Source organism: Luteibacter sp. (assembly GCF_036500425.1).
GTDB lineage: Bacteria > Pseudomonadota > Gammaproteobacteria > Xanthomonadales > Rhodanobacteraceae > Luteibacter.
Genome location: NZ_DASYCB010000054.1, coordinates 1 through 57671 on the forward strand (window position 1 = coordinate 1; position 57671 = coordinate 57671).

38 protein-coding genes (1 of these 38 running past the window's edge) are annotated in these 57671 nt (G+C 64.8%); 22 read left to right on the top strand and 16 right to left on the bottom strand.

Features of this window, described 5'->3' with window-relative positions; translation table 11 throughout:
• The first annotated feature begins 145 nt into the window (after positions 1-145).
• Entirely contained in the window at positions 146-787 is a 642-nt protein-coding gene (locus VGN46_RS13390) for an HD domain-containing protein (RefSeq protein WP_331644210.1), read from the top strand.
• A gap of 249 nt (positions 788-1036) precedes the next feature.
• Here VGN46_RS13390 and VGN46_RS13395 read toward each other — a convergent pair whose 3' ends face one another.
• Together VGN46_RS13395 and VGN46_RS13400 are read right to left on the bottom strand one after the other, a co-directional pair.
• On the bottom strand, positions 1037-1273 hold the full coding sequence (locus tag VGN46_RS13395) for a 4-oxalocrotonate tautomerase family protein (RefSeq protein ID WP_331644211.1): 237 nt from the start codon (positions 1271-1273) through the stop codon (positions 1037-1039).
• A gap of 24 nt (positions 1274-1297) precedes the next feature.
• A complete protein-coding gene (locus tag VGN46_RS13400) occupies positions 1298-2008 on the bottom strand; it encodes an SDR family oxidoreductase (RefSeq protein ID WP_331644212.1) in 711 nt (236 codons plus the stop codon).
• Positions 2009-2255: 247 nt separating this feature from the next.
• Between VGN46_RS13400 and VGN46_RS13405 the strand changes: the two genes are divergently transcribed.
• On the top strand, positions 2256-3302 hold the full coding sequence (locus VGN46_RS13405) for an alpha/beta hydrolase (protein WP_331644213.1): 1047 nt from the start codon (positions 2256-2258) through the stop codon (positions 3300-3302).
• Between the two features lie 30 nt (positions 3303-3332).
• Here the strand turns inward: VGN46_RS13405 and VGN46_RS13410 are convergent, their stop codons facing one another.
• Positions 3333-3773, bottom strand: coding sequence for a nuclear transport factor 2 family protein (locus VGN46_RS13410; protein ID WP_331644214.1), 441 nt, complete (start codon positions 3771-3773; stop codon positions 3333-3335).
• A gap of 240 nt (positions 3774-4013) precedes the next feature.
• Here VGN46_RS13410 and VGN46_RS13415 point away from each other — a divergent pair, with 240 nt between their 5' ends.
• Positions 4014-6941, top strand: a complete 2928-nt coding sequence (locus tag VGN46_RS13415) for a TonB-dependent receptor (protein ID WP_331644215.1) — start codon at positions 4014-4016, stop codon at positions 6939-6941.
• Positions 6942-7159: 218 nt separating this feature from the next.
• Here VGN46_RS13415 and VGN46_RS13420 read toward each other — a convergent pair whose 3' ends face one another.
• The 4 genes from VGN46_RS13420 to VGN46_RS13435 form a co-directional block, all read right to left on the bottom strand.
• Positions 7160-7627, bottom strand: a complete 468-nt coding sequence (locus VGN46_RS13420) for a DUF1203 domain-containing protein (protein ID WP_331644216.1) — start codon at positions 7625-7627, stop codon at positions 7160-7162.
• A gap of 149 nt (positions 7628-7776) precedes the next feature.
• On the bottom strand, positions 7777-8685 hold the full coding sequence (locus VGN46_RS13425) for an AraC family transcriptional regulator (protein ID WP_331644217.1): 909 nt from the start codon (positions 8683-8685) through the stop codon (positions 7777-7779).
• Between the two features lie 67 nt (positions 8686-8752).
• Entirely contained in the window at positions 8753-9358 is a 606-nt protein-coding gene (locus VGN46_RS13430) for an OmpW/AlkL family protein (RefSeq protein WP_331644218.1), read from the bottom strand.
• A gap of 89 nt (positions 9359-9447) precedes the next feature.
• Positions 9448-10191: a cyclic nucleotide-binding domain-containing protein gene (locus VGN46_RS13435; RefSeq protein ID WP_331644219.1), complete on the bottom strand. Its 744-nt coding sequence runs from the start codon at positions 10189-10191 to the stop codon at positions 9448-9450.
• Between the two features lie 231 nt (positions 10192-10422).
• Between VGN46_RS13435 and VGN46_RS13440 the strand changes: the two genes are divergently transcribed.
• Positions 10423-10764 (top strand): carboxymuconolactone decarboxylase family protein, encoded by a 342-nt coding sequence (locus VGN46_RS13440; RefSeq protein WP_331644220.1) that lies wholly within the window; start codon positions 10423-10425, stop codon positions 10762-10764.
• A 106-nt stretch (positions 10765-10870) separates the two neighbouring features.
• On the opposite strand, the gene argS is transcribed toward VGN46_RS13440, so the two are convergent.
• Positions 10871-12616, bottom strand: a complete 1746-nt coding sequence (gene argS, locus VGN46_RS13445) for an arginine--tRNA ligase (RefSeq protein ID WP_331644221.1) — start codon at positions 12614-12616, stop codon at positions 10871-10873.
• Positions 12617-12796: 180 nt separating this feature from the next.
• Between argS and VGN46_RS13450 the strand changes: the two genes are divergently transcribed.
• A complete protein-coding gene (locus VGN46_RS13450; RefSeq protein WP_331644222.1) occupies positions 12797-14089 on the top strand; it encodes an NAD(P)/FAD-dependent oxidoreductase in 1293 nt (430 codons plus the stop codon).
• Positions 14090-14167: 78 nt separating this feature from the next.
• Here VGN46_RS13450 and VGN46_RS13455 read toward each other — a convergent pair whose 3' ends face one another.
• The 4 genes from VGN46_RS13455 to VGN46_RS13470 form a co-directional block, all read right to left on the bottom strand.
• Positions 14168-15028 carry an aldo/keto reductase gene (locus VGN46_RS13455; RefSeq protein ID WP_331644223.1) on the bottom strand — a complete coding sequence of 287 codons (861 nt, stop codon included), beginning with the start codon at positions 15026-15028 and terminating at the stop codon, positions 14168-14170.
• Positions 15029-15202: 174 nt separating this feature from the next.
• On the bottom strand, positions 15203-17695 hold the full coding sequence (locus VGN46_RS13460) for an autotransporter outer membrane beta-barrel domain-containing protein (RefSeq protein WP_331644224.1): 2493 nt from the start codon (positions 17693-17695) through the stop codon (positions 15203-15205).
• Positions 17696-17927: 232 nt separating this feature from the next.
• Complete coding sequence (locus tag VGN46_RS13465) at positions 17928-20222, bottom strand: ATP-binding protein (RefSeq protein ID WP_331644225.1); 2295 nt, start codon at positions 20220-20222, stop codon at positions 17928-17930.
• A complete protein-coding gene (locus VGN46_RS13470; RefSeq protein WP_331644226.1) occupies positions 20219-20869 on the bottom strand; it encodes a response regulator transcription factor in 651 nt (216 codons plus the stop codon). The genes VGN46_RS13465 and VGN46_RS13470 overlap by 4 nt, the downstream gene beginning before the upstream one ends.
• A gap of 347 nt (positions 20870-21216) precedes the next feature.
• Here VGN46_RS13470 and tviB point away from each other — a divergent pair, with 347 nt between their 5' ends.
• From tviB to VGN46_RS13485, 3 genes are all read left to right on the top strand, one after another.
• Positions 21217-22497, top strand: a complete 1281-nt coding sequence (gene tviB / locus VGN46_RS13475; protein WP_331644306.1) for a Vi polysaccharide biosynthesis UDP-N-acetylglucosamine C-6 dehydrogenase TviB — start codon at positions 21217-21219, stop codon at positions 22495-22497.
• A gap of 43 nt (positions 22498-22540) precedes the next feature.
• The gene (locus VGN46_RS13480) at positions 22541-24214 is read left to right on the top strand and encodes a GMC family oxidoreductase (RefSeq protein ID WP_331644227.1); all 1674 of its coding nucleotides are present in this window, start codon (positions 22541-22543) and stop codon (positions 24212-24214) included.
• 154 nt (positions 24215-24368) lie between these two features.
• Positions 24369-25769 (top strand): TIGR03013 family XrtA/PEP-CTERM system glycosyltransferase, encoded by a 1401-nt coding sequence (locus VGN46_RS13485; RefSeq protein WP_331644228.1) that lies wholly within the window; start codon positions 24369-24371, stop codon positions 25767-25769.
• Here the strand turns inward: VGN46_RS13485 and VGN46_RS13490 are convergent, their stop codons facing one another.
• Positions 25770-26474 (bottom strand): J domain-containing protein, encoded by a 705-nt coding sequence (locus VGN46_RS13490; RefSeq protein ID WP_331644229.1) that lies wholly within the window; start codon positions 26472-26474, stop codon positions 25770-25772.
• Positions 26475-26582: 108 nt separating this feature from the next.
• On the opposite strand from VGN46_RS13490, the gene VGN46_RS13495 reads away from it, so the two are divergent.
• Together VGN46_RS13495 and VGN46_RS13500 are read left to right on the top strand one after the other, a co-directional pair.
• Positions 26583-27302, top strand: a complete 720-nt coding sequence (locus VGN46_RS13495) for a hypothetical protein (protein WP_331644230.1) — start codon at positions 26583-26585, stop codon at positions 27300-27302.
• Between the two features lie 342 nt (positions 27303-27644).
• Positions 27645-29723, top strand: a complete 2079-nt coding sequence (locus VGN46_RS13500; protein WP_331644231.1) for a hypothetical protein — start codon at positions 27645-27647, stop codon at positions 29721-29723.
• 18 nt (positions 29724-29741) lie between these two features.
• On the opposite strand, the gene VGN46_RS13505 is transcribed toward VGN46_RS13500, so the two are convergent.
• Positions 29742-29891 (bottom strand): hypothetical protein, encoded by a 150-nt coding sequence (locus VGN46_RS13505; protein ID WP_331644232.1) that lies wholly within the window; start codon positions 29889-29891, stop codon positions 29742-29744.
• A 158-nt stretch (positions 29892-30049) separates the two neighbouring features.
• Between VGN46_RS13505 and VGN46_RS13510 the strand changes: the two genes are divergently transcribed.
• From VGN46_RS13510 to VGN46_RS13565, 12 genes are all read left to right on the top strand, one after another.
• Entirely contained in the window at positions 30050-32878 is a 2829-nt protein-coding gene (locus VGN46_RS13510; protein ID WP_331644233.1) for a hypothetical protein, read from the top strand.
• 317 nt (positions 32879-33195) lie between these two features.
• Complete coding sequence (locus VGN46_RS13515; RefSeq protein ID WP_331644234.1) at positions 33196-39909, top strand: amino acid adenylation domain-containing protein; 6714 nt, start codon at positions 33196-33198, stop codon at positions 39907-39909.
• A complete protein-coding gene (locus tag VGN46_RS13520; RefSeq protein WP_331644235.1) occupies positions 39906-46292 on the top strand; it encodes an amino acid adenylation domain-containing protein in 6387 nt (2128 codons plus the stop codon). Before VGN46_RS13515 ends, VGN46_RS13520 begins: the two co-directional genes overlap by 4 nt.
• Before the next feature lie 30 nt (positions 46293-46322).
• Complete coding sequence (locus VGN46_RS13525; RefSeq protein WP_331644236.1) at positions 46323-47453, top strand: glycosyltransferase family 2 protein; 1131 nt, start codon at positions 46323-46325, stop codon at positions 47451-47453.
• Positions 47454-47458: 5 nt separating this feature from the next.
• On the top strand, positions 47459-48556 hold the full coding sequence (locus VGN46_RS13530) for a polysaccharide deacetylase family protein (protein ID WP_331644237.1): 1098 nt from the start codon (positions 47459-47461) through the stop codon (positions 48554-48556).
• Entirely contained in the window at positions 48544-49803 is a 1260-nt protein-coding gene (locus VGN46_RS13535) for an O-antigen ligase family protein (protein WP_331644238.1), read from the top strand. The genes VGN46_RS13530 and VGN46_RS13535 overlap by 13 nt, the downstream gene beginning before the upstream one ends.
• A complete protein-coding gene (locus VGN46_RS13540; RefSeq protein ID WP_331644239.1) occupies positions 49800-51155 on the top strand; it encodes a phenylacetate--CoA ligase family protein in 1356 nt (451 codons plus the stop codon). The genes VGN46_RS13535 and VGN46_RS13540 overlap by 4 nt, the downstream gene beginning before the upstream one ends.
• Positions 51152-52270, top strand: a complete 1119-nt coding sequence (locus VGN46_RS13545; RefSeq protein WP_331644240.1) for a glycosyltransferase — start codon at positions 51152-51154, stop codon at positions 52268-52270. Before VGN46_RS13540 ends, VGN46_RS13545 begins: the two co-directional genes overlap by 4 nt.
• A complete protein-coding gene (locus tag VGN46_RS13550) occupies positions 52267-53439 on the top strand; it encodes a glycosyltransferase family 4 protein (protein WP_331644241.1) in 1173 nt (390 codons plus the stop codon). The genes VGN46_RS13545 and VGN46_RS13550 overlap by 4 nt, the downstream gene beginning before the upstream one ends.
• Positions 53436-54074, top strand: coding sequence for a polysaccharide deacetylase family protein (locus VGN46_RS13555; RefSeq protein ID WP_331644242.1), 639 nt, complete (start codon positions 53436-53438; stop codon positions 54072-54074). The genes VGN46_RS13550 and VGN46_RS13555 overlap by 4 nt, the downstream gene beginning before the upstream one ends.
• Positions 54071-55264 (top strand): glycosyltransferase family 4 protein, encoded by a 1194-nt coding sequence (locus VGN46_RS13560; RefSeq protein WP_331644243.1) that lies wholly within the window; start codon positions 54071-54073, stop codon positions 55262-55264. The genes VGN46_RS13555 and VGN46_RS13560 overlap by 4 nt, the downstream gene beginning before the upstream one ends.
• Positions 55261-56451 (top strand): hypothetical protein, encoded by a 1191-nt coding sequence (locus VGN46_RS13565; protein ID WP_331644244.1) that lies wholly within the window; start codon positions 55261-55263, stop codon positions 56449-56451. Before VGN46_RS13560 ends, VGN46_RS13565 begins: the two co-directional genes overlap by 4 nt.
• On the opposite strand, the gene VGN46_RS13570 is transcribed toward VGN46_RS13565, so the two are convergent.
• The gene (locus VGN46_RS13570) at positions 56448-57311 is read right to left on the bottom strand and encodes a hypothetical protein (RefSeq protein ID WP_331644245.1); all 864 of its coding nucleotides are present in this window, start codon (positions 57309-57311) and stop codon (positions 56448-56450) included. The genes VGN46_RS13565 and VGN46_RS13570 overlap by 4 nt on opposite strands.
• Positions 57312-57525: 214 nt before the next feature.
• Positions 57526-57671, bottom strand: partial view of an autotransporter outer membrane beta-barrel domain-containing protein gene (locus VGN46_RS13575; RefSeq protein ID WP_331644246.1) — the end only. Its footprint extends 1519 nt past the window's final position; 146 of the gene's 1665 nt are visible here — the last part of the coding sequence; the start codon falls outside the window, past its right edge; it ends in the stop codon at positions 57526-57528.

The following is a 57671-nucleotide window of genomic DNA, read 5'->3' on the forward strand; positions in this document are numbered from 1 at the left end:
CGCAAGCCCCATCGCGCGCAAGCGCGCTCCTACCGGGGTGGCCGCATCGGCGGTGTTTTGGCTGGATTGGATGCCTCGCATCTGATCCAGCCACGCCCTGCCGGCAGTGAAATGGTGCCCACCAACCCACCCAGAGGGCACCACCATGACCAGCACCATCGCAGGCATCGTCGTTCCGGATAGCGCGCTTGCGCGTGAGATTACCCAGCTCGTCCGCGATACCGAAAGCGACCTGCTCTATCACCACTCCCGCCGCGTGTTCTTCTTCGGCGCACTCACCGGCAAGGCGAAGGGTCTCGCCTTCGACCCTGAGCTGCTCTATGCCGGCGCCATGTTCCACGACATGGGTCTGGTGCCGGCGCATTCGAGCAAGACCGAGCGCTTCGAGGTCGATGGCGCGAATGTCGCGCGTGACTTCCTGCTCGCCCGCGGCATCAGCCCAGCACAGGTCGACACGGTGTGGGCGTCGATCGCACTGCACACCACCCCCGGTATCCCGCAGCACATGAAGCCTGAGATCGCCCTGCTCACGGCCGGCGTCGAGATGGACGTGCTTGGCCTCGGCTTCGAGACCGTGCACTCGCATGACCGCGAGTTGGTCGCAGATGCCCATCCGCGCGGCCCATCGTTCAAGACAGGGATCATCGATGCGTTTTACAACGGCATCCGCAACAAGCCGGAGACGACCTTCGGCAACGTCAAGGCCGATGTCATGGCGCACAAGGAGCCGCACTTCCACCGCACCGACTTCGTCCAGTGCATCCTGGGCAACGGCTGGCCGACCTGAGCGATCGCGAGGACGAAAGTGCAGCCCATAGATACAAGCTATCGGATCGAAAAGAACTTTGAATTTCACATCCCGCTGCGCGCTGGAACCACACGGCGTGCCATGCGGAGTATGGCGCGGGGGTGGCTGAGGCTATCAAGCGTCTTGGCTAGCACCTATCGCGCGCAAGCGCGCTCCTACACCCGACCTGCGCAGGTCGGGTGTAGGAGCGTGCTTGCACGCGACCCAAGCAGTCCCCGGTCAGTGCAACTATTTCAGGCCGTCTGGGTGCTGCGCACGGAACTCCAGGGCGGGTAAGCCACCCCAACCCCAGTTCTCCAGCGGCACTTCCTGGATCACGACAAAGGTCGACACGAGCGGCTTGTTCAGGACGCGAAGCAAGAGATCACTCGCGCCCTTGATCAGCTCGGCCTTCTCTTCATCGGTCACGTGTTTGCGACCCGGGCCTGAGCCCTCGCGGGTAATCTGGATAGTGACGACTGGCATGGCGTTCTCGTTCCTTGGGGTGGGTCAGTGCCCGGCGCTCTGTCCGCCGTCGACATGGAGGATGTCGCCGGTGACGAAATGCGCCGCGTCGAGATACATCACCGCGTCGACGATGTCCTTGATCTCGCCCATGCGGTGCATGGGGTGCAGGCCACCCAGCACATCCCACTCACTACGCGCATGCATGGGCGTCCGGATCACGCCGGGTGATACCGCGTTGGCACGGATACCCCGCGTGGCGTATTCGATGGCCAGCGACTTCGTGGCAGCGGTCACGCCGCCCTTGGTGATGGAGGTCAGCACGGAAGGGATCCCATCGACCGCATGCTCCACGAGCGTCGTGGTGATGCTCACGATGTGCCCACTGCCTTGTGTGAGCATCTGCCGTACGGCGGCCTGGGTGACATAGAAGAAACCGTGCAGGTTGACCGAAAGCACATTGGCATAGTCTTCGTCGGTGTAGTCGACGAAGGGCTTGGGAATGAACACGCCCGCGTTATTCACCAGCGTATCCACCCGGCCGAAACGCGCCACGCCCTCGCTGATCACCCGCTCCGCCACGCCACGGTCGCCGATGTCGCCGGGAACCACGTGGATATCCGGGTGATCCGAAGGTGGCATCGCTCGCGAGTTGGCGACGATTCGAAAGCCTCGTTCGAGGAAGGCGGAAACCAACCCGGCGCCGATGCCCTGCGAGGCACCAGTGACCACGGCAACCCTGGTGGCTGCACTCATATAACGGCCTCCGCTATCGAAGAAAAAGGCGCGCGCTCACCCGCCGCTCGCCGCTGATTGGTGAGCATGCGCAAACTGTGTTCGTCGGGACCCGACGATTTCGCGCCGGAATCCGTGAGCGTTGGGTTAATCCCGCGCTAAAGATTCGATACGCAACGAACGCCACGACAGGCCAGTCCAAGCCACGGCGGTCCGGGGGTGGCTACGCTTTTGTCTTGGCAGCTTCGCACTTGCACAGGACCGCTTCATGCCTTTTAACACCGACACCCAGCGCCGCCGTTTCCTCGCCATGGCCGGCACCTCGATCGCAGCGGCGGCGTTCGGTCAACAAGCGGTGGCGGCATCGTCATCCGTTCTGGCCGCGACCGGTGCCGCGACCGCCGCCGCGCCGCGGAAAACTTTCGGTCCCGTGAAGCAGATCCATGCCGGCGTGCTGGACGTCGGCTATGTCGACATGGGCAAGCGGAGCCACCCTGTCGTGCTGTTGTTGCATGGCTGGCCGTACGACATCCAGGCCTTCGCCGAAGTCGCCCCGGCGCTGGTGGCGAAGGGCTACCGCGTGATCGTGCCGTTCCTCCGTGGCTATGGCAGCACGCGCTTCCTCGAAGAGAGCACGATGCGCAACGGCCAGCCCTCGGCGATCGCCGCCGATGCGATCGCCCTGCTCGATGCCTTGAAGATCAAGCAGGCCACGGTCGCCGGTTTCGACTGGGGCGCGCGCACGGCCGACATCATGGCGGTGTTGTGGCCCGAGCGCTGCAAAGCCCTGGTATCGGTCAGCGGCTACCTGATTGGCAGCCAGGAAGCCGGCAAGAAGCCACTACCGCCGAAGGCCGAACTGCAGTGGTGGTACCAGTTCTACTTTGCGACGGAGCGCGGCAAGCTCGGTTACGAGCAAAACCGCCACGACTTCAACAAGCTGATCTGGCAGCTCGCCTCGCCGCAATGGCACTTCGACGATGCCACCTTCGATCGCACGGCGCCTGCGTTCGATAATCCGGACCACGTCGCCATCACGATCCACAATTACCGCTGGCGGATGGGCCTGGCCGAAGGTGAAGCGAAGTACGACGAGTACGAGGCGACGCTCGCTACCGGCCCCACCATCGGTATCCCGACCATCACCATGGAAGGCGACGCGAACGGCGCGCCGCATCCGGACCCGTCGGCCTACAAGGCGAAGTTCACCGGCAAGTACGAGCACCGGAACATCGATGGCGGCGTCGGCCACAACCTGCCGCAGGAAGCCCCCGAAGCGTTCGCCAAGGCGATCGTTGACGTCGATCGCCTGTGAGCGGGCACGCCATCGCAGTGATCGGATAACTTATTTTGCCGGGCAATCGTCCCGGCTGTTATCCGCGATGCCGGCGATTAGCCATTTGCCATCCTCACGGACCAGGTGGACGAGGTCGGTGCCACAATGCACGACCTTGCCGTTGACGCGGAAGTCGTAGCGGGCCCAGATGATCGCGAGGTTGTCGTCAACGCGAACCAGCGGGTCGTAGATCCGCTCTTCGATGCTGTCCTTGCCCGGCTTGATGTGGTCGATGAAGCCGGCCAGCGTGTTGCGGATCATCTTGTCCTTGCGCAACAGCGCGACGCTGCCTTCGGGCTGGACCGTGGCGCGCATCGCCGCCTGATCGTACTTCGCCATGCCATCGAGGAAGGCCTGGAACGGTGCGAGCACCGCTTTGTCCGACTCAGCGGCGATAGCGGGTGCGATGGCGAACAAACAGGCGACGGCAGCAAGCGTGCGGATAAACATTCGGTTCCCCTCCCGGTGGATGTCGTGGTGATGCTAGCCCCACGCCAACACGTTCCGCCTGTGTCTTTTGGGATGCCTATCGCAAGTTCTTGCGTGAATGCCAGGATGAAAACTGAACGTTTCGTACGAATCTGTTGCGTTGCCAGATGACAGTCGTGTGGCGGTCGCCCATCCTCGCGCCGCGAGCGCTGAGGGGCGTTCGACATAGCAAAAATAACGTCACACGACGCGGGGAACTCAATGAATTATCGTTCGATGCCGGGCCGGGCAGCGCCCGCTATCCGCACGCGCCCACTGGCCGCCGCTTGCGCCATGGCGTTCCTGCTGGCCTCCAGCGCCGCCTGGGCGCAGGAGCAAAGCCAGCCAAACCCGCCGCCTCCCACCGACGCCAATGCAAAATCGGCAAAGGATCAAAAGGCGCAGGATCAGAGCACCAAGAAGACGCCCAGGCCCACCAACAGCGATGGCGTGAGCAACCTCGATGCCGTGATCGTCACCGGTATCCAGGCATCGATCCAGAATTCGCTGAAGGCCAAGCAGCAGTCGAACAACATCATCGAGGCGATCTCGGCGGAAGACATTGGCAAGCTGCCCGATAGCAGCATCGCGGAAAGCCTGGCCCGCGTGCCCGGGCTCGCCACCCAGCGCGTGGATGGCCGCGCCAACCAGATCTCGATCCGCGGCCTGGACCCGGGCTTTGTCGGCACCACACTGAATGGCCGCGAGCAGGCCACGATCGGCGAAAACCGCGGCGTGGATTTCGATCAATACCCGTCCGAGCTGATCAGCGGCGTGGCCGTCTACAAGACCCCGGATGCCGGCCTGATCGGCCAGGGCCTCTCCGGCACGGTGGACCTGCACACGATCCGTCCGCTCGACCTGCCCAAGCGCACCATGGCGGTGAACCTCCGCGGCGAAACCACGGATAACGGCAACCTCAACCACGGCAGTGGCGTGGGCGATACCGGCCACCGTGCCAGCTTCTCGTACATCGACCAATTCTTCGACCACACCCTGGGCCTGGCCGTAGGCCTCGCCCAGCTCGATTCGCCCATCCAGGAGAAGCAATACCAGGCCTGGTGGTGGAGCCTGAATAACGGCTCGCAGGGAGCGGACCAGAACTGGGGCGCGCCGCACACGCCGGGCATGCCAGATAACGTGTTGTCACAGGAAGGCGCCCAGCTGCGCGCCAAATCCGAGAACCAGCTGCGCAACGGCATCATGACCGTGCTCGAGTGGGCGCCGGACGACCACTACCACTCCACGTTGGACCTCTATTACTCCACGTTCGACCAGAAGACTTACCTCAACGGCATGCAGTGGTCGAGCAGCCCGTACGACAACGTCTCGTATTCCAACGTGGGCACGGTGCCCACGCTGCCGTACCCGCTGGTCACTACCGGCCACATCGATGGCCTGCATACGGTGCTGCAGAACGAACAGACCAAGGAGAAGGACAACCTGTTCTCCGCGGGCTGGAATAACCAGTACGACTTTGGCAACGGCTGGATGATCAACGCCGATGCGTCGTACTCGATGGCCAAGCGCCGCCTGCACGATGCCTATCTGTTCGCGGGCCTGCCTGGCCAGGCGACGAGCTCCACGGATTTCGCCACGCCCGTGCATGAGCACTTCCCGGATTTCACCCCCGGGACGAACTTCGCCGATCCGTCGCTTGTTCAGTTCACCGACCCGAACAACTACGGTTACGACGGCCGCGCTGAGTACGACAAGCAGAAGGACACGATCCGCGCCTTTCGCCTGGAAGTGACTCACCCTGTGGGGTGGATCTTCAGTGACGTCACGCTCGGCGCGAACTATTCGGATCGTCGCAAGACCAAGTCCGCCGATGTGTTCTTCGCCTGGCTTAACGGCAATGGTTCCACCGATGGCACGTATCTGCCCGGCTACGGCTTGCCGGTCGATCCGTCGTTCCTGAGTGGCGTCACCGACCTCAGCTATGGCGGTGTTCCCGCCATCCTGAATTACGATGTGATGGATGCGCTGGGCAGCCAGTATTACCTCACCCAGCGTAATGGGCAGAGCGACTGGAGCCGCAACTACACCGTGCGCGAGAAGGTGCCGGTGGCCTACCTGAAGTTCAATATCGACACCAACGCTGGCGGCATCCCCATCGGCGGCAACATGGGTGTGCAGGTGGTGCGCACCGACCAGTCGTCCACGGCATTGCAGACGAACGGCGATACGCTCGTTGGTCGCATCTCCGATGGCACGAAGTACACCAAGGTACTGCCCAGCCTGAACGTGTGGGCCGAGATTTCCGACAAGCAGTACCTGCGCTTTGGCATGGCCAAGAGCATGGCGCGTGGCCGTATCGATGATGAAAAGGTCGCAACCTCGGCCAGCGTCGGGCAGATCACCGATGGCCCGGCCGCCGGGCAGAACCTGTGGTCCGGTAGTGGCGGCAACCCGAAGCTGAAGCCGTATGTCGCCGTAGGCGTGGACCTGAGCTGGGAAAAGTACTTCGGCAAGTCGAGCTACGTGGCAGCCGCGGTGTTCGGCAAGAACCTGCTGAACTACATCTACAACGAGACGGTGCTGGATTACGACTTCTCGAAGTACGTGAATGACAACCCCACGCTCACGCCGTCCAGCAACTTCGGCTCGTTCACCACCCCGCAGAACGGCTCGGGTGGCCGGATCAAGGGCCTCGAGTTGCAGGGTGGTCTCGAAGGCGGCCTGGTCGCTCCGTGGCTGGAAGGCTTTGGCGTGCAGGGCAACTTCTCGCTGACCAATAGCACCTTGCCGGTGAGCGCGGTGTCGACCATTCCCGGTAGCCCGAGCACCCTGCCCGGCCTGTCGCGCAAGGTCGCCAACCTGGCGTTCTATTACGAAAACCACGGCTGGTCGTTCCGCATCGCCGAGCGCTACCGCTCGTCGTACACCGGCGAGGCCGTCGCGTTGTTCGATCAGTTGGGTTACCAGACCGTGCTGGCCGACAAGCAGACGGATATGCAGGTGGGTTACGAATTCCAGGAAGGCACGTACAGCGGCCTGAGCGTGCTGTTTCAGGTGAACAACCTTACCGATTCCCCGATGAAGACCCAGCAGACCTCGGCGCTGCCAAACAACGTCAAGATCCAGCGGCCGCTGGAGTTCGACACCTACGGCCGCACCATCATGTTCGGCATCAACTACAAAATGTAACCGCTGTTGCAGGAGCGCGCTTGCGCGCGATGGGTGCTTGCCGCGACCTTGAATCGCGCGCAAGCGCGCTCCTACAAGGGGTTCGGTTGGCAGTTCCAACAGGGAACGGTGACGCGGCAGCCGACTTCTTCGTCGATGTACGTCAGCTCGCCAGTCCCCTGGCAGATCGGGCAAACGGGGGTGTCGGGGGTCTCCATGCCCCCGTTATACGCCGTGCGTCAGGTGCGGTCGATCTGCGCAGCGAAACAGCCGTAAGCGGCGTAGTGAGCCTGGATGTAGGCGACGTTGGCGACGCGGAGCATGCGCCGGATCGCTTCATCGAGCTGGCGGCCATCGGTCAGGGTGGCGTGGTCGATCAGGTGCTCACCATCGAAGGCACGCAACGAAATCATCCGTTGGGCCATGACCTCGGGCACCTCGTCGATGAGTTCGGCCGCGGCCATCGCGCCTTCACGAACAAACACCGCGTGGCTCGCGTGATAGGGGCCCGGTGCCGGTTGGTGGGTGAAGTTCAGCAGTAACAGCGATTCGCCGCGCCGGGCGTTACGCAGCTCGATACGCTCAGGATAGCCCGTGTCATCGCCGGCGATGACACGCCGGATACCGCGCTGTTTGAGTTCAGCGTCCGGAAGACCATAGAGCGGGAAGAACGGCGAGGGATCGATGCCGCGGATACGATAAGCCATGGTGTTCGCCTCCTGAAAGATGGCGCCATGTTGCACCCAAGGAAACACCCCGCCCATCCGACCCTTGCGATCACCCTGTAGGAGCGCGCTTGCGCGCGATGGATCTTGCGTAACCCCATCGCGCGCAAGCGCGCTCCTACAGGGGCTTTTCAGCCTCGGCGGAAGCGGGCGGGGGTGGTGCCCATCACGCGGAGGAAGGTCTTGCCGAAGGCGGATTCGGAGCGGTAACCGACACGCTCGGAGACGGCGGCCGCGGTGAGGTCGCCGCGGCGTAGCAACTCCGCGGCGAGATGCATGCGCAGCAAGGTCAGGACCTCATGCGGGCTTTGCTTGCCCCTGGCTTCAAAATGCCGGGCGAAGGTGGCGCGTGACATAGCGGCCTGGGCGGCGAGTGATTCCACCGTCCAGTCGTGGGCGGGGTCGCGCAACATCGCGAGCATGGCACGGCCCAGGCGCGGCTCGGCCAGCAAGGTCAGCAACGAGGGCGGCATCAGGCCGCCGCCGAGGTGCGCGCGCAACGCAAACACCAGCAGCGCCTGGCTCAGCGCCGTGACCACGGCGAGCGCGCCGGGCGCAAGCTCGCCCACTTCGATCCGAAAGACATCCACAATCGCTTCCAGCGTCGCCATACCCTGCGCATCCGCCAGCGATACGTGCAGCGCTTCAGGCAGGCTGGCGAACAGGAGCTGGCCTGCTTCCGGCGCATGGATGAAACGCCCGCAAAGAACGTCAAGCGGTGGCCCTTCGCCAGCGGTTTGCTTGATCGTCAACGGCCCGGACGTATCCAGGGTGACCGGCGCGTCCTGCAGCACGCCGCGGCTATCGCGGATGCGGTGGCTGGTGCCGTGCGGCAGGACCACCAGATCGCCTGCGGCCAGCGGCAAGCTGCGCCTGCCCGGCAGCTCCATGACCCCCTCACCGGCGAGTACCAGGTGGAACGGCGCCTCGCCCGGGCCGGCGTCCTCGTGGTCGAGGCTGAAGCCGCCCGCAAGCTGGCAACGCACGTCCAGCGCGCCGCGCACGCGGGCGAGTTCCATGATCCGGGTCAGTGCGTCCATGGTTCGATCTGGCGCCAGGGGTGACGCGAGTATCGGCATGAACGCGGGCGCGGACAAGCCACCCGGACTACAGGCGGTAGCCGAAGCTCAGTCCGTAGACCCAGGGGTCGACATGCGCGGTGCCGACCCGCGCGCCATTCACCTTCACCTTCGTGTCGATGTCCATGTAGCGGGCATCCACGGTGAAGGTCCAGCGATCGTCGAGGCGGATATCCACGCCCGCATGGCCGGCCGCCCCCCAACTGTTCTCCATCTGGACGTGCGCACCATCCAGCGCGTTGCGTCCCTTCTTGTCGAAGAACCAGGTGTAGTTCACGCCGGCGCCGACGAATGGCGACACCTTGCCGCCTTCCATGAAGTGGTAAAGCACGCCGAACGTCGGCGGCAGCTGCTTCACGCTGACCGCGCGCGTACCGTCCAGGCGCACCTCATGCTGGAACGGCAACGCGGCCAGCAGCTCAGCCGACCAGCCGGGTGCGAAACGGTATTCCACGCTGAAGGTGGGTCGGGTGCTCTTGCTGACGCTCGAAGGCAGGCCGGCGAGCTGGCCGGTGTCTGACTTCGGATCGACGACATGCGCACCGAAATGCAGCGTCCAGGGTGACTCCGCAGCCTGGACCGCGATCGGCGCGGCGAGCAGGACAGCGAAAGCGAGGGTCTTGGGCTGGAACACGGGGAAACTCCTTGTGGGCTGGGATGCCGACCATCGGGGCCGGCACCGCAGAGGTTAGAAACCCCCTGCCCGCGCGTTCCTGATCCTGCTCAGTTCTTCCTGCGTTCGCTCGTGGCGTCCGCGACGCACAACGCATCGAGCAGATCGCGGCGGTGGATGCGCAGGTGGCGGCCACTCGCCGACAGCACACCGTGCTCCTCCATGCGCCCCAACGCCCGGCTCACGGTCTCGACGGCCAGGCCGAGATAGCACGCGATATCGCTGCGGCCCATCGGCAGGCGAACGGTGTCGGTAGGGCGCGACAACCTGTCGTAGCGTTCAAGCAAGCCGCGAAGGAACAACGCGACGCGTTCGAGCGCCTGCGGCCGGCCCATCGCGAGTACATGCTGCTGCGTACTCGCGACCTCGCGGCCCAGCTCACGCATGATCTTCCGCTGCAGGGCAGGCAGCAGATGGAACAGATCCTCGAGGCGAGCGAACGGCACCTCGCAGATCGTCGTGCGTTCGAGGGCGGTGGCGTCGGTGCGGTGCGTGTCATCGAGCATGCCATCCACGCCGAGGATTTCACCCGGCAAGCGGAAGCCCAGCACCTGCTGGCCGCCATCGGCGTCACCCAGCGCAACGCGTACGGCGCCGGAGCGCACGACGTACAGCGCATCGAACGGCTGGCCTTGGCGGAACACGGTATCGCCCCGCTGGTAGGTGCTGCGCTGGCGCGTGAGGCGGTCGAGACGGGCGAGGCCGCCCTCATCGATACCTTCCGGCAAACAAACGGCGTGCAGGCCGCAATCGGCACAGCCCAGACGTGCCTCGATGGAAGTCCGCTGCGGCATGAGAGTCCTTCGCTGAATCCATAACGAGGCGACCCTACCAGCCATGCCGTCCCCGGCCTGCCGATGTCAGCGGGGTGCGACGACCTGTCCTGTTTTTTGCCGAAAACCCTGCGAGTGAGACGATCTAGCCAAAACGCGCGCCATTTGAGCATTCAGCGGCGCAGCGCCTGGTGCCAAACTGACTCTATCGGGTGGCGCATCCCGCGCCGCGCGCTCAATGGAGTTACGAACATGCTTGATTGGGTTGCTTATAAGAAAGAGCTCATGGGCCGTATCGGCGAGATCGGCAAGCTGAGTCCGGATACGCTCAAGGGCTACCAGACCCTGTCGGCCGCGAACGCGAAGGAAGGCAAGCTCGGCGCGAAGACCCGCGAGCTCATCTCGCTCGCCGTCGCCGTGACGACGCGTTGCGATGGCTGTATCACGGTGCATACCGACGCGGCGCTGAAAGCGGGTGCGACGAAGGAAGAGATTACCGAGGCGCTCGGCGTGGCTGTCGCGATGAATGCCGGTTCGGCGATGGTTTATTCCGCACGTGTGATGGATGCCGTCGCGGCATACAGCAACGCCTAAACCTCCAACGTGTAGGAGCGCGCTTGCGCGCGATGAGCCTTGCCGCAAGCACCCATCGCGCGCAAGCGCGCTCCTACAGGGGGTGGGTCTTGTCGCGAGTGCGTTCTTACATGCGTTGGGGGATGGCGATGCCTAGCAGGTGTAGGGCGCGTTCCAGTACGGCCAGCGTCAGTTGGCAGATGCCCAGCCGGTGCGAGCGGAGCGTGTCGTCTGGCTCGCGCAGGATCGGACAGCGGTCGTAGAACTTGCTGAAGCGCTGGGCGATGTCGTAGGCCCATTGGGCAAGCACACCGGGCTGGAGCAGGTGGGCCGCTTCACTCACCTTGGCGCCGAAGGCCAGGCAAGCCAGCACGAGTTCCCGTTCCACGGGTTGCGTCGCGTAGGGCGTGCCGGCGGGCGTGGCCCCTGCCTTCTCCAACACGGAGCGCATCCGCACGACCGCATATTGCAGGTACGGACCCGTCCTGCCTTCAAACGCCACCAGCCGCTCCGCATCAAAAACATAACCTGATACGCGATCACCAGCGAGATCCGCGAATTTCACCGCGGCGATACCGATCATGCGTGCCAGTGCATCGCGTTCGTCCGCGGCGACACGTTCTGATGCATCGACGCGCTCACGGGCGCGCTCGGTCGCCTCTTCCAGCAGATCGCGCAGCCGTGCGACGCCGCCCTGCCGGGTCTTGAACGGTTTGCCATCCTTGCCGTTCACCGTGCCAAAGCCAGCGTGTACCAGATCCACCCCCTCGGCGATGCCCGCGCGTCGGGCGGCACGAAACACCTGCTGGAAATGTAGCGCCTGGCGCTGGTCCACCACATAGATGATCTTGGCCAGGCCCGGCATGGCGGCGCGCGCCTGCAGCGTGGCCAGGTCGGTGGTGGCATATAAGGCGGCGCCGTCGCTCTTCGCGAGCAACAGCGGCGGCACCTCGTTGGTATCGCCAGGCAACGCCACATCCACCACCAGGGCGCCATCGCTATCGCGAGCGATACCGCGGGCACGCAGATCATCCACGAGCGGTGCGATCGCATCGCGGACGTCGCTTTCGCCATCCAGCGCATCGAAGTGGACATCGAGCAAGGCGAAGTCCTTCACCTGCGCATCGATGCTCAGCTGGCGCAGGTTGTGCCACAACGCGAGCAGACCTGGATCGCCCGCCTGCAGCGCCGCCGTGTCCGCACGTGCTTCCGCCATGCGCGCGGGATCGTCCCGGCTTGCGGCCGCGGCCTCGGGGTACAGGCGCTCCAGTTCATCCAGCGTCACCGGTGGCTCACCCGGGTAAGGACCGGCGCCGTTGAAATAGGCCAGGCCGGGCGCTTGCCGACGAATGGCCGCACTGAGCATGCCCATCTGCAGGCCCCAGTCGCCAAGGTGGGCATCACCATGCGGCCGCCAGCCGAGAGCCATATGAATGCGGCGCAGGCTTTCACCGAGGACGAGCGAACGCAGGTGGCCCACGTGCAGCGGCTTGGCGACATTCGGGCCACCGTAGTCGATCACGACGAGGCTGCCGTGCCCTTCATCAGGCAAGCCCAGCGCAGGATCGGCCAGCGCGGCCGTGGCCGTCTGGGCGAGGAAGGCATCGGCAAGACGCAGGTTGACGAAACCCGGCCCGGCCACTTCCACGGCGGCGAAGCGCGCGTCCTCTCGCAGCGCCGCGGCGATATCGTCCGCGATGGCGCGCGGCGCGCGGCGTACCACCCGCGCGGCGGCCAGGGCGCCATGGCATTGGAAATCACCGAATTCGGGCCGCGACGAGGGTTCGGCGTGCGCGAGTTCAAGTGGCAGGGAAAGGCTAAGGAAGGCCGAGGCAAGCGCCTCGTCCACCTGTGCGATCAAGGACAGGGACATGCAATCTCCAGGGATGACGACGAACGACGGCGCAGCCGCGCCGCGGCGTGGGGCTCAGGTTCGTCGTCGGAGCAGGCGTAACGGCATGACACGGATGTACAGGAAAGGTGGAGGCTTCGCAAGCAAACAACACCTTTCCTTTTATGCTCGTGATCAATGATTTCGAACAGGAAGGCTTCCATGACTGAACGCAGGCATCGGGTGGTGATCGTGGGTGGTGGTGCCGCCGGGGTTGAACTGGCGACGCGGCTGGGCCGGCGGGATCAGTGCGAGGTGGCACTGGTCGATCGCGACCCCAGCCACTTCTGGAAGCCGCGGCTGCACGAGCTTGCCGCCGGGCTGCTCGGCGATGGCGAGGAAGCGGTTCCGTTCCTGGCGCATGGCACCGTGCACGGTTACCGCTACGAACCCGGCGCCATTCGCCATGTGGATGCGCAGGCCAAACAGATCGACCTCGCCGAAGTGCACCTGCCCGGCACCGACGAACTCATCCTGTCGGCGCGAACGCTTTCCTATGACACCCTCGTGCTCGCCTTCGGCAGCCGGGTCAACGATTTCGGTACACCTGGCGTCCTTGAGTACTGCGATATGCTCGATAGCCCCACGCAGGCGGTCCATCTGCGCCGGCGCATCCTGGCGCTCGCGCTGCGCACGGCCGGTGATCCGACCTTCAAGATCCGGATCGGAATCGTCGGTGCCGGCGCGACCGGCGTCGAGCTCGCGGCTGAGCTGCACCACGCCTTCAACGATATGCACCGGTACGGTGGTCTCTCCCCGGCCACGAAGCTCGAAATCACGCTGATGGACATGGCTCCACGCGTACTGCCTGCCGTGGATCCGCGCACTTCGGCATGGGCCTTGCGGATCCTGGAGCGCATGGGCGTCCGGGTACGCGTCGGTGTCGGCGTGAAGTCCGTACAGGATGGCTCGTTTACCTTGACCGACGGCTCGCACGTGCCCTGCGATATCCAGGTGTGGGCCGCCGGCGTGATCGGGCATGACTTCGTAACGACACTCGGCCCGTTCGAGCTATCGCGCGACCGGCGCATCGTGGTGGATGCGAATCTCTCCGCGAAGGGTGTACGCGATGTCTATGCGATCGGCGATTGCGCGTACGCGGCGTTCAGCCCCGAGGGCACCGTGGTACCGCCGACCGCGCAGGCCGCGCACCAGCAGGCCAGTTGGCTGGCCCGCGCCCTGCCCCGGCTCATGCACGGAGACAGTGTGAAGCCGTTCGTCTATCACGCGAAAGGCACGCTGGTGTCGCTCGGCGTCCGCCAGGCCGCGGGCGAAGTGCCCTCGGTGCAAAAAGGCCATGCGGTGATCCCCATGCGCGGCTGGCTGGCGAAGATGCTGTACGTATCACTGGAGCAGATGCACCGCGTGACCCTGCACGGCTACATACGCGCCACCGCGCTATGGATCGCCGACCGCCTACGCCGCACCACCTACCCGCCCGTCAAGCTGCACTAAACCTGCAGGAGCGCGCTTGCGCGCGATGGGTGCTTGCGGCTAGAACCATCGCGCGCAAGCGCGCTCCTACAGGGGTGGTTACTTTACGGCGTGTTCGAGGGCTTCGTAGTCGGCTTGCGAGAGTTGCAGCGATGCACCTTTTACGTTTTCCTCAAGGTGGCCGGCATCGCCGGTGCCGGGGATCGGCAGCATGACCTTGGAACGCTTCAGCAACCAGGCGATGGCGACCTGCCCGTTGGTCGCGCCGAGTTTTGTTGCGATCTTCGACAACACCGAACCTTCCTTCGCCAGTTCGCCCGCGGCTAACGGGAACCAGGGAATGAAGCCGATGTTGTGCTGGTCGCAGTAGTTCAGCACCCCCTCGCTCTGGCGGTTGCCGAGGTTGTAGAGGTTCTGCACCGTTACGACCTTGAAATACTTCTGCGCGGCTTCGATCTGTTCGACGCTGACTTCAGAGAGGCCGGCATGACGGATCAGGCCTTCTTTCTGCATCTGCTTGATCACATCGAACTGCTCGTCGGCCGGGACCTTTTCATCCACGCGATGCAGCTGCCACAGGTCGATCCGCTCCACACCGAGCCGGCGCAGGCTCATCAGGACGCCTTGGCGGAGGTACTCGGGGCGCCCGACCGGGGCCCAGATATTCGGGCCGTGACGGGTTAGGCCGCTCTTCGTGGCGATGACCATGCCCTTGTACGGATGCAGGACTTCACGGATGAGGTCTTCACTCACGAATGGTCCGTAACTATCTGCCGTATCTACAAAATTGACACCAATCTCAGGTAGTTTCTTAAGTACGGCGCGAGCCTTGGCCGGGTCGGCCGGGTCACCCCATATGCCATCGCCGGTGATCCGCATGGCGCCGAAGCCGAGGCGATTCACCTCGAGGTCGCCGCCGATCTTGAACGTGCCGCTCGCCGCTGCGTTGATGCTTGCCATCGATGGACTCCAGACTGTGGGAGGAATGCAACTCCATCGACATTGGTACGGCATGTCTTGTTTAAAGAGGGCGAAATCACAAATGTAGGAGCGCGCTTGCGCGCGATGGGGTTTCGGCAGACCCATCGCGCGCAAGCGCGCTCCTACAACGGCCGCGTCAGCGCGGCGGGTGGCTTAGAAGGTTACGCGGATGCCTGCGTTGGCGGACCAGCCTTTCAGGCCGTAGCTGCCTACGAAGTGCTGCCAGGTGCCTTCGCCGTAAAGCTGCACGTAGTCGGTGAGCTGGCTGGTGAGGCCAGCGGCGACGCGGTACGCGTTGCCGGTGTTGCCGGTCTGGAACGTGTCGCCGGCATTCCAGGCTTCGCTTGAGGCCTGCAGGGTCGGGTTGCCGTTACTGGTGTGGATCAGGTCCAAGCGGCCATACGGGGCGAACACCGGGTTCGCGGTGCGGCCGATCTGAATGCCCAGGCGCGAGGTGGCCTGCACGCTGTTACCGAGCCGGATATCCAGGCCATCCTTGTCGCGGAAATCACGGAAGTTCAGCTGCTGCACGCGGAACTGGAACTGCGGCTCCACGGTCCAGTCGCCGCCCAATGGCAGCGGCTTGCCCATTTCCACGGACATCGTCCAGCCCTGCGCGTGGAGCTTGCCTACCTCATCGCCGCGCAGGTCGGTGCTCACGTCGCCGTGGAAGCGGGTCACGCCGAGGACACCATCCACCCACAGGCCGCTGCCGTGCTGGTAAGTCACCCAGGCGTGACCACCGTTCGCATAATACTTCGCCCGGCTATTGCCATCCGCCGCGCTCGGGGTGACTCGGGTGCTGCCACTATCCAGCGCCCAGCCGGCACGGATTGAACCCTGGTCGGTATCCACCGCCACGATGCCCGCGCCGACCTGCAGTGCGTTGATCTGCTGATCGAAGTCGTAACCATAACGCTGGAATGAAAGGTTGCGGGTGTAATTCAACTGGCTGCTGATGGCGCGTGCGAACACTTCGCCACCGACGTCCGCGCCATACGCGCTATCGCGGATCTCACCGAGCCGCTGGTGAAGGCCATCGTTAAGCGCATTTCCGTAATTCTGCAGCGCCATCGGGGCGAGCATGTACGACGGAAGCTGCGGCACCACCGCGACGCGGTCCACCGGGGCCGGCACACCCGGCTCCTCCGGCAGCTCCGGATCGACAGGCACCACCGGCGGCGTGCAGTCGTCTCCGCAGTCGGTCACATAGCGGTTGCCGAGTCGGTAATCCCACTGCAAGCCGCTGCCGGTCCCAAGCTGGCTCTGGGTTACATCGGCCTCGCCCGGACCGAACGCGTGCAAGGTGTACTGCCACGGGCCCGCCGCCACGTAACCACCCGCCAGCGCAAACGCATCGGCGCGCGAGGAACCCGCCACCTGGATGAGTGAGATACCTTCGTTGTTATCGACGACACCGTTCTCGTTCGTATCGGTCAGCGCGCCATCACCCTTGGGCGTGACCGAAATGAGCGTCGTACCGGTTGTGGTCACATTGCCGTGCACGAGCACGCGGTCCGTCGCCTGGTCCGCGATCAGGCCACCTACATTCATCAGCGTGTTGAAGCTGATCGTGCCGCCCTGCCCCGAAAGATCGCCCGCGACATCCACGGTCTTGTAACCATCCGTCGGCGCGAATGCCAGCGCGCCATCCAGGCGCAACGCGCCGATCCGGGAGGCACCCGTGGTTATCCAACGCGCGCTGCTGTCGATGCCGGTATCGATACCGTTACCGGTGATGACCCCCGTTAGCAGGGCCTTATCGCCAAGCGCGAGATTCGCCGTACCATTGTCTTGGGCCACGATATCGCCAACCACGCTGCTGGTCGCGATATCGATATCCGCGTGCATACGGCGCTGGATCTGCACAGCGACGCCATTCCCGCCGATCAATTGACCGCCATTCACCACCGACACCGTGCCATTGGCCGATGCGGGAACTCCGTACTGCAGCAGCACGGCAGCCCCGCTGCCGCCCTCCACCGTGGAACCATCCACGATGAGGTGGCGGCCGGTATCGCCTACATCACCGCCACGCGCATCGCCATCGAGGATCACGCCATTGACCGCACCCGAGACGTGGGTGGCCCCGGTGAGCTGGGCCGTGCCGTTACCTATAAGCATGCCGTGGCTACCCACGCCGATCCCGGCGATGTTCGCGCCCGATGCGACGAGCTGGCTGCCGTTGGTGACGCTTGCGCCCCGGATGCCACCCGAGATAAGCGTGCCATTGACCGTCGCCGTCGCGGCCTGATCGTCGCCGTCGCGGCCACCGATGCCGGCGACCGAAAGGCCCGTGCCGTACAACGAGCTGATCGAACCGCCTTGCAGCGTCGCGCTCGACCCATTCATCACGCTCAGGGCGACATCACTGCCGCTGTTCACGATTGAGCCGATCGTCGCGTTCGCGGCCGTCAGCTCAGACCTCAATAGCGTCACATTCAATGTCGAGGCGCCGGACTCCAGGGTCAGGCGGCCACCACCACTCGCCGCCCAGGCTTCGACCGAATCGCCGTTTCGAACGGTGTAGGACTGCCCGGGGTTCAACACGCTGGCGGCGGCACCGGAGGCCTGCACAGCAAGAGCCAGTGCGATGGCGTGGCACAACCGAATGCGATGAGAGCGATGCGGGCGGGAAACGATCATGGCGGATTTTCCTTGGACAGACGGCGCACCCGCCCCCCCAGGAGAACCCGGTGGACAAGCGACGATGCAATGGGATGCTGGATATTCCAACAACCCGCCCCGTCCCCACCATTGGGCGTTGTCCTAAAAATGCAGGCGCGTGCACACCGCGACGTTTATGTCGCTGATGAAACGACCCGAGCCATGGTGTCCGGCCATGCGCAGGGTAACGGCCATGCCGTTGATGTGCCGATTAATCCGTAGTCCGTGAAGATGCCGTGAAGCCCACGGATACCAAGGCGTCCCGCAGCGCCGATGCATGCCGTTCCAACGTCGAGGCATCGCCCTCTAGCGCACCATTCACCAAGGCGATGGCCGCCTCGAGCTGCGTTAGCCGCAACACCAGCGTCGCACCATGCAAACGGTGGATTGATTGCCGGGCCGTGGCGATATCGCCCCGACGGGCAGCGCCCAGCGCGGTATCGAGATCACGCTGGCCCTCAGCGCGGAACACGTCGAAAACATCATCAACCGGCGCTGTGGGGGAGAGCGCATCGCGCAGCCGGTCGAGCGAAAGCGGCTTGCCCATCACGATATCAATGCCGCTCTCACTGCAGCGCTGAATGTGATCGTCGCCATCATTGGCGGAAATCGCGATGAACGGTGTTGGCGTTCCCTCGGTACGGGCCTCGTGCGCGCGCAGTTCGGCGGCAATGTCATAGCCCTGCATGTCGGGCAGCTCGCAATCGAGCAGCACCGCGACAAACCTGCCTGGCTGAAATGCATCGATAGCGGCCTGGCCATCGGCGGCGGCGTAGGTATCGAAGCCGAGGAAGCGTAACTGCGCCGCGATGATCTGCCGGTTTGCGGGGTGGTCCTCGACCAGCAGGATGGTGCCACCGCTTGCCGGCACCTCGCCACTTGCACTGGGCTCCGCCGTGGGTGCGGCGGGTACGAGGCTGGTCGGGAGCTCCACCCGTACCGACGTACCGACACCCGCATCGCTGGTCAACGCGAAGCGGCCACCCAGGTGGTGCACGATCTCCCGACAGATGCCAAGGCCAAGGCCCGTCCCGCCGAGGCGTCGCGAGCGCTTACCATGGGCTTGGGTGAAAGGCCGGAACAGCTCGCGCTGCCGCTCCCTGGGAATGCCGGCGCCGGTATCGAAGACATCGATGACGAGCTGGCGCGTGGCATCGGCACCGACGATCTGCCACAGGGCCATGCCCACGTGCCCCTGCTCGGTGAATTTCACGGCATTGGAAAGGAGGTTCTCGAGCACCTGGCGCAGGCGTATTTCATCGAGCAACAACCATGGCAAGGCCCCCATCGGCAAATCCAGGCGCATGGCCAGCCCCTTCTGCTCGATCGCCGCGGCCTGCCCCTGCAAGACTTCACGCGCCACAGCCAACGCATCGCACGAAACCAGGTCCGGCGTGAATCCTTCCGTCTCGGTCCGCGTGTAATCCAGTGCGCTACGCAAGAGCCCTTGCAGGTTTCGGCCGCTGGATTGCGCGATCGCCATGAGGTCACGCTGTGCCTCATTCATCGGTGAGCGTGCCATCAGCTCGATCGAAGACACCACCGCATTGACCGAGTTGCGCACTTCATGACTCATCACCGCAAGCAACATCGTCTTCTGCTGTTCGCCGCGCCGCGAGGCCATCTGGGCCCGGCGCATCTGCCAGAGCGCGAACACAAGTGCGATAGCCAGGGCCACGCCCAGGCCAATCTCCACGCGGTAGACGGAAGCGATGTGCGCCACGGTGGGTGCGCGCAGGTACGCGGTTTCAAGCCAGCGTTCGATGACCGCCGCATTTTCGTCGGTACTGATACGGCCCAGGCTCTCATCGATAATACTCAACAGCTGCGGCGCATCCTTATGCACTGCAAGGCGGACGCTCACAGGCATCTCGGGGACATCGCCTGCGATACGCAGGCTCAACGCGTAGTCACGACGCACAATGGGATGGTAGGTAACGTCGATCCCGAGCCCCGCATCGGCGATACCGCTTTCAACCGCGGCTAACACCTGGTGCACATCGCCCAGCGGAAGCCGGTGCACGGCAGGATGCTCACGACGCAGCCAGCTGTCGTATTCCCCGCCGCCCTTGTACGCAATGGATCGCCCATCGAGATCGGCCAGCGTGAGCCTTGACGGGCCGACCATTCGGGCGATCAGGAGGGTTCGCCCCACGTAGAACGGGCGCGACCATAGGGCATCATCGCCCAGGTCGCTCACGAGCCGATCGGTCAACGATGGCAACAGATCCACGCGCCCGGCCTTGAAGGCGCTCACGGATTCCTCCCATGACCCGGTATGCACGATCACGAAGCGTAGCCCGGTCTTGGCCTGGGTCAGCCCCAGGTACTCGGTAACCAGTGGATTCGAAGCCGTACCGCCGATCCGGCCGCCCTGCTGGTCATCGATGGCGATGCGGACGACAGGATGTTCCGCCGCCCATTGCTTAAGGGAGGCGGGGTCATCCGCGGCGAAGGCAAGCGATGCGAGGCACGCCAGCATGGTGCCTACGAACCATCGCTTCACTCGTGCTCTCTCACCGACGCTAGCACATGCTCACGCATGTTGTAGAGCTGGTTATCGCTTTCGACACCAAGCTTGCGGAACGCCGAGGATTTCTGCGCGCTGATGGTCTTCAGGCTACGCCCGAACTTGCTGGCGATCTGGGTGACGGTCAGGCCGTCGAGCAGGCAGCGGATCACTTCCGTCTCCTTTGGAGAGAGCTTGGGATCCTTCCCGTTTTCCATCACGCGTTCCAGCGCGGGGGGTACGTAATGCCGTCCGGTCATCGCCGCATCGATCGCACGAATGATCTCGTCAGGGTCCTGGCTCTTCGCGACGAAGCCATGGGCACCGGCGGCCAGGATACGGCGTACCAGGGGACCATCGGCGTAGGCGGACACCACGATCACTTTCATCCGCGGGTAGGCCGCACGCAACGAGCGCACCAAGGTGACGCCATCCGGGTCATCGGAAGCGAGCGAGTAATCGATCAATGCCACGTCCACCGGCATACTCGCGAGCAGTCCGCGAAAATGCTGGCTGTTCGGGGAACTGCCGACGATGGAAAGCGACGGGTACGTTTTCAGGTGCGCGACCAGACCCTTCAGGACGAGCGCATGGTCATCCAGCAAGGCCACGCGCACCGACCCGATGTAAGTTCGCGCGGTCATCAGCGGAGCCACAGCCTGTTGCAAGTCATATGCCTGACCACCGGTGGGACTGGCTGCCAGAACCTTATCGCGGGCCCCACCGCTTGTAAACGTCGTTTTCACGCGCCGCGGCTCACTGGCATTCCCGATCGGTTCGGGCCCACCCTATCGGCCATAAGTGGGAGCCCGTAAGCCATACAGAGAAGTACCGCCCGCGTTGTTACGCTTTGGCCGCCCGGGTTTCCGGGTTTCTCATAGCCAGGCCAGGGGTGGGTGCGGGGATGGACACAGAGAGCCGTGCGTCAGGCGAAGCGATCGTCGATGAACAGGACGCCGCCGCGCGCCCCTATCCGACGCCCACACCCTTCATGCCACGGGCGCTCGACACGGTGCGAGTCGGCATTGTCGGTCTGGGTTATGTGGGCTTGCCGCTCGCCGTCGAATTCGGGAAGAAGTACGCAACCCTAGGATTCGACATCAATTCCCGGCGCATTGGCGAATTGCGATCAGGCCATGACGCGACCCTGGAAGTGGATTCGCATGAACTCGCGGAAGCGCAGCGTTTGCGCTTCTCATCCGCGATGCACGACCTCGCTGAGTGCGATGTTTTCATCGTGACCGTACCTACGCCGATCGACGATGCGCGCCGCCCCGATCTCACACCGCTGATGCGGGCCAGTGAGACGCTCGGGAAAGTTCTCAAACGTGGCGACGTTGTCATTTATGAATCGACCGTCTATCCCGGCTGCACTGAAGAAGTCTGCGTGCCGATTCTCGAACGCGAATCGGGACTCATTTTCAATCAGGATTTTTTTGCGGGTTACTCGCCGGAGCGGATTAATCCGGGCGACAAGACCCATCGCGTTACGGGAATTCTCAAAGTTACCTCCGGATCGACCCCTGAAGTCGCCGAATTCGTCGACGCGTTATACCGCTCGGTAATCACCGCCGGGACGCATCGGGCAAGCTCGCTGAAAGTGGCCGAGGCCGCGAAAGTGATCGAGAACACGCAGCGCGATCTGAATATCGCCCTGGTGAACGATCTCGCCATCCTGTTCAACAAACTGGGCATCGATACGCTCGAGGTCCTGGAAGCCGCGGGCACCAAATGGAACTTCCTGCCGTTCCGGCCCGGCCTGGTCGGTGGCCACTGCATCAGCGTCGATCCCTATTACCTGACGCATAAGGCCCAACAGGTCGGTCACCACCCGGACGTGATTCTCGCCGGTCGCCGTACCAACGACAGCATGGGCCCGTATATCGCCAGCGAGCTGGTCCGGCTCATGGTGCGCAAGGGCATCAACCCCGTATGCGCCCGCGTGCTGATGCTGGGGCTGGCCTTCAAGGAAAACTGCCCCGACCTGCGCAACACGCGCGTGGTCGATATCGTGGCCGCGTTGCACGCCTACGGCGTCACGGTCGATGTGCATGACCCATGGGTCCGCGCCGACGAAGCGATCCACGAGTACGGCATTGCCCCGGTGGAAGCGCCACGCCACGGCACCTACGATGCCGTCGTGGTGGCCGTGGGTCACCGCGAATTCAAAGCCATGGGGGCGGAAGGCATCCGCGCCTTCGGTAAACCGGCGTCCGTGGTGTACGACGTGAAGTATGTCCTCCCCCGCGATGCGGTGGACGGCAGGCTCTGAGAAAAACAAAAAACGCTGGGACGCCCTACCCGGGAGAACTATTGTGATCCTCGATTACCTTGACGGGTCGGTACCTGCCGACCATCAGGCCGACCTTTGCGTCATTGGCGCGGGCCCGGCTGGCATTGCCATCGCACGCGCCTTTGTGGGCACCTCCATCAAGGTCTGCCTGGTCGAAAGCGGCGGCATGGCCGGCGAAGACCGTAGCCAGGCCCTGAACGAAGGCACCGCGAACGGTGGCGCATCCTTCGACATGGCCCATTCGCGCATGCGCGTGTTCGGTGGCAGCTGCACCCTTTGGGGCGGTGGCTGCATTCCGCTTGCCGATAGCGACCTGGAACCGCGCGACTGGGTGCCCGATAGCGGCTGGCCGTTGCGCTATGCCGATCTTGAACCCTGGTACGCGAAGGCACGCGACTATTGCCATATCGACCCGGTGCACGGCTTCGGCCCCGGTCAGTTCGATGGCCCTGCCCAGCGCAAACCGCTGGACCTCGACCCCGAGGCCCTGGTGAACCTGCTCTTCGCGCGCAGCCCTATCCTGTTCGGTGAAGCCTACCGCGATGACATGCGCGCGGCACCGAATATCACCGTGCTACTGCACGCGAACCTGATGGAACTGGAGGCCAATGCCTCCGGCACAGTCGTGACGCGTGCCCGGCTCGGCGCGCTCACGGGCCGCCGCGGCCATGTCACGGCGCGGCACTTCGTGCTCGCCGCCGGCGGCATCGAGAACGCCCGCCTGCTGCTGCTTTCCGACAGCGTCGCGCCATGCGGGCTGGGTAATGATCGTGACCTGGTCGGCCGCTACTTCATGGACCACCCGCGCGGCACGATCGGCAGCATCCGCTCGGAAACCCCCGATCGCCTTACCCAACCCTATGAACGCGCGATCGGCAAGGTACGTCTGCCGGTCTCGCCGGAGATCGGGTTGGCCAACGCAGCGCAACGCCGACACCGTGTGCTGAACGGCCGGGTGCATCCGTTCGCCGTGGAAGGTACCTTGCCGAAAGGCATTCGTGCCCTGCGCAATGTGCGTGCCGCGCTGCGACCGCCGTCGCGCGACGAGGCCACCTTGCTCGAAGCACGCCTTTCCGCAGCCATGACCAACGGCCCCACGGCCAGCGCCGTGGCCGTACCGCCGAACCTGGCGCTCAGCGCCGTAAGCCTTGGCCTGCATATTGGCGATGTGTTACGCGCAGTAGCGCAGAAGGTCTCCGATAAGCCGACCGTACGCAGCGAACGCGTCGAGCTCGTTGGCTTCTTCGAACAGGCGCCAAACCGTGATTCGCGCGTGACGCTTGGCCATACCCGGGATGCACTTGGCCTGCGCCGGGTGAATATCGACTGGCGCCTGACCGAGCTCGACCGTTACACCTATCGCACCCTGACCTCGCTTTCTGGCCAGCCCTTGGCGGAGGCCTGCGGCGGTACCTTCGACGCGGCGGATTGGACCCGCGACGACTCGGCCACGCCAGAGGTCTTCGGCACGGCACACCACATGGGTACGACCCGGATGTCGACCGATCCTTCTAGCGGTGTGGTCGATACCGACGGAACGGTTCACGGCATGCACAACCTCCATGTGGCCGGGAGTTCGGTGTTCCCTACCAGCGGCTGGGCCTTCCCGACGTTCACCCTGATTGCCCTTAGTCTCAGGCTGGCAGAGCACCTCCGTGTGCTGTTGGCTGCCTGCGAAGGCAGCGGTTTGAGTTGAAAAGAGATGAGGCACGCGAGGTGATACAGGCCTGTTACAACCATTCGGCCTAGCCATCGCACGACCGTAAGTGGAATCGACGTTCCCCCGCTTCCACGCCTAACCTTCAGCGCATCAGCACGCAGAGCGCTGCGTGTACCAAGGGGGTTCACTGATGCTTCGCCTTTTCCGACAGCCGATCGTTAGGTGGCTCACTTTGCTCGGCGTGGTCGAGTTGCTCCTGCTGGCGGCATCGCTGAACTTCGCGACATGGATCCGCTTCGCGCCTTCGCCGGAAGACCTTCAGGCCTCGAGCGACAAAGTCATTGCCCGCGCGGTGATGTTCGCCGTGGTGATCTTCCTGGGCATGGCCGCGCTCGGCGAATACCGCGCGAACCTGCGCATGAGCTGGCGTGGGCAACTCGCCCGGCACGCCATCGCATTCATCCTCGGCGGCCTGGCGCTGATTGTCGGTTACTACGTGATCCCGCAGGCCTACGTGGGCCGCGGCGTGCTCGGCATGGCGCTGGTGTTCGGTTTCCTCGCTACCGCCGCCTTCCGTGGCTTGTTCATGCGGCTGGTCGAAATGGATGCGCTGAAGCGGCGCGTGTTGATCCTGGGCGCGGGCGAGCGCGCCGCGCAGATCCACACGCGCATGCGGCGCCGCTCGGATCGTCGTGGTTTCTATCTGGTGGGCTACGTCCCGGGTCCGCACGATGTGCCGAAGGTACCCGAGCCGCTACTCATCCCACGCGATGTACCGCTGGCCGACCTGGCGCGGCGCGAACGGATCAGCGAGATCGTGGTGGGCGTAGATGACCGCCGCGGCTCGTTGCCGATGGACGACCTGCTGGCCTGCCGCCAGCTCGGCGTGCAGATCACCGACCTGACCACTTTCGTGGAACGCGAAGCGGGACGCGTGCAGCTCACCATGCTGGATCCGTCGTGGCTGGTGTTCTCCGGCGGTTTCAACGCAACGCCCTTTGCGCTGTTCGTCAAGCGTGCTTTCGATATTCTGGCCTCGGTCGCGATCGCCCTGCTCTGCTGGCCGCTGATGCTCGGCGTGGCCCTGTGCATCCGCGTGGAATCCGGACGCGGGCAACCCATTTTCTACCGCCAGGAACGCGTCGGCGAGCAAGGCCGTACCTTCTGGCTGTACAAGTTCCGCAGCATGCGCACCGATGCGGAGATGGATGGCGTGGCGCGCTGGGCCAAGGCTAACGACGATCGCGTGACGCGAGTAGGCAAGATCTGCCGCAAGCTGCGCTTCGACGAGCTGCCGCAGCTATGGAATGTCTTGCGCGGTGACATGAGCATCGTGGGTCCGCGCCCCGAGCGCCCGCAGTTCGTCTCCGACCTGGAAGGCAAGATCCGTTATTACGGCCTACGCCATAGCATCAAACCGGGCCTGGCCGGCTGGGCGCAGCTTTGCTACTCGTATGGAGCCTCGGAAGAAGACGCGGCTGAGAAGCTCAAGTACGACCTGTTCTACGTGAAGAACCACAGCCTGTTCCTCGACCTGGTGATCCTGATCGAAACGGTTGAAGTGGTGATCTTCGGCCGTGGCGCGCGTTGATCAACGCGGTGCGTGGGCAGAGCGGACGTGTAACGTCCGGAGCGGCGAGCTGTACCAGTCGACGACGGAACCGCCTTCGAACCGGACCCATGAAGGGCCGTACTCCCAGCGATCCGCACCGCGCAGCGTGGGCTCGCCTTCCAGCGCGGCCACCTCGTCATCCTTCATCCCAAGAGCAAGCGCACCGACCTCAATCGCTGGCGCCGCCACCTCGGCCTTGACCGCCGGAATCCCCTCGATCGAAGGATCCACCCGATCCGGATCCGGCACAAACATCCACACCGAAATCGCCACCACCCCAAGCACCCCCACCCAAACCGCCCGCCGCCCCCCTGTAGGAGCGCGATTGCGCGCGATAGGTGCCTGCGAAGCCTCGACAACCACCTCAGGCTCCGTCTTCTCAACCGGAACCACCCGCGGCACAAACGGCACGATATTCGTCCCCGGCTCCACGACCACCTTAGGCGCTGCCGCCCCAGGCAACCGCCCATGCCGTTTATGGAACTCCATGGCCGCGGAATACTGCGCCATCAACCGCTGCAACCGACGCGCCGCGAGCGCATCCGCGCGCGGACCGCGCGTGCGCCGATCCGGGTGCCATTGCGATACGTTTCGGCGATACGCCTGCTTGAAATCGGCCAACGAGCAATCCGGCTGCAGGCGCAGCTTGCCGTACAGGTCGAGGAAGTCGGTTTCGTCCGCCACGATCGGTGGTCCCCACGGAAAGCGCATGACGCGTTCACCCAACACGCCGCAGCGTGCAGCGTGGCGCAGCTTTGGCGTCCTGACAAGTACAACTTTTGGAGGATTTGCATGCGCTTGCCGCGTTCCATATTTGTTACAGCCGCGCTGGGCCTGAGCGCGTCGCTAGCCATGGCGACCGAGCCCGGCCCGACCCTGGGCGCTCACGTGTTCCTGGGCCAGGGCGAGGGCCTGGGCACCGATCCCGCCGTAACACCAGCCATGGATACCGCCGCCACCGGCAGCGTGCTCGTTGCCTTCAATGCAGGCTATGCCAGTAACGAGGGCGCACCCAAGGACACCTACGGCAATCGCTGGAAAGGACTGGGCCCCGCGCTCACCTACGCGAATTACGGTGACCGCTTTAACGTGCGGCCCTACGTGGCGCTCACGGCCAAAGGTGGCAACGGTCACGCCTTGTCGGTCGGCAAACCGGGCGAACCGAAGGGTGAGATCTCCGTACCCTTCATCGAAGTGCGCAACGCTAGCCGTGTGCAGGCATTCGCACAGAACTATGCCAGTGCCGCACTCATCGTGGCCAGCAAGAGCATCACCGTGGATGGCCCCGCCACCCTCCTTGCCTTCTGGTGGGGTGATGGCGGCGTCAAGCGCATGACCGCCATGCCAGGCGATGGCTTTACCCTGATCGATAGCTTCCTGCAGCTGCCCGACGAGAGCGGCGTGCAGGGCGCCGTCGCCTGGCGGCAAGTCGATAAGGCCGGCACCTACGAAGTCCACTGGACGGTGGCCCCGGTGCAGGGCGCGGCGCTATGGATCATCGCGATTCGCTAGCCGGTTCTGATCGAATCCGGACACCTTGTCCGGGTTCGGACAGATACCATCGAGGCGCCATGCGGCCTGCGCGACACTAGCGAAAATCGGCACGAAAACAGTGTCCGATTCCGGACGTCTGCGCCTACAACGAAGGTGCTATTTTCTTTATCTTTCATGCGCTTATAGTGGCTCAACGATATCTCCCCGGGCCACGGCGGCATGGCGAATGGATCGCCACGGCATGGAATAGCCAGGCAAGGATGCCACGGCAACGGAACTGGGTAGGGAAAACAGCAGGACGCATAGGTCACGGCGGCCTCGGGCGATATCGGCCCTCCCCTCTTCGCAAGGAGCACACCGATGAAACGGATGTCCCTCCGCGCCGTGCGCGCGGCCTCAGCACGCCTCTTACTCCGCAAGCACTTCCGCGCTTGGCTCGCGCCCGGGTCCCGCCGCCCCCACCGGCGGCCATTCGCGATTGGCGCCACCATCCCATTCCAGGCGCAGGTCGTGTCGCCAGCGCTGGCCCGCCCCGTCGACGATCTGCCGGGGACGGAACAGCCGGATGGGCTCATCAAAGCGAACGCGTACCGGAACGGCTTCACCGTACGCCTCGGCAAGATCGACGACTTGCTCCCCAGTGTCCGCGGCAACGAGATCTTCCACCTGACCATCGGGTCATTCATCTGGACCGTACCGCTCGAGGATGACCCCATCTCGGGCGATCTGTCACCGGACCCGGTTGAATTTGAGATCCCCGCGACCTTCGCTGGCACGACCGCATACGACAACGTGACGTTCAACATGACGTGGCTGGTCGAATATACTGCGGGCGGCTCATCCGACAATGGCCTGCCCGCCAAACTCACCATCGACACGGTACCGCCTGCGCCGGGCGCGGCGATTCCGGGCGCGCTGATTTTCTCCCCCGATATCATCAGGAACGGCATCACCTCACGGACCTTCGCCGGAAAGGATTACATCGAGGCGCGGGTGCCGGGCTACACGGGCGAAAAGCCGGGTGACTGGCTCCGGCCCTATATCAACGGCAAAATGGATACCGATGACACGCACTTCACCGTGATCCCCTTCGCCGACTCGGGCGAAGTGATGCTCCGCTTCTATCGGTCGTTCATTGAATCCCTGGGCGATGGCAACTGGTCGTTCCAATACGACGCGTTCCCACGCGAGGAAGTCGCCTCGCAGCTCTCCAAATCCGTTGAGATCAGCGTCAACCTGGAAGACGCGCTCGAAGACCTGGATCCGCCGGAGGTACCTGCCTACGACGATGACCCGGCGGGTTCCCGCCTGATCGACGAGGCCGATGCACGGGCATCCGTCCTCGTCCGGATTCCGTCGAATCCAGGCATCACCACGGTGGACTCGATCGAAATCCTCTGGGGCGACACGGTGACCGCGGGCCCCGTGAGAGTGGAAAACCCGGCGCAGATCGAAATAGCGCTCGAGTATGCCGCAGTGCTCAGCGCCTGGCTTTTGGAGAATGAGGCAGCGGACGACATCACCGTAGACACCGACGTGCGTTACAACGTCTACGGCGAAGAAGGCAACCTCCGCGGTACGTCGGATCCGCACCACGTCGAGGCGAATCTGCACGTGGGCGGTGGCGTGGTGGATCCCGACCCGGGCACGGAACCGAACGAAAACCTGCCGCCCCTTTCGACCCAGTCGGACAGCGGCGCCATCAACCGCATTACCCTGGTCGATAGCGGTCTGGACGCCAAGGCCCTCGTTCCGAAGCAGTCCTTGCTTGACGATGGAGCCGGCGGGTTCGTGCCTTCGTTCGGTGTCGGCGATGTGATCCGGATCGTCGCCGCGGACGATACCGAACTGGCTAGCCATACGGTGATCACGGCCGACCTCACGCCGTCGGATGGCGACCTGGAAATAACGCTTACGTGGGCCGGCGGGCTCGGCGACCTGCCGGGCGGTATCACGCCATTTGCGTACTGGATCGAAACCCAGGCGGGTGGCGGGACCAACCTAAACAAGTCGCCGTGGACCAACGTCGTCATTGAAGACGCTAGCGCGCTGCCCGGCGGCGGCACCCTTCCTGGGGTCATCATGCCTGAACGCGGCGCCCCCCCCGGAGACCGGCGACGGCGTGGCCCTTGGCCATATCGTCAATGGCGTGGCCATCGGTTTACCCACCGACATCACCAACTTCGACCCGGAGACGGACACCATCACGATCTCCATCCCGATGTACGCCAACCGGCATACGGGCACCGAGACGCCAGTGCCAGGCTTCGGCGATATCGAAGGCCAGAACCGCTTCGTGCTCCGGCCGCCGCATACGGTGCGCGAGGCCGAGTCTGGCAACGTTGCCGAGCCACCCGTAGGGAAGCCGTCTTATACGACCCGTCCGCCGATCACGGTCCCGCACATTCTGTTCCGCCTCGAACCGTCGCGGATCCCTGAGCTTCATGGCAGCAGCTTCTACCACACCCACATCGTGTGGACGATCACGAACAGCGTGGGCACGGGCACATCGCCGACCGACCCGGCGGGCATGCTTAAAGTGACGTTCGAGACACGCGGCGAGGTCACTGATCCGACCGGAAGTTGATGCGTTGTGTCATTGAGCATGTCAATCGGATTCCATTCGACGGATAACACAGGTCAAGGGAGAGACATCGATGAATCGCGAACGGAACATCGCCCGCTTACCGGCGGCGGCCACCCGAGATTTGCACCACGCACCACGGGCGGGCGTACAGTCGCTTGCCCGCCCGCAAGCCAGGCTCATGACCCCTCGCATCAACGGCAAGGAGATCGGCCTGCTCGGCTTTGCCGACCTGCTCGATACACCCGACAAGCGGGTGTACGTGACTTGCGGAGCCGATATCGTCATCGGACCCGCCGAGGCGGAGTTGTGCTGGGGCGTCGATGACGGTGGTAAGCCACGTGTCATCACGCATTACACGATCCCTGACGAGACCGATATGCTCGTCTTCGATATCGCCGGGACCGCGATCGCCGGCATCGAGAATCCCATCGATGGTAGCTTCGCCGGTGAAGGGGTGCACGACGTCTACGTCCGCGTCAATTACGGTGGCAGCACCGACGATTCCCCGCACACCACCGCCACCGTCAAATGCCGGCCGCCGGGCGGCCCTGACCCGGTCGGTGGCACCCGTGACATCAACGAGGGGCTGCCCAAGCCCACCGTCACGCCCAGTCCGGTCCCGGACGACCCTTCAGGCCGTGTCATGGTCATCATCGAGGGATACAAAGTGCGCTTCCCCGGTGACCGGCTTACCGTCGAATGGGGTGGTGCCAAGCTGGATCCCGTGCCCAGCGATGGTGAGGGCGCGATCGTCGTCAACGTGCCCAGGGAGGTGATCGAGCGCGTCGGCGGTGGCCGGGTGCCAGTGAGCTATTACATTTACGACGTGGCCAGCAACTGGTCGAAGTACGCTCCCTATGCCGATCCGGATGTCGAGATCGATCCCGGCACGCTGGTTGCGCCGCAGCTGCTCTATGCCAGCAACGCGGCCGTCGATTCGCTGATCGATCTGGAGGTGGTCGGCAAGGATCATGTCACCGTGCGCGTACCGGTGCGCAACCTCAGTATCGGCGACGTGGTCAATGCCTGGTGGGAGGCCACCCTGCCCGACGGCAGCCGGAAGGCCTATCCATCCGAGGACCTGATCTTCGATGACGAGGATAGCCAGTTCTACCTCGATGCGCGGATCGACAACGCCACCGTGCTCGAGGCCGCCGGTGGCACCGTCAAGATCTGGTATGCGGTCAAGGGCGGCGCCACCTCGAAGAGCCGCCGCTACCGTGTCAGCGAGCTTGCCAACGTCGCCCTGCCTGCGCCGCGCGTGCCGGCCGCCGTCGGCGACGAGCTCGATCCCTTCGCGAGCGACCGCGAGATCGAAGTGCTTGTGCCCTACAACGGCCTTACCCAGCCGTACCTCGTCGTGGGTGCCCACGTGAAGGTCACCGTCATCGGCAAGGCCGGCACGACACCGAGCTACTGGTCGGACGAATTCGACCTTTCCTCCGGCGACCTTGGCGAGGACGTGCCGTTCTATTGTCCGCCGCGTGAATTGCGGTCGGTCGAAAATGGCACTGCGGATTTCTTCTACGAGATTACCCAGCCCACCGTATCGGTGGCCGGCGTGCCTGGCCGGATCCTCGCGACGCCACGCACCTCCGAGATTCTCAGCCTAAAGATCCGCCGGGCTGGCGCGCTACCTGATTACCCCGCGCCCTCTGTTGACGATGTTAGCGATGGCCGGCTGGATCCCGACCTTGCGCAGACGAGTGTGCGCATCCCACTGCCCGAGCAAGGAGGCCCGCCACGCGGTGTGGACGTCACGCTCAGCTGGCAAGGCAAGGTGCCCTACACCACGACCGGTAAGGTACCCGTCACCGGCCAACTTACGTTTCGGATTACGCGGAATTACATCGACGGCAACCGCGATAGCGAGGTGAGCGTCAGCTACAGCGCCGGTGGCAGACCATCGGCCGTCGAGACGTTCTTTGTCGGGACAAGACAGGTCGAACTGCCGCCGCCTGAAGTCGAGGATGCCCCGGGTGGTGTGCTCCCGCCAATCAAGGCGAAGGATGGCCTTAAGGTCCGGATTCCGGCCGACTTGCCCAATGGCACTAGCGTCGTCCTGCATTTCGGCAGCTATACGACGCCATCGATCACATGGCCAGAAGCGCGGCTGATCACCGTGCCGGCGGGCGAGGTCGGCCGGCGGCTCGGCACCACCGTACCGGTCTCCTACACCGTCAACGGCGATCGCACCTCACCCGTGCTGCAACTTACGGTGCAACCGATCGACGATTTCGATACCGGCGTTCTCCCCATTCCCACGTTCAAGGAACTGGTCGGCGATGTGCTGGATGCGACCCGGACCGCCACCCTGCATGTCGATCCCTGGCCACTGATGGCGCTTGGACAGAAGGTATGGTGCAGCGTGTATGGCACGAATACGAACGGCCAGAGCGTGTCACTCGAGATCTGGGACGGCGCCGGCCTCAACAGCGACGAGCTTAAGAACGGATGCAATAAGGTGCTCACTGCCACGTGGCTTAGTTCGCTCAAGGACGGCTCCGAGATCACGATTGAGTTCGCGGTGACCTTTGACCAGTCGGATACCAAGGAAAACGCAGTAACTTTCCCCATCAAGGTATGCCTCCTCCGAAACGCTCCGGACGTCGATACGTTCGATGATTATGAAATCGGCCAGGTACCAACGCTCGTGACGCGCTTTTTCACGGCAACGGGCAACTACAAAACAACCCTGTTCCACATACGCAATGTCCCGGCTGGCGCCCCGCTCCTCGAAGGCAAGCGCATGGAAGTACTATTCAACCCGGTCAGCGCCATCTTGACCCTCCACAAGGAAGCCAGATACGTGCGGTTCGCCGCATACAACTACAGGGCCGACATTTCAGCCGTGATAACACTGAAGGACAAGGCTGGAAAACACCTACACGTCGTACATCTGCCACCAGAAGAACCTCAATCGATTGAATACACCGCGTCGGCCGATCCAGTTCATGAAATTGAGGTCAAAGGGAGCCCGCAGATCGATAATTTCACCGCTCGGTAGAGCGCGGACACATGATCGGCCATCGACACCACTGGCTCGGCACGACGCCATCGGCCAAACGCCTACCCCCGGCTAGCGCGCTGGTTGTATAGGCCGCCCCCCCGCGCCAGGGCTATAAATGATTCCGCGAGCGCAGGCTATTGGAGGCCTGCGGAGTACACGGGGGATCGCATGAAAGCCGACGGGATGGTGGAGCGCGGAAGGTACCAGGGGAGCGGATTCGGGGCGGTGGCCAGCCAGGCTGGCGCTGCCCTGGGCGTCCTCGGCCTTTCGGCCTATGCCTATGCGTCGGGTGATCACCGGCGCGGGGTATGGGCATGAACTGTGAGCTTCCCTTTGATGCATCCCTTGATCTGACGGTACCGGCGCGGTTTGCGCGTGTGGTGGCGGCGTGGCCGGAGCGGCTGGCCGTTGCGTCCGATGATCTTTCGCTGACCTATGCGCAACTCGATGCTCGGAGTGACGCGGTGGCGGCCGGCTTGCAGGCCGCGGGCGTGGAACCCGGGGCGTATGTCGCGCTGCTGATGGAGCGCTCGGCGCTCGCGCTGGTGGCCGTGTTTGGTGTGTTGAAGGCTGGGGCCGCGTTTCTTCCGATCGATGGGACGTGGCCGGCGGAGCGCGTGGTGTTTGCATTGCGCGATGCGGATGTGGCTGCGGTGATTGCGGATGAGCCGGGCGTGGTCCAGGGGGATGAGGTTCCGGTGTTTGGGATGGGGGAGTTTGAGACGGGTTCGTTCTCGCATCGCGCGCAAGCGCGCTCCTACAGTGGTGCGGCTGATGATCTTGCGTATGCGATGTATACCTCGGGGTCGACGGGGACGCCTAAGGGTGTCGAGATACGGCATAAGTCGATCCTGCGGCTGGTGTTGAAGTCGCATTACATGGATTTTGAATCGCCGCGGATCCTGCATGCGGCGCCTCTTGGGTTCGATGCGTCGACGCTGGAGATCTTCGGGCCGCTGTTGAATGGCGGTACCTGCGTGGTTTACCAGCAGCGCGTGCCTACCGGTTGCGGCATTGCGAAGACTGTTGAGACGCACGGTGCGGAAGTCGCCTGGCTTACGGCGGCGCTGTTCAACGCGATCGTCGACGATAACGCATCCAACCTGGCTGGCCTGCGTTGCATCCTGACCGGTGGCGAGGCCCTTTCGGTGCCGCATGTGCGCAAGGCGCTCGCGGCATTGCCAAACACTGTTCTGATGAACGGCTATGGCCCGACCGAATGCACGACGTTTACGACCACTTATACGATTCCGCGCGACCTGCCGGATGACACCGGCGCGATTCCCATTGGCATGGCCATCGGCGAGACGTCGCTGCATGTGTGGGATGAGAACCGCCAGCCCGTCGCCGAAGGTGAGATCGGCGAGCTCTATATCGGTGGCACGGGCGTGGCCCGTGGCTACCTCAACCGGCCGGAGCTGACGGCGGAGCGCTTTGTCGCTTCCGAGCATGGCACGTTGTATCGCACGGGCGATCTGGTGCGGTTCCTTCCGGATGGGAACCTGGCGTTTATCGGGCGTGCCGATGGGCAGGTGAAGATCCGTGGGTACCGGATTGAGACCGGGGAAGTTGAGTTTGCGTTGCGGGCGTTGCCGGGGATTGCTGCCGCTGCGGTCATCGCGCGGGAGGATCAGCCTGGGGATAAGCGGTTGGTGGCTTATTACGTGCCGGTGGACGGTAACGTCGATCGCGCGCAAGCGCGCTCCTACAGGGATGCGTTGGCGCAGGTGCTTCCTGAGTACATGGTGCCTACCGCGTGGGTGCGGATGGAGGCATTGCCGATCAATGTGAATGGCAAGCTGGATCGCAAGGCGTTGCCTGCGCCGGATCGTGCCCGGCCGGAGCTGGCGGCGCCTTATGTGGCACCGCGGGGTGCCACCGAGCTTGCCCTTTGCACCGTCTTCGCGGAAACCCTCGGCGTGGAACGCGTCGGCCGCGAAGACAACTTTTTTGATCTCGGCGGTAACTCGCTGCTGGCGACGCGTGCCATGGCGCGGATCCACGCTGAGTTGTCCGCCGTTCCTACCCTGGTCGGCTTCTTCGCGGAACCGACCCCGGCCGCCATCGCGGCCACGGTGGAGGGGCGTGCTACCCGGCAGGCGTTGGCGGGACGCCTGGCGAGTGGCACGCCGGCGGGGGGCGAGCCGGTGGCGATCATCGCCATGGCCGGACGCTTTCCCGGTGCGCCGGATGTGGAAACGTTCTGGGACAACCTGTGCGAAGGCCGCGAGTCGATCCGCTTCTTCACCCCGGAAGAGCTCGACCCGGCCGTGCCGGCCAGTGATCGCGACGACCCGGGCTACGTATTCGCCCGCGGCATCGTCGATAACTGCGGCGATTTCGACGCGCCGTTCTTCGGCATGTCCCCGCGCGAGGCCGAACTGACTGACCCGCAGCAGCGCCTGTTCATGGAGTTGTGCTGGGAGTGCATGGAGCGCGCCGGCTACGTGCCCGATGGCCAGGACGTGCCGGTCGGCGTGTTCGGTGGGATGCACAACGCCACCTACTACCAGAAGCACATCAGCGGCCGCCCGGACCTGATCGAAAAGCTCGGTGCGTTCCAGGTCATGCTCGGCAACGAGAAGGATTACGTCGCCACGCGCGTGGCGCACAAGCTCAACCTCACCGGCCCGGCGATCAGCCTCAACACGGCGTGCTCGACCTCGCTGGTCGCGATCGCCCAGGCCTTCGATGCCCTGCGTGCGGGCCGCTGCAATATGGCCCTGGCCGGCGGCGCTTCCATCGCCTGCCCACCGAACAGCGGCTATATCGCGCAGGAAGGCTCGATGCTTTCGCCGGATGGCCATACGCGCACGTTCGATGTGAACGCGCAGGGTACGGTGTTCAGCGATGGCGCCGCCGTGGTGCTGCTCAAGCGCCTCTCCGATGCGCTGCGTGATGGCGATCCGATCTACGCGACCATCCGCGGCGCCGCGATCAATAACGATGGCGCGGTCAAGGCGAGCTTCACTGCGCCGAATGCCGCCGGTCAGGCCGCCGTGATCACTATGGCGCTGGACAATGCCGGCGTCGAAGCCCGCGATATCTCCTACGTCGAAGCACATGGCACGGCCACGCCGCTCGGCGACCCCATCGAAATCGAAGGCCTCACCCAGGCCTTCCGTCAGACCACAAACGACGCCGGCTTCTGCGCCATTGGTTCGCTGAAGAGCAACGTCGGTCACCTGGTGATGGCGGCCGGCGCGGCCGGTGTGATCAAGACCGCGCTGGCCATGGCCGAGCGCCGCCTTCCCCCCTCGCTGCACTTCACCGCACCGAATCCGCGTCTGAACCTGCAAGCCTCGCCGTTCGTCGTGAACGATACGCTGCGGCCATGGCAGAGCGCCGGTCCGCTACTCGCGGGCGTTAGCTCGTTCGGCGTCGGTGGTACCAATGCCCACGTGATCCTCGAGGAAGCGCCGGCACGTACGCCCTCGGATGCGGCGACAGGCCCGCAGTTGCTGACGCTTTCCGCGCGCACGCCAGCGGCACTTGCGGCGGCAGCGGCGCGCCTCGCCGACCATATCGCCATGCACCCGGATGGCAACCTGGCCGACACTGCTTTCACACTGGCGCGAGGGCGCAAGGCCTTTGGCCAGCGCACACACATCGTCGTGGTCTCCGCCACCGATGCCGAAGCGCATCTTCGCGATATTGCCGCCGCAGCGATCTGCCATACCAGCAGTAACCCCGCACCCGGCGTCGTCTTCCTGTTCCCTGGCCAGGGTTCGCAGTACGCCGGCATGGGCCGCGAACTGCACGCCACCGAGCCGGTGTTCCGCGCGGCGATCGATGACGTGGCCTGCGCCCTGCGCGACGAACTCGGCTTCGACCTGCGTGAACGGATGTTCGATGACGATGCGGAGGCTTTGAAGGCCACCGCGCTGACCCAGCCGGCGACCTTCGCCCTGGAATACGCCCTGGCTCGCCTGTGGATGAGCCTGGGCGTGCAGCCGGTAGCGATGATCGGCCACAGCGTCGGCGAGTTCACGGCGGCGGTGCTGGCCGGTGTGATGTCGCTGGACGATGCCGCCCGCCTCGTTGCCCGTCGCGGCCGCCTTATGCAGGCGCTGCCTTCGGGCGCCATGCTTTCCGTTCGCCTGGGGGCCGCCGAACTGCGGGTGCGGCTTCCGGGTGCTTTGTCTCTGGCGGCTGAGAATGCGCCGAATGCCACGGTGGTTTCGGGCACGCACGCTGAGGTCGATGCCTTCCGCGTCGCACTGGAAGCCGATGGCATCGCTTGCCGGCTGCTGCATACATCGCATGCGTTCCACTCTTCGATGATGGATCCGGTGTTGGAGGCATTCCGCGCTGAGGTCACCGCGATCGAACTACACGCGCCACGCCTGTCGATTATTTCCACCGCCACCGGCCTGCCGCTTACGGAAGCGGAAGCGACCTCGGCGGATTACTGGACACACCACCTGCGCGACACCGTGCGTTTCTCGCCTGCCTTGCTGCACGCGCTGGAAGAAGCCTCGCATGCATTCGTCGAAGTCGGCCCGCGTAGCAGCCTGACCCAGTTGAGCCGGCAACATGCGCAGGGGCGCGGGCGGACGATGCTCGCTTCACTGGGCGATAACGCGGCTGAAGAGCGGGCCGCGATGTTGAATGCGGCGGGTGCGCTTTGGGCCGCTGGGGTTGGCGTGGATGTGGATGCGTTTGATCACCGGGCGAATCGCCGGCGGGTGCGTTTGCCGACGTATCCATTTGAGCGGAAGCGGCATTGGGTTGAGGCGCGGATTCCTGCGTCGTTGACCCCGATTGCGGCGGGTTTGCCGTTGCAGGTTGAGATGATTGTGCGAACGGCGTCGCCCACAGGGTGGGCTCCCACGATGGACGCCACGACTACTGAAAGCTCGCGCTTCACGGAGCGCGAGAACGTTGAGCCTTTGTCTACTTTGCTTGAGGCCTTGGAGGCCACTATGCCGATGCCCGCCGCTTCTGCCCGCCCGCAGCGTCTTGTGACTGAACTGGTTGCCTTGTTCGAGGATGTATCGGGCACCGAGCTCGAAAATATCGACCCGGGCGCGAACTTTGTTGAGCTGGGCCTGGATTCGCTGTCGCTGACCCAGGTGGCCTTGCAGTTGCAGAAGACCTACGCGTTGAAGATCACCTTCCGCGAACTGATGGATGGGTGTTCCTCGTTCGAGCGCCTGGCGGCGCATATCGATCGTCTCCTGCCGGCGGATACCGCGCCGGTGGCACCTGTGGCCGTGCCGGCGCCTGTCGCCGCACCGGCCATGGCGGCGGCACCGGTCGCGCCTATCGCGGCCGGTGGTGGGTTGATCCAGGATGTGATCGCGCAGCAGATGCAGATCATGCGGGACCAGCTGGCGTTGCTGTCGGGCGCCGCCGCCCCGGCGGTGATCTCTGCGGCGGCCCCCATCGTGGGAGCCCACCCTGTGGGCGACGCCGTTCGTCCCAGTCCCGAACCCGCAGCACCCGCAACGAATGACGCCGAAGAAGCCGCCCTCGTCCACACCACCTACGACGTCAAGAAGGCCTTCGGCGCCATCGCCCGCATCCACTCCGGCGGCACCGACCTCAGCAACCGCCAGCGCGCCCGCCTCGACGCTTTCATGCGCCGTTATATCGAGCGCACCAAAGCCTCCAAGGCCTACACCACCGAACACCGTGCCCACCTCGCCGACCCGCGCGTGGTCAACGGGTTCCGCCCGTTGCTGAAGGAAATCATCTACCAGATCGTGGTGGAACGGTCGAAAGGCCCGAAGGTATGGGACCTGGATGGCAACGAATACGTCGATGCCCTGAACGGCTTCGGTATGAACCTGTTCGGCTGGCAGCCCGACTTCGTGCTCGATGCGGTCCGCGGTCAGCTCGATGCGGGCTATGAAATCGGCCCGCAGCACCCGCTCGCCGGAACCGTGGCGAAGCAGGTCTGCGACCTCACCGGCTTCGATCGCGCCGCACTGTGCAACACCGGCTCCGAAGCAGTGATGGGCTGCGTCCGCGTCGCCCGCACCGTGACCGGCCGCGACACCCTGGTGATCTTCACCGGTTCGTACCACGGCATCTTCGATGAAGTGATCGTCCGCGGCACCAAGAAGCTGAAGTCCGTGCCCGCCGCGCCGGGCATCCTGCGCAACACCTCCGAGCACGTACTGGTATTGGATTACGGCACCCCGGAATCGCTGCAGATCATCCGCGAGCGCGCGCACGAAATCGCCGCCGTGTTGGTCGAGCCGGTGCAGAGCCGCCGCCCGGATTTTCAGCCGGTGGAGTTCCTCCAGGAGCTGCGTGCGATCACCGAGGAAGCCGGCTCGCTGCTCATCTTCGACGAAGTCGTCACCGGCTTCCGTTCCCACCCGCGCGGTGCGCAAGAGGTGCTCGGCATCGACGCGGACATGGCTTCTTACGGCAAGGTCGTCGGCGGAGGCTTCCCGATTGGCGTCATCGCTGGCAAACGGCGCTTCATGGATGCGCTGGATGGCGGCGACTGGCGCTTCGGGGATGCCTCGGTGCCGACGGTCGGCGTCACCTATTTCGCCGGCACCTTCGTGCGCCACCCGCTGGCCCTGGCCGCGGCGCACGCGGTGCTGACCCACCTGGCGGCAAACGGCCCGGGTCTCCAGGCCACGCTGAACGGCAAGGTCACCGCCATGGCGGAGGAGATGAACGCGTTTTGCGCCAGCGTCGGTGCCCCGATCAAGGTGGTGCACTTCGCCTCGGTGTGGAAAACCACGTTCACCGAAGACCACCCGCTGCAGGACCTGCTGTTCGCGATGATGCGCAGCCGCGGCATCCACATCCTGGACAACTTCCCCTGCTTCTTCACCACCGCGCACCGCGAGGAAGACTTCGCCGCGATCGTGAATGCGTTCCGCGAATCGATCCTGGAAATGCAGGAAGCCGAGTTCCTGCCGCGGAACCGCGAGGTGGCCACGCTCGATCCGAACCAGCCGCCCGTCCCGGGCGCCCGGCTGGGCAAGGATCCGGATGGCCAGCCCGCGTGGTTTGTTCCTAACCCGGATGCGCCGGGCAAGTACCTGAGGGTTACCGCATGACGCCCAACGAGCTGGCCGCCGCCACAGCGGTCGACTATGACCCGTTCGCCGGTGCGCCCGTCGCGCACCTCGTGCCGACAACGGAACCGCAACGCGAGGTGTGGCTGGCATCCCGGCTGGAGCCGGAAGCCTCGCTGGCGTACAACGAAGCGGTAGCGATCAGCCTCAAGGGCTTGCTCGACGTCCCGGCCCTCGAGTGGGCGCTGCAGGCGATCGTCGATCGCCATGAAGCGCTGCGCTCGACCTTCAGCGGCGATGGCGAAAGCCTGTTCATCGCCGACCACGTGAACCTGCCGCTCGCCTCGCACGACCTGAGCCTGCTGGCCCCGTTCGAAAGCGATGCCCGGCTGATGGCGGCGTACTCGCGCATTGTCACGACGCCGTTCGACCTGGAGCACGGCCCGCTGGTGCGCGCCGAGCTGTTCCGCCTGGCGTCCGATCGCTTTGTCCTCACCATCGCCGCCCACCACATCGTGTGCGACGGCTGGTCGTTCGGCGTGATCGTCCGCGATCTCGCCATGCTTTACGCGGCGCGCACCGGCCAGGGCCCCGGCCCGGCACCTGCGCACGCGTTCTCGAACTTCGCGTTGGCCGAGGCCACGCACGCTGGTACGGGAACGGCACGGGAAGACGAACAGTACTGGCTGGCCCGCTTTGCCGGCACGGCTCCAGCACTGGACCTCCCCACCGACCGCTCGCGTCCGCGCCGCCGTACGTTCACCTCACGGCGCGAAGACCGCACGCTGGATGCCGCCGAGGTCGCAAACATCAAGCGCCTCGGCGCATCGCACGGCGCCAGCCTGTATGCCACGTTGCTCGCTGGGTTCGCCCTGCTGCTACGCCGCGTCGCCGGCCAGGACGATGTGGTGATCGGCATCCCCACTGCAGGCCAGGCCGCCGAAGGCCTGGATACGCTGGTGGGCCATGCCGTGAACGTGCTGCCGCTGCGTGCGCGCATCGACGACACGGCCAGCTTCGCCAGCACGCTCGGCACCGTGCGTAACGACCTGCTCGATGCGTTCGAGCACCAGCGTTACACCCTGGGCAGCCTGCTGCCGAAGCTCTCCATGGCGCGCGATCCCTCACGCCTGCCGCTGGTGAGCGTGTTGTTCAACCTGGACGCGGTGCTCGATGAAAGCACCGTGCGCTTCCCGGCCATGCGTTTCAGCGTGGAAGCGATCCCGCGCGAGTATGAGAACTTCGAGCTCTTCATCAATGCCGTGCAGGTCGATGGCGCGCTGCGCCTGGAATGCCAGTACAACGCCGACCTGTTCGAAGGCGCCACGATCCAGGGTTGGCTAGATGCCTACGCGACCTTGCTGCGTGAGGCTGCGCGCGAACCCACCGAGGCTGTGGCGCAGCTGCCGCTGGTCTCCGATGCGGTGTATCGCGAACTGGCTGCGCTGCAACCTGCGCCGACGCCGTTCCCCGAACTGCGCCTGGCCCACGAATTCTTCGAGCAACAGGTCGATCGCGCGCCCGAGCGCGCCGCCGTGCGTTATGGCGATCGCTCGCTCAGCTACGCCGCGCTGGAATCGCGCGCGAATCGGATCGCCAACACCTTGCGCGAGCGTGGCATCGGCCACGGCGCCCTGGTCGGCATCTCGCTCGGGCGCGGCCTGGACATGGCTGCCGCCGTGCTGGGCGTGATGAAGTCAGGGGCGGGCTATGTGCCGCTGGATCCGGCCTTCCCTTCCGATCGGCTCGCCTTCATGGCGGAAGATGCGGCGCTGGCCGCGCTCGTGGTCGATGACGATACCCCGCTTTCGTTTGCTTTTGATGCCGAGCGTGTCCTCGCGCTCAACAGTGATGAAGTGATCCACGCTTCGATCGACCGTCCGGAGCGTAACCGCAAGGCCGCCACCCCGGACAGCGTCGCCTACGTGATCTTCACCTCCGGCTCGACGGGTCGGCCGAAGGGCGTGCGCGTGCCGCACCGCTCGGCGGGCAACTTCCTGACCAGCATGCAACGCGTCCCGGGTATCGCACCGGACGACCGCCTCGTCGCAGTCACGACGCTCTCGTTCGATATCGCCTTCATGGAACTGATGCTACCGCTCACCAGCGGTGCCGAGATCGTCGTGGCCGGGCGTGATGACGTGCGCGATGGCGCCCAGCTGCGCCGCCTGATCGAGGAAAGCGATGCCACGATGATGCAGGCCACGCCGGCCGGCTGGCGCCTGCTCGTCGATGCGGGCTGGCACGGCCGCCCGGCGTTCCGCGCTGTCTCCGGCGGCGAGCCGCTGCCGGTGGATCTGGCTGAAGCGCTGCTCGATCGCTGCGGTGAAGTGTGGAACGGCTACGGCCCGACCGAAACGACGGTGTACTCGACCTACTGGCGCGTCTCCGATCCGCGCGAAGGTATCTACATCGGCCGCCCGATCGCCAACACCACCGTGCACATCCTCGACGAGCAGGGCCAGCATTGCCCCCTCGGCGTGCCCGGTGAAATCCACATCGGCGGCGCCGGCGTCACTCTGGGTTACCTCGAGCGCCCGGACCTTACGGCGGAACGCTTCCTTGTTGATCCGTGGTCCGAAACGCCTGATTCGCGCATGTACAAGACCGGTGACCGTGGCCGCTGGCTGGCCAACGGGCTGCTGGAACATCTCGGCCGCCTGGATTTCCAGGTGAAGGTGCGTGGTTATCGCATCGAGCCGGGCGAAATCGAATGCGTCCTCGCCGACGTGGCCGAAGTGGCACGCGCCGTGGTCATCACCCGCGAAGACCGCCCTGGCGATGTCCGCCTCGTGGCCTACGTGGTCGCGCGCGAGGGTATGAGCCTCGACGAAGACCTGCTGCGCGGCCGCCTGCGTGCGCGTTTGCCTGACTACATGGTCCCGCAGCACATCATGCTGCTCGATGCGATTCCGCTGCTGCCCAACGGCAAGATCGACCGCAAGGCGCTACCGGCACCGATGGCGCACTCGCTGGCCGAAGGCGGTGAGCGTATCGCCCCGCGCAACGAAGACGAGCGCCGCGTCGCGACGGCAATGGAAGCGGTGCTCTGCCTGCCTGACCTGGACGTGCGCGACGACTTTTTCGCCCTTGGCGGCCACTCCCTGCTGGCGGCGCAGCTGACCGCCCGCCTCAACCGCGAGTTCGGCATCACCCTTTCGTTCCGCACGCTGTTCGATGCGCCCACGATCGAGCAACTCGCCGCCGCGATCGGCTCACAGGTCGCCAGTGGCAGCACGCCGGCCGCCGAACCGATCGCCCACCGGATCGATGCCGAGCAAGACCACGCCCCGCTTTCGCTGATGCAGCGTCGCCTCTGGGCACTGGAACGGATGCACCCGGGCCGCGTCACCTACAACGCCCCCTCGGCCCACCGCCTGCGCGGACCGATGGACGAGCACGCCTTCGACATGGCGTTCCAGGCGCTGATCCAGCGCCAGCCGAGCATGCGTACGGCGATCCGCGACCTGGGGGCCGAGGTGATGCAGGTGGTGCAGCCGCAGCTCACCTACCCGCTGTTCCCGGCCGAGGATCTCAGCGACTTGCCAGCGGACGCACGCGAAGAGCGCCTTATGGCGCGCCTGTGTGAACTCACCGACACGCCGTTCGACCTGGCCGCGACGCCGCTGTTCAGCGCGCGCATGTTCAAGCTGGCTGATGGCGACTACGCCATGTTCTTCATGCCGCACCACATCATCTGGGACGGCTGGTCGTTCGATATCTTCTACAACGAGCTTTCGGCGCTCTATCGCGCGTTCGCTGCTGGCCAGCCTTCGCCGCTGGCCGCGTTGCCGGTGACCTACGGCGATTTCGCCGAGTGGCATGCGCACTGGCTCGAATCGCCCGCGTTCCAGACCCAGCTCTCGTTCTGGCGCAATCGTCTGGCCCAGGTCGGCGATGTACGCGCGCTGCCCACGGACTACCCGCGGCGCCCCGGCATGTCGGGCCTGGGCCGTACCGAGTGGATCCACGTCTCACGCGAACATACCGATGCGATGCACGACGTGGCCCGCCAGGCGGACGCCACGCTCAACATGACCTTGCTCGCCCTGTACTTCGCCATGCTCTCCAGCTCCGCCGGCCAGCGTGACCTGGTGGTGGGCACGCCGGTGCGTGCGCGCAACCAGACCGAAGTCGAATCGGTCATGGGCTACTTCAACAACCTGCTGCCGCTACATGTGCACGTCGATCCGGGCCTGTCGTTCCTGGAATTCGTCCGCCATGTGAAGCGCACGGCGATCGATGCCTTCGGCAGCCCGGATGTCCCGCTGGAATACCTGCAGCGCGAACTGAAGGTCGGCCATGGCGCCGGCGCTACGCTCTACCAGGCGCTGTTCTCGTTCCAGGATGCGCGCCAGCGCGCGGTCGATTGGGGCGGCCTGGAGCACGAACAGATCCTGCTGTTCCAGAGCGGCGCCACCGAAGACCTAGGCATGTGGTTCCTCGAAAGCCAGCGCGGCATGGTCGGCGGCGTCACCTATAACGCCGACCTGCTCCAGGCCGGCACGGCGCGGCTCATGCGCGAGCGCTACCTGGACATGATGCACGTCGTCTCGCTGAACCCGTCGATCGCGGTGGGGCAGCTCACCGCGGCGAGCACGCTGGAACGCGACCGCATGCGCACATGGAACGCCGGTTGTGGCGGCTCGCCGCTGCCCGCCGACCTGTTCGCCATGGTCGATGCGCAGGCCACGCTGACACCGGACAGCACCGCGGTCCGCCACGGCCTGCGTAAGCACACCTACGCCCAGCTTGTCGGCCACGCCACGCGCATGGCGACGATGCTACGTGATCGTGGCGCGGTGAACGGCTCCGTCGTCGGCCTGTGCGTCGAGCCTGGTTTCGACCGGCTTGCCGGCGCACTCGCGATCGGTCTCACCGGTGGCAACGCCTTGCTGCTGGATCGTGCCGACCCCACCGCACGCCTGCGCGATATGGTGACCGATGGCCGCATGACGGTCCTGATCGGCGATGCCGCGCTGGAAGCCCCGCTGGACTGGCCGCGTGCCTGCGCCCTGTGGCTGGATGCGGATCACGCCGAGCTGGAAGCAACCGTCGGCGATGCCAGCACGTTCGGCATGCGCGTGTGCGCCAACGCGGCTGCGATCGCCTTCCACGTACCGGGCCCGGACGGCCGTGCGCATGGCGCCTCGCTCTCGCACGCCGCGATCGCCGGCATGGTCCACGGCCTTTCAGAAGCGCTCGCGGTCGATGCGGGCCAATGCATCAGTGGCGACGCCATGCCGGCCGACCCGATGTCGATCATCGAACCACTACTCGCTCTCGGTTGCGGTGCCACCTGGGAAGTCCAGGAGCCGCACGGCCTTGCCCACGGCGAACTCGCCGACCTGGATTGTTTTATCGCCTCGCCCGAAACCTGGAACGCGCTGTTCGAGCAGGGTTGGGCCGGTGATGGCCAGCTGCGTGCGGCCATGCTCGGCGGAACACCGACCCAGGAAACCGCGACGCGCATCGCCGATGCGACCGCCGGCCTGTGGACGCTGTTCGGCGATGCGATGACCGCACCCGTGGCAACCTGTGGGCGCGTGGAGCGCGCCGCTGATGCCCTGCATGCGGGGCGCCCGATCGGCAGCAATGAACTGTGGGTGCTCGATAGCGATGGCGAGCCCTGCCCGATCGGCGCGACCGGTGAAATCGCCGTCGCGGGCCAGGCGCTCTCGCAGCGTTTCGGCACCCGCGCCACGGCCGAACACGCCGCGGCCGAGGCGCAGATCCTGCGTACCGGCTACCGCGGCCGCTGGCTGGCCGATGGCCAGGTGCAGGTGCTCGATCGCGGCGACCGGCGCATCCGCCGCCAGGGCCTGGATCTCGAACCGACGGCGGTGGAAGCCGTACTGCTCGGACAGACCGGCGTCGTGCGCGCCCTTGCGGTGCCCCGTACCAACCGTCTGGGTGAGCAGCGCATCGATGCGTACGCGGTGGGCGCGCCCGGCCTCCAGCTGGATGCCGAAAGCCTGCGCGCCGCGCTGGCCACGCAGCTCCCGGCGTGGTCCATGCCGGCCCACCTGATCCTGCTTGACGCCATGCCGTTGTTGCTCACCGGCGAGCCGGACGTCGAGGCCTTGCCGCTGCCCGAGGAACGCGCCGCGTTCGCCGATACGGACGCCGACACGACCGAGCCACGCACGGAGAGCGAACGCCTGCTGGCCAGTGTGTGGTTTGAGCTGCTTGGCATGAACCGGATCCGGACCAGCGATAACTTCTTCGACGTGGGCGGCCATTCGCTGCTGGCGGTCGACATGGCGCAACGCGTGCAAAAGCTGACCGGCATCCAGATGAACCTGCTGGATATCGCCAACGGCACGCTGGGCACCCTGGCCGCCGACCTGGCCGTGGCTAAACCTTCTGCTCCACCACCCGCCAAGCGCAGCGGCCTGCTCGGCAAGCTGTTCGGCCGCGGCTGAGTTGCGACGTCATCAAAAGGGGGAGACGTCATGACACACATCGCCTGGTTAGCCTGCTGGGGCTCGGCGCTTCTACTGGCCCACGTGTTCGTGGGCTACCCGCTGCTGATGTGGCTGTGGGCGCGCCTGCGCCCGCGGCCCGTCGCCCGCAAGGCCTGGTTGCCTACCGTCAGCATCGTGATCGCGGTGCACGATGGCGAGCGCTACATCAAGACCAAGCTGGCCAACCTGCAAGGCCTGGATTACCCACCGGAACTGATTGACATCGTGTTCGCTTGCGATGGTTGCCGCGACAACACCGTGGCGATCGCCCGGCGTAGCACCGACGCCCGCCTCACCGTGCTCGATTTTCCCAACCGCCGCGGCAAGGCCGCCTGTGTGAACGATGCCGTGGCGCTGACCCGCGGCGAAGTGCTGCTGATGACCGACATCCGTCAGCGGCTTTCGCCATGCGCATTGAAGGAACTGGTCGCCAACCTGGCCGATCCCACGGTCGGCGCCGTGGGTGGCGAACTGCACATGGAAAACGTGCGCACCGGCTTCGCCCAGGGCGTGGATTTCTACTGGCGCTACGAAAAGATGATCCGCCATGCGGAGAGCACCGCCGGCTCGATGATCGGCGTGACCGGCGCTATTTACGCCGTTCGTCGTTCGCTATTCACGCCCCTGCCCGCGGGCACCGTGCTCGATGATGTACTGGTGCCCATGCGCGTCGCCACGCAGGGCAAGCGCGTGGTGTTCGAATCCCGCGCCATGGCGTGGGATCAGCCGTCACAGGAGCCCGAGGCCGAGCGCCGTCGCAAGATCCGCACGCTCGCTGGCAATTACCAGCTGCTGCAACTCGCGCCGTGGCTGCTTTCGCCGTTCCACAATCCACTGTGGTTTTGCTTCATCAGCCACAAGGTGCTGCGCCTGCTCGCGCCATGGCTGATCGTGACCCTGTTCCTGAGTACCGGCTTCCTGTTTAACCGCCACCCGATGTATGCCCTGGCCTTCGGTGCCCTGGGCGCAGGTGCGTTGTTGGTGGGCCTGGCCCGCCTGCGCCCCCGCCTCGGCCGCTGGATGCCTGCACGGATCGCCGTAGCGTTTTTCTACCTCAACCTTTTCGCGGCGCAGGCCCTGCTGGCCTTCGCCCGTAACCGCAGGCTGCACCTATGGTGATCGAAATGAACCAACGTGGCGCTCCCGGCATCCGCGGCCGCCTTGGCGAGCTGTGTTACTCCAGTGGCTTGCTGCACTCGTTGCAGCGGGTTCGCTCGTGGTGGCAGCGCGACCTGCGCATCCTTGCCTACCACCGGGTCATGCCGATCCCGGACCCGGAAACCTACGAGTTCGACATGGAGCTGATCAGCACGCCGCCGGATGAATTCCGCGAGCAGATGCTGCGCCTGAAGAAATACTTCCGGCCGATGCGCCTCACCGATGTGGTGGCCGCACTGGACGCCGGCGAAGCGCTGCCGCCGGATACGGTGGCGGTGACCTTCGATGATGGCTACGACGATAACTACCGCATTGCTGCGCCGATCCTCGACGAGATCGGCGTACCCGCCACCTTCTTCGTTTCCACCGGCCATATCGATACCGGCACGCCGTACTCGTACGACTGGCTGGTGCATATGATCCTGACGACGAAAGCGCCTCGGCTGATCCTGCCCGAGCTCGGTATCGACGTCACGCTACCGGCCGAGCGCATGCTACGCCGGCGTATCGCCGGCAACGTGCTGCTGCGCATGAAGTGGCTGGATGCGCACGGCCAGAGCGCCATGACCGAGCGCCTCGAAGTGGAATGGAAGATGCCTTCTGCCGGGGCTCGCCCGATCGATTGCCGGCCGATGACCTGGGATCAGGTGCGCGAGATGGAGTCCGCCGGGATGGAGTTCGGCTCGCACGGCGTCCACCACCGCATGCTGGCCCGTCTGCCGATCGAGGAGATGGAAGCCGAGATCCTCGAATCCAAGCGCACCCTGGACCGCGAGCTGCGCAACCCGGCGATCCTCATGTCCTACCCGGTCGGCGGCGACCGCGCGTACAACGACGCGGTGATCGCCGCCACGCGCAAGGCCGGCTTCCAACTGGCCTGCAGCTACATCTGCGGGACCAACCCCGAGCCTTCGGAAAATCGCTACTCGCTGTACCGCCTGCCGGTGGAAGCCAACATGGGGCCCGGCTGGTTCGCGGCGATGCTCGCCCTGCCCCAACTCATGAGCTACCCCACGGCGGCGCATGAGGCGAACGCGCCCCAGGAGGAGGCATGTTCCCCCTGATCCTCCTGTACGTCGTACTTACCATCATCCGCCCGCAGGATTACATCCCGGGGCTGGACCTGGTGCCGATCCTGCCGGCGGTACTCGGCCTGGCGTTCCTCGCCTGGCTCACCTCCCGCCAGAAGACCTTCGAGGCCCCGCAGTTCATCATCCTGCCTTGCTTCCTGCTGATTCTTATGGTCTCTCAGGTGAGCAACGGCTGGACCGGCGGCGCGCTGGACGAGTTGGCCCGGTTTGGCCCCACCGTCATCGCCTTCTTCATTCTCGGCGCCGCCTGCACCACCCAGCGGCGCGTGCGCGTGGCGATGGGGGTCATGGTGGCTTGCGCGGCGGTGCTAGCGCTGCATGGCGTGCAGCAGGCCCAGACCGGCGTCGGCTGGACCGGCATGGTGATCGGTGAGGGCAACCGCATCCAGTACGTGGGCATCTTCAATGACCCGAACGACCTGGGCCTGTTGTTCGCCTCGACCTTTCCCATGGCCGTGTTCCTTGGCCGTCGCGGCGCGCCGGGCCGTTGGCTGTGGCTGGCCACCGCCCTGTTGCTGCTTTACGGCACGTACCTGACCAACTCGCGCGGCGCCATGCTTGCGGTACTCGTCGTCGCGGGTGCGTACATCTGGTACCGCAAGGGCATCGTCGTCGCCGGCACCCTGGGGGTGATCGGCCTGGCCGCGCTGAAGGTGCTGTCGTCACGCATGGATGAGCTGGATGCCGGCGAGGAATCCGCCGCGGGCCGTGTCGATGCCTGGTATGCCGGCCTCGAAATGTTCCGCGACAGCCCGCTGCTCGGCGTGGGCCCCGGCAATTTCACCGAGTACAACGAACTCACGGCGCACAACTCGTTCGTGCTGGTGCTGGCCGAGACCGGGTTCCTCGGCTTTATCCTCTGGCTTGCCTTTGTAGGCTATGGCTTCTGGATGATGTTGACGATCCTCCGCCATCCGCATACTGCCGCCAACGAACCGGGGCGTGAGGCGGAATGGGTAATGGAACGGCAACTGGCCCTGACGCTACTGCTCTCGTTGTGCGGCCTGTTCGCCGCCGCGTTCTTCCTGAGCCGCAGCTACATGGTGGTGTTGTACCTGATCACCGCCGTGGTCGCTGGTCATTACGTGGGCGCACGCCGGCGCTGGCCGGAGCTGCCGACCTTCCGCTTCTCCCGCGATGGCTGGCGCTGGGTGCCGGCCGCGTTCTGTGGCGTCGCCGGCCTGTTCGTGCTGGTCGCCGTGCTGCTGCGAACCCAATGAGCCTCTACGAGCCCCTGCTGCGTAACGTACTGTGGCCTGCCTACGAAGGTGGACTTCGTCGCCGCGACACGCCGCGCTACCTGCGTGAGTATGCGCAGACGCAGTGGCTTTCGTCCGACGCGATCCGTGACCTGCAGTTCAAGCGGCTAAAGAAGCTGCTGACATGGTGCGAGCGCGAGGTACCCTTCTACCGCGACCGCTGGGCGCAGATGGGCTTGTCGGCCGGCGATATCCGCGAGCCCTCCGATGTGGCGCTGCTGCCGGTGCTGACCAAGGCGGATATCCGCGAGCATGCCGAGGCACTGAAGGCCGTTTCACACAAAGATTCGCTCGCCTACAAGGCCACCGGTGGATCGACCGGCGAGCCGCTGCGCTTTGGCTATACCCGGGAAAGCAACGACCGCCGCGTCGCGGTGATGTGGCGCGGCTATGGCTGGGCCGGCTCACGCATGGGCCGGCGTACCGTATTCCTGTGGGGCGGTGCGGTGGGCGAACCTACCGCCGCGCATCGCTTCAAGGATCGCGTGTACAACACCGTCTTCGCGCGCAAGCTGCTCAACAGCTTCGCGATGACCGAGGCAAACCTGGCCTCTTACGCGGACGCGATCGATGCGTACCGCCCCGAGGTGATCGTCTCGTATGTCGGGCCGCTGGTCCGCCTGGCCCAGTTCCTCGTCGATACCGGGCGCCGGGTGGCGCGGCCGGCCACCCTCATTGGAGCCGCCGAGGCGCTGCATCCCTTCCAGCGCGAGCTTATCGAACGAGCCTTCGGCGCACCGGTGTTCAACACCTATGGCTGCCGCGAATTCATGCTGATTGCTTCGGAGTGCGAGCACCGCGATGGGCTGCATGTGAATGCGGACCACCTGCTGGTCGAGACGCTAGGGGCCGATGGCAAACCGACCGAGCACGGCACCGGCGAGGTTGCCATCACCGATCTGTTCAACTACGGCATGCCGTTCATTCGTTACGTGAATGGCGATATGGCCACGCGTTTCCATGGCTTGTGTGCCTGCGGCCGGGGTCTGCCGTTGCTGGCCAGTGTCGATGGCCGCAAGCTGGATGCGATCCGCACACCCGCCGGCCACGTGCTGCCGGGTGAGTTCTTCCCGCATATGCTGAAGGATGTGCCGGGACTGGCACGCTTCCAGCTCGTGCAACGCCAGCTTGACCGGCTGGATCTTTCGATCGTGCGCGGCCAGGGCTTCGATGATGCATCGCTCGCTTACATCCGGCGCGAAGTGGCGAAGGTGTTGGGCGAAAGCGCGGAACTGCACTGCCATTTCGTCGACGACATCCCGCTGACCCGTAGCGGCAAGCTACGCGTCACTGTCTCGGAGCTGGACTCGTGAACATCACCCATGTCGTCGAGAACCTCAACCGCGGTGGCCTGGAACGGATGGTCATCGACCTGGTGACCCAGCAACACCGTGAAGGCCACAAGGTGCAGGTGGTTTGCCTGTTCGAGCGCGGGGCCATGGCGACCGAGCTGGAGATCAAGGGCATCCCCGTGCGCGCCTGCGAAAAGCGCCTGGGCTTCGACCTGCGCGCGATCGGCCTGGCCCGGCAGTTCATCGCCAGCCACCACACCGAGGTCCTGCACACCCACAATGCCGTTGCGCATTACCAGGCCGTGCTCGCCACAGCGGGCATGGGCATCCGCCAGGTGGTGAACACGCGACATGGCATGGGCGCCACGCGCAAGCCCGGCCGGCGCGAGTGGCTGTTCCGCCGCGCGATGGCCGCGACGGACACGGTCGTCGCCGTCTGCGAAGCGGCCCGGCGCGATGCGGTGACCCGCGGGATGTTTCCTGCGCGCAAGTGCTGCGTGGTACCGAACGGCATCCGCCTGGATGGCTTTGACGTCGCGAACGACGCGATGCACGAACGCCTCGCTCGCCTCATCAACGTACCGGCACGCACCCGGATTATCGGGACCGTGGGCCGGCTGAACTGGGCCAAGGACCAGGCCAGCCTGATCCGCGCTTTCCGCGCCGTGCGCCACCACCGTCGTGACACCGTGCTGGTGCTGATCGGCGATGGCGAGCTGCGCGAGACACTGCGCGCGTGCGCGTATGACGAAGGCATCGCCGGCTGTGTGCATTTCCTCGGCGACCGGGATGATGTGCATGAGTTGCTGCAGGGGCTCGATCTGTTCGTCCTGTCCTCGGTGACCGAAGGCTATTCGATGGCCCTGCTGGAGGCCTGCGCCGCCGGCCTGCCTATCGTGGCCACCGATGTCGGCGGCAACGCCGAGATCGTGCGGGATCGCGCCACCGGGCGATTGGTGCCGCCATGTGATGCGCCCGCCCTGGCCGATGCCATGCTCGAGATGTTGCACGCCTCGCAGCAGGCCACCGCCTTCGGCCGCGCCGCGCGCACCTGGGTTGAAGAGAACGGCTCGCTACAAGCCATGGCTGCCCGCTATACGCGCCTGTACTTCGGCCACCTCGAGGCCGTGCCGTGAAAATCCTGGTGCTCACCAACCTGTTTCCCACACCGTGGGATCCACGCCGGGGCACGTTCAACCGGCAGCAGTTCCAGCGCCTGGGTGAGCGCCACGAGGTGGACGTACTGACGGCAGTCGATTTCCGCGAACGGATGGGCGGTGCGAAGGGCCAGGTGCACGTGCCGAACGTGAAGCGCGATCATTTCACCTTCTACCATCCGCCGGGCGTTGGCAGGTTTCTGAATGCGCTGTGCTACGTCGCCTGCGTGATGTGGCAGCGCGGGCGCGAACTGCGCCGCGCCCGTTACGACGTGATCCTCGCTAGCTGGGCGTATCCCGATGCGGCTGCCGCGGCGTGGATATCGCACCTGCTCGGCGTGCCGTACGTGGTCAAGGTGCATGGTAGCGATCTCAACGTGCAGGCTGCCTCGCGCCTGCGCCGCCCGCAGATTCGCCACGCCCTGCGTGGGGCCGGTGCGGTGCTCGCGGTGAGCAAGGCGCTTGCGGTGAAAGCGGTTGAGATCGGGGCGCGCCCTGAGACCGTGGAGACGATTTACAACGGTGTCGATGGACGGGTGTTCCGCCGTGGCCACCGTTCCGCCGCCCGCTTGCGCCTGGGGCTACCCGCGGACGAACCGATCATCCTGTACGCCGGTAACCTGAAGAACAGCAAAGGTTGCATGGACCTGATCGAAGCCTTCCCCTTGCTGGCGAAGCAGCGGCGCGATGCGCGGTTGTACTTCGTCGGCGATGGCCCGGACGCTTCCGCGCTGGAAACCCGTGCGGCGTCGCTATGCTGCGGCTCGTCCGTGCATTTCATGGGCTCGGTGGCGCATGCGGCGCTGCCCGACTGGTTCCGTGCCGCTGACCTGCTCTGCCTGCCCAGCCACAACGAAGGTGTGCCCAACGTCGTCCTGGAGGCCATGGCCTGCGGCACGCCGGTCGTCGCGACCGCGGTAGGCGGCATTCCCGAGGTGGTGCCCGCGTTTGCCGGCCTGCTCGTGCCCGCGCACCACCCGGATCTCCTTGCCAACGCGCTGACCGACATGCTCGGACGCCACGTGGATAGCGAAGCGATCGCTGCCCACGCGACCAGCTTCCGCTGGGAAGACAATATCGACCACCTTGAACGCATGCTGGAGCGCGTTGCCGCCGGCGCGCCGGCCCACGTGAGTGTCAACGTATGATCCGCCGACCCAAAAAGCACGAACTCCTCAGCCTGCTCCCCGACCACCTGTTGATGACGCGGGCCCGGCAGGATCCCGCGTGCTACCTCAGCTTTGATGATGGCCCCGAGCCGGAGCACACACCCAAATTGCTCGACGTGCTGGCCCGGCATGGGGTCAAGGCCAGCTTCTTCCTTGTGGGCGAGAAGATCGAGCAGTACCCGGAGATCGTGCAGCGGATCGTCGGCGAAGGCCATATGATCGGCAATCACTCGTACAGCCACTGGTCCTTCCGCAATATGAACCTGCGCAAGCAGCTGGACGAGGTGTACCGCACCGATGCCCTGCTCCGCCTGTTCGATGACCGCCCGCACCACCGGATGCGGCCGCCGCATGGCTATATCGGCGCGCAGTTGCTGATGCACTTCGCACGGCGCAAGCGCAGCTTCGTTTACTGGTCGTACGACAGCCTGGATTACCAGGACAAGCCTATTGACTGGCTGATTTCCCGGCTGCGCAATGATCCGCCGGCGGCGGGCGATATCGTGCTGATGCACGATGACAGCGACAAGGCCGCCGATGCGCTGGATACCCTGCTGCCGGAGTGGCTGGCCCAGGGCATGCGTTTCGACGCGCTGCCGGGAAGCCATGCGTGAATATCCTCTATCACCACCGCACCCGGGGCCGCCATGTCGAGGGCGTGCATATCCGCGGCATCGTCAACGCCTTGCGTGAGCTAGGGCATGAGGTGTCGGTCATGTCGTTTCCGGGGGCGGATCCGGAGCGGGAGCATGAGGGAAGCGCTTCGGCTCAGGCAGGCGGTGCCGCTGCGTCCGGGGGGCGTAACCGACTCGCCGGAGTGGTGACGAAACTTCCGGGTGTTGTGTTTGAGGTTTTCGAGCTGCTCTATAACCTGGTGACCTTCGCGCGCATGTCGCGCGCGTGGCGGGCTGCACCGCCCCGGCTCATTTATGAGCGCTATTCCCTGTTCCTGTTCGCGACCGTGTGGATGGCGCGGCGGCGCGGGATCCCGATCGTCCTGGAGATCAACGACTCCGCCCTGGTAGAGCGGGTCCGCCCCTTGACCATGCGCGGCCTCGCGCGCCGCGTGGAGCGCTGGTGCTTCCGTCAGGCGACCGGGCTGGTGTTCATCTCGACGTATTTCCGCGACAAGGCGATCGAGGCCTATGGCGATATCGCGCCTTCGGTGATTTCCCCGAATGCCGTGGACCTTCCCCGTTTCGATCCGGCGAAGTTCGACCGTGAGGCGTTACGTGCGGCGCGTGGGCTCACCGGGCTGACCGTGTGCGGGCATATTGGTGTCTTCGCCCCCTGGCATGGCGTCGACGCCTTTGTCGAGGCCATCGCCAATCGGCTGGAGCATGCGCCAGGGCTTGCCCTGGTCTTCGTCGGTGATGGCAAGACCTTGCCGGCCGTGCGTGAACGGGTCGCCGGCCGCGGGCTCAGCGACCGGGTGCTCCTGCCTGGCCGCGTGCCGCATGACGAAATCGCCAGTTGGATCGCCTGCATGGATTACGCGGTACTGCCGAACTCCAACCATTACGGCTCACCGATGAAGCTATTCGAACTGATGGGCATGGGCGTGGCGGTGGTTGCCCCGGACTATGCGCCGGTGGCCGAAGTCATCGCGGATGGCCGCACGGGGTGGCTCTTCCCTCGCGGCGACGCCAGCGCCTGCGTAGAGCGCGTGATCGCCCTTGCCAGCCAGGCCGAAGAGCGTCGCCGTGTCGGCAAAGCCGCGCGTGACTACATCGCCAGCGAGCGCCAGTGGCGCAACAATGCCGAACAGCTGCTCACCCTCGTCCCGACGGGAGCCGCCGCATGATCGCCCTTCTTATCGTCGCCATCGCCATGCTGCTGTTCGCCGCCGCGATCACCATCGCCATCCGCGCGCGCAACATGCAGTACTGGCTATGGGGTTACCTGACCCGGCGCAAGCCGCCCAAGGTCGCGGGTCCCCGGCACATCCTGTTCTGCTTCGTCGACCACTTCGAGCCCAACTGGGGCCGCGTCGACATGGACCGCCAGCGCTACCGCGTCGACCGCTGGTGCAAGGAATACCGCGAGATGGCCAGCCGCCACCGCGATGCCGACGGCCGTCCGCCGCAGCACGGTTTCTTCTACCCGGAGGAAGAGTACGTCGAGGAGCACCTGGAAAAGATCGCCAGCCTGTGCGCCGACGGCTATGGCGAGATCGAGATCCACCTGCACCACGACGACGACACCCCGGATAACTTCGTCGCCACCATCGATCGTTTCAACAAGCTGCTGCATGAGCGCCACGGGGCGCTGCCGCGCGACCCGGCGACGGGCCAGCTGAAGTTTGCGTTTATCCACGGCAACTGGTGCCTGGCCAACAGCCGCCCCGATGGCCGCTGGTGCGGTATCAACGAGGAACTCGGGTTGCTCCGTGAGCTTGGCTGCTACGCCGACTTCACCCTGCCTTCGGCACCGAGCGATACCCAGACCCGCATGTCCAACGCCATCTATTACGCGGCGGACGCCCACGGGAAGCCCAAGGGCCACGATACCGGCGTCCCTATGCGCGTCGGCGGCCGGCCTAGCGGCGACCTGCTCATTATCCAGGGCGTCCTCGGCCTGAACTGGAAGAATCGCCGTTTCGGGATCATCCCACGCATCGAGAACTCCGATATTCGGAAAGCATGCCCGCCCACCCGTGAGCGCGTCGATCAATGGGTCGATACCGGCATCCATGTCGAAGGCAGGCCCGAATGGACCTTCATCAAGATCCACACGCACGGGACGCAGGAGCGCGATATGGACACGCTGCTTGGTGCGCCTATCGACGCGATGCACACCTATCTCGAAGATCGCTATAACGACGGCAAGGATTACGTGCTGCATTACGTGACCGCCCGTGAGATGTACAACATCGCCAAGGCCGCCGAGGCCGGCATGACGGGAAATCCGAGCCTGTATCGTGATTTCGAGCTTCCCCGGCCGGTGCATGCGCCTGCGGTGCTGGCGACGCCTGCCACAACGGTGCCCTAGGCGACGCTTGAGCCGCTCAGATCAAAAGCCACCACGGCGATATCCGAAGGACTAAAGACACCCTGGCGCTCGACGTCGTAGGACGCCTCCAGGGTAAACGGTTCGTCCCCCTGCTCTGCAACCATGCGCAGAACATCGTCGCAAGAGATCAGGAGCCTTGCCATGGGGTCGAGCCCGGCGTCAAGGATCTCCACCGACATCGGTGCGAACCACGCATCGCCAATGCGCAGGCGCATGCAATCCCCGGCCTTGCACGCCGGCCATGACGCAGGGATCTCGACCACGAGCTGCGGCACGATGTCCCTTTCACGGACGACACCATCCTCACCACGCACGATCACCGGTGCAGGAAGGCGCTCAGGCATATCGCGGATCTTCACCTTCGACGTGGACGGCGGGGAACGGAGGGAGACATCGCCCGCCGCACTGCGGATCTCATACGCGAAATCACATCGGCCGTTCACGTCGAATTGCTCGAGCATCTCCCGCGTGTAGTGAATCGACAGCGGCACCGCGCCATCGCATACGCAAAGTGCGCCTGCGACATGCGTCTTGTGAGATTCGCGGTTGTGGATCAGTGCCGTGAGGACATCGCCGTGGCGAAGCCCTTTATAGTCGGGAATCACGCCCACCAGCACTTCCTCGGGCATGGAGATGAGCGCGGCCAGCGAAAGGCCCTCCGTGTAGAGCCGCCGCGGGAAGACGATGGGATTGAGGCTACGGCGGATGCTCGCGCGATGCAACGCGGTCATGGGCGTCAAGCGACCGCGTGCACGGCGCACCTCGGTTTCGCCACTCACCTGGCGAGCGAGCTGGCTGAGGAAATCGCGGGTCTTCTTGGCGCGGCGACGGTGGGTCATGTGGCACTCCTTTTGGTGTTGCGTGGTTAGGAGGTGTCACGTTAGGGGGTGCAGCGAAGCACGCGTATCGGGGAAACACACCTCGATAGCCTCATTGTGCCTACCGGGAATGTAGGATTTTTCTGGTCTTCAGTACGCTGTGTTTCATTCGACGTCACCTGACCTGTGAACAGGATCGTGTCGGAGACGGGATTTCTCCCGTCTCCGACCGGTGTCAGAACGTCAACCTGGCACCGACAGTGCCGGACCAACCCTGAAAGCCACCGCGATTCAAATAATGGCGATAAGCGGACTCACAGAACACTTGCAATCGGTCTGTGAGTTGAGCGGTCATTCCCCCCGACACCAGATATTCATCGC

Bases quoted from the DNA above. Each gene is read 5' to 3' on its own strand.
- VGN46_RS13390 (WP_331644210.1), top strand. From the start codon at position 146: ATGACCAGCACCATCGCAGGCATCGTCGTTCCGGATAGCGCGCTTGCG.
- VGN46_RS13395 (WP_331644211.1), bottom strand. From the start codon at position 1,273: ATGCCAGTCGTCACTATCCAGATTACCCGCGAGGGCTCAGGCCCGGGT.
- VGN46_RS13400 (WP_331644212.1), bottom strand. From the start codon at position 2,008: ATGAGTGCAGCCACCAGGGTTGCCGTGGTCACTGGTGCCTCGCAGGGC.
- VGN46_RS13405 (WP_331644213.1), top strand. From the start codon at position 2,256: ATGCCTTTTAACACCGACACCCAGCGCCGCCGTTTCCTCGCCATGGCC.
- VGN46_RS13410 (WP_331644214.1), bottom strand. From the start codon at position 3,773: ATGTTTATCCGCACGCTTGCTGCCGTCGCCTGTTTGTTCGCCATCGCA.
- VGN46_RS13415 (WP_331644215.1), top strand. From the start codon at position 4,014: ATGAATTATCGTTCGATGCCGGGCCGGGCAGCGCCCGCTATCCGCACG.
- VGN46_RS13420 (WP_331644216.1), bottom strand. From the start codon at position 7,627: ATGGCTTATCGTATCCGCGGCATCGATCCCTCGCCGTTCTTCCCGCTC.
- VGN46_RS13425 (WP_331644217.1), bottom strand. From the start codon at position 8,685: ATGGACGCACTGACCCGGATCATGGAACTCGCCCGCGTGCGCGGCGCG.
- VGN46_RS13435 (WP_331644219.1), bottom strand. From the start codon at position 10,191: ATGCCGCAGCGGACTTCCATCGAGGCACGTCTGGGCTGTGCCGATTGC.
- VGN46_RS13440 (WP_331644220.1), top strand. From the start codon at position 10,423: ATGCTTGATTGGGTTGCTTATAAGAAAGAGCTCATGGGCCGTATCGGC.
- argS (WP_331644221.1), bottom strand. From the start codon at position 12,616: ATGTCCCTGTCCTTGATCGCACAGGTGGACGAGGCGCTTGCCTCGGCC.
- VGN46_RS13450 (WP_331644222.1), top strand. From the start codon at position 12,797: ATGACTGAACGCAGGCATCGGGTGGTGATCGTGGGTGGTGGTGCCGCC.
- VGN46_RS13455 (WP_331644223.1), bottom strand. From the start codon at position 15,028: ATGGCAAGCATCAACGCAGCGGCGAGCGGCACGTTCAAGATCGGCGGC.
- VGN46_RS13460 (WP_331644224.1), bottom strand. From the start codon at position 17,695: ATGATCGTTTCCCGCCCGCATCGCTCTCATCGCATTCGGTTGTGCCAC.
- VGN46_RS13470 (WP_331644226.1), bottom strand. From the start codon at position 20,869: ATGACCGCGCGAACTTACATCGGGTCGGTGCGCGTGGCCTTGCTGGAT.
- tviB (WP_331644306.1), top strand. From the start codon at position 21,217: ATGCCACGGGCGCTCGACACGGTGCGAGTCGGCATTGTCGGTCTGGGT.
- VGN46_RS13485 (WP_331644228.1), top strand. From the start codon at position 24,369: ATGCTTCGCCTTTTCCGACAGCCGATCGTTAGGTGGCTCACTTTGCTC.
- VGN46_RS13495 (WP_331644230.1), top strand. From the start codon at position 26,583: ATGCGCTTGCCGCGTTCCATATTTGTTACAGCCGCGCTGGGCCTGAGC.
- VGN46_RS13500 (WP_331644231.1), top strand. From the start codon at position 27,645: ATGAAACGGATGTCCCTCCGCGCCGTGCGCGCGGCCTCAGCACGCCTC.
- VGN46_RS13505 (WP_331644232.1), bottom strand. From the start codon at position 29,891: ATGCTCAATGACACAACGCATCAACTTCCGGTCGGATCAGTGACCTCG.
- VGN46_RS13510 (WP_331644233.1), top strand. From the start codon at position 30,050: ATGACCCCTCGCATCAACGGCAAGGAGATCGGCCTGCTCGGCTTTGCC.
- VGN46_RS13515 (WP_331644234.1), top strand. From the start codon at position 33,196: ATGAACTGTGAGCTTCCCTTTGATGCATCCCTTGATCTGACGGTACCG.
- VGN46_RS13520 (WP_331644235.1), top strand. From the start codon at position 39,906: ATGACGCCCAACGAGCTGGCCGCCGCCACAGCGGTCGACTATGACCCG.
- VGN46_RS13525 (WP_331644236.1), top strand. From the start codon at position 46,323: ATGACACACATCGCCTGGTTAGCCTGCTGGGGCTCGGCGCTTCTACTG.
- VGN46_RS13530 (WP_331644237.1), top strand. From the start codon at position 47,459: ATGAACCAACGTGGCGCTCCCGGCATCCGCGGCCGCCTTGGCGAGCTG.
- VGN46_RS13535 (WP_331644238.1), top strand. From the start codon at position 48,544: ATGTTCCCCCTGATCCTCCTGTACGTCGTACTTACCATCATCCGCCCG.
- VGN46_RS13540 (WP_331644239.1), top strand. From the start codon at position 49,800: ATGAGCCTCTACGAGCCCCTGCTGCGTAACGTACTGTGGCCTGCCTAC.
- VGN46_RS13555 (WP_331644242.1), top strand. From the start codon at position 53,436: ATGATCCGCCGACCCAAAAAGCACGAACTCCTCAGCCTGCTCCCCGAC.
- VGN46_RS13565 (WP_331644244.1), top strand. From the start codon at position 55,261: ATGATCGCCCTTCTTATCGTCGCCATCGCCATGCTGCTGTTCGCCGCC.
- VGN46_RS13570 (WP_331644245.1), bottom strand. From the start codon at position 57,311: ATGACCCACCGTCGCCGCGCCAAGAAGACCCGCGATTTCCTCAGCCAG.